Below are 57,671 nucleotides of genomic sequence, written 5' to 3'. Positions count from 1 at the left end.
GTGGTTCAAAAACGCTCTCCACTGTCGTTTCCTTTACTTCAGATTTTCTGATGCGTCTCCACCTAAATAATTCGATTTTCCTGGCATGCCGCGCGTGACATGGATCCCAACCGCGACAGTTGCGCCCCGGAGCTCGGCCAACCAACTTCAAGTATCGACTATAAGTGAGGAACAGTGCCCAATTCAGCCACCGTCATCGAGATAGATCCGTCGTTTGTTGAGAAGATTATTTTCGAACTCGCTTCTTATGGTGCCGTGGGTGAGAGCGGTGTTTCCCGCACCGTCTATTCTTCCGAGTGGGTGGGGGCGACTGACTACTACGCCAGGAGTTGTCAGGAAGCCGGACTTGAGGTGCACCGTGACACCGTCGGAAACGTCTGGGGGCGACTTCGCGGGTCGACCACTGAAAAGGCGGTCGTCTCCGGCTCACATATCGATTCCCAAACGCCTGGCGGCCGTTACGACGGGGCGCTGGGTGCGGTGGCAGCCCTGGTCGCCGTGAAGGCCCTGAAGCAGCAGTTCGGCACGCCAAGGCGCACCATAGAAGCGGTGGCTTTTTGCGAGGAGGAATCGAGCCGCTTTCCGAATGCCAACTATTGGGGCTCGCGCGCGGTCACCGGCCGGATCGCGGCGGGCGACCCGGAGCGCGTGATCGGCTTTTCCGGCGAGACAATCGCGGAAGCAATGCGCTCGGTTGGGCTTGATCCCGAGCGCATCCCTGAAGCGCGGCGCGACGACATCGACAGTTTCCTGGAACTTCATATCGAGCAAGGCCCGATCCTTGAGCAAGCAGGGCTGCCGGTCGCGGTCGTCGATGCGATCACCGGAATCCGCCACTACAGCGCCGAGCTCGCCGGGGTGCAGAACCATGCCGGCGCCTTCCCGATGGACATACGCAATGATCCAATGGCTGGCTTCGCCGAGGTCGCTTCCGGGCTCATCAACACGGCCCATCGCTTGGGCCGGCCGGCCGTCACGACCATCGGCCGCGTCCTGGTCGAGCCGAATTTCCCCGGCATTATTCCGGCCAAGGTGGCGTTCGCGATCGATGCCCGCCATCCGGATGCGGCGGCACGCAGACGGCTGTACGAAATGCATGAAGGTCTGATGCGCGAGGTTGCGGGACGCAGAGGTCTCAGCGTCGATTGGCGGATCATGATCGACCATGAACCTTCGCCCTCGGATCCAGGGATTGTCGCAACCTTGCAGCGTGTTGCCACCGAGCAGGACGTGCCGTTCCTCACGATGGCGAGCGGCGCGGGTCATGATTCCCAGCAGATGGCCGCCATCGCCAAGGTCGCCATGATCTTCGTCCGCTCCAAGGACGGACGCAGCCATACGCCGGAGGAGTTTTCCTCGCTGGAGGATATTGTCGCCGGAATTCGCGTGCTCGCCGCCGGCCTTCACGCGCTTGCCTATTGAAGAGGAGCTAGCCCATGACCTACCCGCGCGACCTGGCCGGCTATGGCCGCAATCCGCCGGACCCGAGATGGCCCGGCGGCAAGAAGCTCGCAGTGCAATTCGTCATCAACTACGAGGAGGGTGGTGAGCATTCGGTCCTGCACGGCGACCGCCAAAGCGAGGCCTTTCTTACCGAGGAGCCGACGGTCGCCTTCGCCAATATCCGCAACATCAATGTCGAGTCACAGTACGAATATGGCAGCCGTGTCGGCTGGTGGCGGCTGTACCGGCTCTTCACCGAGCGCAAGCTGCCCGTGACCATCTTCGGGATTGCAAGCTCGCTGCAGAAAAATCCTGAAGCCGTCGCTGCGATGAAAGAGGCGAATTTCGAAATCGCTTCGCACGGCTTGCGCTGGATCCAATACGCGGAGATGCCGGAAGAACAGGAAGCCGCGCAAATCGCCGAAGCCATTCGCATCCATACCGAAGTCACGGGCTCGCGGCCCACCGGCTGGTATACCGGCCGCATGAGCATCAATACGCGCAGGTTGATCGTCGAATCCGGAGGATTCGCCTACGACGCCGATTCGTTCTCCGATGACCTGCCATATTGGCTCGACGTGAGCGGTCAGGACCATCTCGTCGTCCCGTATACGCTCGACAACAATGACGGACGTTATGTGAACACCTACGGCTACCAGTCGCCGAGCTTTTCCGCCTATCTGATCCAGGCTTTCGATTTCTTGCGGCGGGAGGCGCAGGTCGCGCCAAGGATGATGAGCATCGGCGTCCACACACGTATTGTCGGACGGCCCGGTCGGGCGGCAGACTTGGAGCGATTCCTCGACCATGTCGCTGCCGCCGACGACGTCTGGGTCACGAGGCGCATCGACATCGCCGAACATTGGCGGACCACGCACCCGTCACGGCGCGGGTGACAGGCATGGACCGCGCGATCCTGGTAACGGGAGCCTCCGGATTTGTCGGCTCCAGAACGGTAGAGGCTCTGGTTCGAGTCGGTTGTGAGGTTGTCTGCGTCGATCTGGTGCCGGAGCCGAACACGGGTGTCCTGGCTTGCGATCTTTGTGATGCGGGGCGTTTGTGGAGCGTCGGGGCCTCGCGAGACTTTGCCGCCATCGTCCACTGCGGCGCGATCTCCGGCCCCTCGCTCTATCGCGACGAGCCGGATCGCGTAGCATGGACGAACATCGCGAGCACCATCAACCTCTTGGAATTTGCCCGGAAACGATCGGTTCCGCGTTTCGTCTTTGCATCTTCGGCAAGTGTCTACGGTCCAACGCGCGTCGATCTTCCAGTCAGTGAGGAATGCGCCCTACATCCTTCCTCGATCTACGCCGCGAGCAAGGTCGCGGGTGAAGCCCTGGTCGAGGCTTATTGCCGGCAATACGGCATTTCTGGCGTGAGCCTGCGCATCGCCGCGGTCTACGGTCCTGGCCGTCGAACGGCATGCGTCATCCGCGACATGATCCTCGCCGGGCTGAGGGAGGAGCCGTTCTCCCTGCCTTGCGGCCGCGACCAGCGCTACCATTATGTTCATGTCGACGACGTCGCCGCCGCGTTGAGCGCAGCCGTTCATGCACCGTCGTTGGGCGCGGTTGCCTACACGGTTGCAGCCGATCAGGGAATTGTGTCGAGGGCGCTTGCGGATCTGGTCCGGGAGATCGTGCCCGGGCCGCCAATTGCCGTCGCAGGCACCGAGGACCCGCTTTCGGATCGGCAAGGTCCTTATGAGCTGGATGCGGCGGCGCGCGATCTTGGTTGGCGGCCGGCCATCGATCTGGCGAGCGGCATTCGCTCTTATGCCGAGTGGCTCACATCAGAAAACTTGAAGATTCCGCTTCAAATCAATTCGGTTGCGTGAAATGTCCGGTCTCACGATCCTGACCTGGCAGAAACGGCAAATTTGCTCAATCGCCTGCGGGTTCGTACCCGGCCTTTGGCGTGAGCAGGCTCGCAACCACAACAATCCGCCAAAGGCGGACCATCCAGAGAGGGATGTCTATCATGATCAAATATCTTGCCGGTCTGGCCGGCTTCGCCACCGTTCTCGGCCTTGCAGCGATCGCTCCAGCCGCGACAACCGACTTGGACGCCATTCAGTCCAGCATCACCGAGCACCAGAAGCTGCCAACCTTCGCGCCGTCAGGTGAAGCGTTCGATGCGAAGGCCTGCATGAAGGGCAAGAAGGCCATGGTCGTGCCCTTCTCCAGCGCGGTCGAGTTCACCGGTGCGGTAGCGAACCGCATGACGGAGATCGCGAAGGAGGTCGGCTTTCAATACGACCACTACCAGACGCAGGGCCAGCCCTCACAATGGATCCAGGGCATCAACCAGGCGATCACGCAGCGCTATGATCTCGTCGATGTCTTAATGTCGGATCCGCGGGTTCTCGTTCCGCAGGCAACGCAGGCGGATCAGGCTGGGCTCAAGATAGTGGCGGCGCATGCGTCCGGCTTCGATACTCCCGCTCCAGCACCATTCCAGAACGTGCAGATCGACTATACCCAGGCTGGGCGTCTGATGGCGCAATGGGCGGTTCTCAAGACCAAGGGGAAGGCGAATGTGCTTGCCATCGTCGCCGAGGATTCCTTCTCGGCCAATTCGCTCAAGAACGGTATCAAGGAGGTCATGGACAAGTGCGAGGAATGCAAGGTCCAGTATCTCAACGTGCCGGTCACCGATTGGGCGACCCGCATGCAGTCGACGGTACAGGCGGCGCTGCTGCGTGATCCCTCGATAAACTACATCCTGCCGATCTATGACGGCATGGCGCAGTTCGTTGTTCCTGCCGTCGAACTCACCCAGTCTGCGGACCGGGTCAAAATCGCGACCTTCAACGGCAGCCCCTATGTGCTGCAACTCGTTCAGCAGGGCAGCGTCGAGATGGACATCGGCGAAAGCATCGACTGGGTGGCGCATGCGATCGTCGACGCCGAGATGAGAATGGTTTGCGGCTTGGCCGCGGTAAAGGATCCGAAGGTGCCGCTCTACATATTCGACGCCTCGAACGCCAGCACGGCGGGCACGCCTCCGCAGATCTCCACCGGTTACGGCGACGCCTATGTCGCCGGCTACCGCAAGCTCTGGGGCCTGCAATAATGTCGCGGATGGCGACCGACAAGAGTGTCGCCAATCTGGTCATCGAGGGGCTGACCAAGTTCTTCGGCGGCGCCAAGGTCGTGGATGATGTCACGCTAACCGTAAATTACGGAGAGATCCACGGCCTGCTCGGCCACAACGGGTCGGGTAAATCCACGCTGATCAAAATGCTTTCCGGCGTGTACGCGCCGGACGGCGGCCGCGTGATGCTTGGCGGACGCGAACTGCCGCTGCCGCTGCCTCCCGGCGAGTTCAACCGGTACGGCATATCAGTCGTCCACCAGGCACTCGGTCTGGTGCCGTCGCTCTCGGTCACGGAAAACCTTCTTGCGCGGCGTCTGGTGCGTACAGCCAATCCGATGATCCGGTGGCGGCAGGCGCATCGCGAGGCTCGAAAGACTTTTGCCGACTATGGTCTCACCATCGATCCCGAAATGCCGGTCGCCAACCTCGCGCCCGTCGAGCGTGCCCTCGTTGCGATCGTCCGCGCGTTCCAGGAAATCGCAGAAACATCCGGCCGCGACGGTGGATTGCTGATCCTCGACGAACCCACGCCATTCCTGTCGCGCGACGATGTCGATCATCTATTTTCATTGGTGAGAACGTTGGCGCAGCGAGGCACGAGCGTCATCTTCGTTTCGCACGACGTCGACGAGGTCAAGGAACTGACCGACCGCGCTACGGTGCTGCGCAATGGCAGCGTCGCGGCGAGCCTCACCACCGCGCTAGCCTCGAAAGCCGAATTCATCGCCGCAATCGTCGGTCGCGATCTCGCGATGGAGCGCCCGTCCCCGGTGTATCGAGGCGGCGCCGAGGCGCTTGTCGTGAAGGGCCTGGCAAGCGAAAGCCTGCCGCCTTTGGATCTCGCGGTTGGGGCAGGCGAAGTGCTTGGCCTGACCGGCCTCATAGGCTCTGGCTACGACAGGATCCCATACCACCTCTTTGGTGCCATGCCTGCGACGGCAGGCAATCTGCGGCTTGGCGATCTTGCCTTGCCGATGGCGGCGATGACGCCCGCTCGTGCCATCGGCCACGACATGGTGCTGGTTCCGGCCGACCGGCAGAGGGCTGCCATCATCGAAGGCCTGACCGTGGCTGAAAATCTGGCGGTGCCGGCATTCGGCCGGTCCCTGCCGGCTTATTTCGTGACGGCGCGCAAGATTGTCCGGCATGCTGCCGATCTTGTGCGGAATTTCGATGTTCGCCCGCCTGATCCGGGCCGGCTCATGCGCGATCTCTCGGGCGGCAACCAACAGAAGGTCGTGCTCGCCAAATGGCTTCAGACCGAGCCGCGCGTGATCCTGCTCGACGAGCCGACACAAGGGGTCGACATCGGCGCGCGCCATCAGGTCTATGGCTTCATTCGTGCTGCGGCTGAGCGGGGCGCCGCCGTCATCTGCGCCAGTTCCGATCATGAACAGCTGGAGATGATCTGCGACCGCGTGCTCATCTTCAGTCACGGCCGCGTCGCGGCGAGCCTGTCGGGTCGCGAAGTGACCAAGGCTGCCATCACCGAGCGGTGTCTCGACAGTCTGAGCGGTGTCCTCGCAGGCGAACCTGTCCTTCTCAAAGAGAATTCCCCATGACGGAAGCAACCCACGCCGCCACCAGCAAATCGAATATGAGCGGGGTCCAGCGCAATTGGCGCCGCGGGTTTCTGATGGAGCTGGAGCGGTTCGCTCTACTCATCGCTTGGCTTGTCATCATAGCTATCTTCGGCATCATTTCCCCGGATGCGTTCCTGACCTGGCCGAACTTCTCGACGATATTCGGCTCGCAGGCCGTTCTGGTGATCCTGACCCTTGGCCTGATCATTCCCTTGACGGCGGGCGACATCGATCTTTCCGTCGCGCAGGTCCTGACGCTCTCGTCGATGGTGATTGCCGTGCTCAATGTCGGCCACGGCTGGCCCATCGGCTGGGCGATGGCGGTCGCGTTGGCCGCCGGTTTGCTCACCGGCCTGCTCAATGCGTTCTTCACGCTGTACTTCCGCATCCATTCGCTGATCGTGACCCTTGGAACCGGCACGTTCCTGCATGGGATCACCTTGTGGATCAGCAATTCGCGCACCATTGGCGGAATCGACTGGAGCCTTGTCAACGCCGTCATCCTGACCCGCTTTCTAGGCATTCCCCTGGCGTTTTATTACGCGCTCGCCCTCGCGCTGCTCCTGCTTTACGTCTTCGAGTTCACATCCCTGGGCCGCAAGGCGCTGTTCGTCGGTCGCGGCCGGGACGTGGCTCGCCTGTCCGGCATCCCCGTCACGCGTATGCGCCTGATCTGCTTTCTCGCTTCCGGTGTCTTCGCCGCCATAGCTGGTGTGCTTTATGCCGGAACCTCCGGCTCGGCTGATCCCAATTCCGGTACACAGCTGATGTTGCCGGCTTTCGCCGCGGCCTATCTGGGCGCGACCTCGATTTCCCCCGGACGCTTCAACCCGATGGGATCGGTGATCGCCGTCTATCTTCTCGTCACCGGCATCACCGGACTTTCAATTCTCGGGATCGATACGTTCGTTCAGGATCTCTTTTATGGGGGCGCCCTGGTTATCGCTGTGGCCCTGTCGCAACTCGTTCGCGGACGTGAAGAATCTCTCACCTAGCGCATTATTGCGGAGTTTCGTGAATGCAACGACTAAGCGGTCGCAGCGCCCTGGTCATCGGTGCCGGCCTCGGAATTGGGCGAGCCGTCGCTCTCGCATTCGGCAGGGAGGGGGCGCGCGTCGCGATAGCCGATTGCGGTGAGGCTCAACACAGGGAAGAAGCTGTCGCCGCGGTCGTGGCGACCGGCGCCGAATCGTTTTCGCTTCAATGCGACGTGACTGTCGAAGCCGATGTGGTGGCGGCGGTGAGACAGACCATCGACCGCCATGGCCGCATCGACATATTGGTCAACAATGCCGGCATCGGCCAGCCGCCGGGCGATTTCCTCACGCTGGACTGGACGGATTGGCAGAGGCTGATCGACGTCAATCTGCGGGGCGTCGCCTTGGGCATGCGACAGGCACTGCCGCCGATGCTGAAACAGCGCTACGGCCGCATCATCAACACGGCCTCACAACTTGCGCACAAGCCGGCGGCTGGCGCTGCTGTTTATAGCGCCACCAAAGCCGCGGTGGTGGGACTGAGCGTCGCAGTCGCGCAGGAGGTTGCCGCCCACGGGATAACCGTCAACTGCGTCTGCCCAGGCCCAACTGATACCGCGACATGGCGGGCCAGCGATGCCGGTTGGAGGAAGTGGAAAACGGAGCAGCTTCCCATTCGACGCGTTGCCGAACCCGATGAGATTGCGCCCGCTTACGTCTACCTTGCCTCGGACGAGGCGAGCTTCATGGTCGGCCAGAGCATTTCGCCGAACGGTGGCGATGTAAGCTGGTAGCACTGCGTTTCTCTTCCGTAGAGCAACGCCGACCTATCCTGATTTGATACCAACGCCGATCATAGTTTCACGACGGGCAAATCCACCGGCCGGCGTTCGAGCGCGACCATCAGCACGCCCGAGACAAGGATGATGGCCGCGCCGAGGACGACGGAGACTGAAGGGACTTCCGAAAACGCAACGAAGCCGATCAGGAAGGCGAAGACCAGCGCCGTATATTCCAACGTTGCCACCAGGTGCGCGGGCGCGCGTTTTGCCGCGGAATAGAGCGCATATTGACCCAGACCACCAAGGACGCCCGAGAGGATCATGAGATATGTATCCCTTGCATCCGCCGGGTAAGCCAGCCAGCCGAGGGTCGGCGCGGTTGCGGCCACGAATACGAGATTGGTGTAGAACACCTGCACCAACGGGCTGTCCTTCGCAGCCATGCGCCTCAGCATGACAAGCGAAACGCTCCAAAGCATCGCGGCCGCGAGCGCCAGTAGAACGGGGATGGTGACGTTCAGCATAGGCACATCGCTGGCGATCATCACGCCCGCCAGGCCGAGGCCGACCGGCAGCCACTGCGCCGGGACGAGCGGCTCGCGCAGGAACGGTCCCGACATGAGCGCCACGAAGACCGGCGCGACAAAGTAGAGGGTGATGAGTTGCCCAAAGGCGAGCGTCTCGGCAGCGAGGTAGAAGCAGAGCCATGCGGCGAGGATGATCATGCTTCGCAAGGTGAGTTCAGCCTTGCTGTGGCTTCGCAGGACGCCGGAAGTGGCGCTTCGGCGACTGAAGATCATGATCGCCGCGACGACCGTCAGGCTGCGCACCATGAGGATGGTCCATCCCGGAACGCGGCTGACCACGTCCTTTGCTAGAGCGTCCTGCACGGTCATCAGAAAAAATGCGGTGAGAGAAATGCCGGCGGCCGCCAGAAGCGGAGTGGAGGATCTGGCGATGAGGCGCTCGGACACTTTCAGGGCATTCTCTTGAACGGCAGGGAACGACCGTGCCTATCCGATCGCCGCGCACCAGCACAGGCGCTAAACACAGCGAATTCGGTGCCGGGCTGGCGCCACGCGCCGGATCAGGATTTTACGGCGAAGACCTGGATCTCGATGCGCAACCGCGGATCGGCCAGCCGAGCTTCCACGCAGGCGCGGGCAGGTGCGTGGCCCGGCGCTATCCAGGCATCCCACACTGCATTCATGGCGTCGAAATCCGTGACGTGGGCAAGCCAGACATAGGCATGAGTGATGGCGGATTTGTCCGTTCCCGCCTCGCTCAGCAAGGCATCGATCCTGTCGAGGATATTGCTGGTTTGGCCGGCCAGATCGAGATCGGGATTCGACGAAACCTGCCCGGCCAGGACCACCATTCTCCCCGAGAGGGGAAACTCGACGATCTGACTCATTCGCTGATTGGTGTGGCGTCTTTCGATGGTCATCTTCACTCCAGGAGCAGGTTTCAGGGGCATTCAAATTGGAGCCCTAAGTTCGGTGCTGCGCGAAGCCTGGATGGCGCAGCACGGGTCGGGCAACGAAGCAACCACATTCTTTATAAAGAACAATATTCTTTTAAGGGAAAAGATGCCCAAACGCTCTTCTGCTGTCAACCGCTGGCCTGTGCGGTTTCGTCGATCTGGCGCGTGGGGCGGTCGAATGCCGCAACGTAGGTTGCTTCATCGATCTCGATCACTGTCGGCCGGCGTGAGGCGAGGGCGGCCGTCACAGCTGCCGCCAGCGCCGCAGGGTCATCGGCTGTCATATGCGCCCAACCGTAACCCTCGGCGAGCAAACGAAAGTCGGGCGTGTGGATATCCACGCCGAGCGGCGTGATCGCCGCGCCTTCCATGTAGGATTTGATCTCTCCGTAACCCCGATTGTTCCAGAGGACCATGACGATATCGGCTTGAGCCTCAACGGCCGTCCCCATTTCCGCGAGGGAAAACTGGAGGCCGCCGTCGCCTACCAGCGCAAACACCGGTCCGTCCGTCTGTCGACCGAGCCGCGCGCCGACTGCGGCCGGAAGAGCATAGCCCAGCGTGCCATAGCCGGTCGCGGAGGAAAAGAATTGTGATGGAGCGGATGCACCGAAGGCGAGGCAGCCCGCATAGGCCGGCTGGGTGGAGTCTCCCACAATCACCGCATTGGTCGCGCTATCGCGCAACAGGTCCAGCAAATTGAGGCAAGCGCGCTGCTTTCGCAGCAGGCTGTTGGTGACGGCCGCCCGTGCCCTTGCCGTTCGAAGCGCGCCGTCTCCGGCTTTCCGCCCCTCGATGCGTTCCGCCAGGCGCTCGGCAAAATCGCGGGCGTCGGCAACCACCGCAAGGTCGGGTAAGCGTCCGCGCACTGTCTGTTCGGGATCGATGTCGCAACGCACTAGACGACCGGTCAGCTCACGGTGATTGGCCAGGCGGTCCTCGAAATCGGTCGGCCCGAGTTCAGTGCCGATCGCGAGGATCAGATCGGCCGCGGCCATCACCGATGCGCCGACGTCCCCTCCCGGCCAGATCGGCAGCGCCAGCGGATGATCCTGAGCTAGGATGCCCCGCGCGTTGGTCGTCATCAGCACGGGCGCATCGAGACGTTCCGCCAACGCCAAGATGGCATCGGCGGCTGCTGTCGCGCCGCCGCCTACAATGATCAATGGCCGCGAGGCCTGCGCGCACTCCTTCGCTGCCGCCGCCAGAGCGGACTCGGCGGCCGCCGGGCGATCCGGTACAGGCAGTGTGCGCGCCGGGTCCAGGCGCGAGGCGTCGACCGACAGCAGGTCGACCGGGATCTCGATATGAACCGGCCGCGGGCGAGCTGATGCAAATGTCGCGAAGGCACGGGCCAGTACCGTGGGGAATTCGTCGATGGTCAGTATGGTGTGGCTGAACGCAGAAACCTGCGTCATGAGCTGCTGCTGATCAGGCAATTCATGTAGATGGCCTGCACCGGACCCCATCGATCCAGCCGGGTTGACCGTCGAGATCACCAGCATCGGGATGGAATCGCCATAGGCCTGCCCCATCGCCGTGGCGATGTTGGTCAGCCCGGGGCCGGTGATGATGAAGCAGACGCCGGGACGGCCGCTTACTCGCGCATAGCCATCGGCCATGAAGCCCGCGCCTTGCTCGTGTCGGGCGGTCACGTGTCGTATGCCGCTTCCGGCGAGACCTCGATACAGCTCTACCGTATGCACGCCTGGAATTCCGAACACGGTGTCGACGCCGTTGGCTGCAAGCATTTGCACGATCCAGGTCGCGAGACTTGTCATGGTGCTGCTTTCGTCAAAAGCGTGGCGCAGGCGCCGGCAAGCGCTCGGCACCCGAGCACGAGATCCTCGTCCCGGGTGTTCTCGTCCCAGTGATGGCTGACCCCACCGATGGAAGGCACGAACAGCATGCCGGCCGGCATCACCTGCGCGAGGATCTGGGCGTCGTGGCCGGCGCCGCTTGGCAACTGGATGGCGCGGCCCGGCGCAACCTCTTCAGCCTCGCTTTCCAGAGCCTGCTTGAACCCGGTGCTCATGGCATGCGGAGCCGAGCGGCTGACCAATTCCAGATCGGCCGAGCACGGGCCCGCGGCATTGGTTTCCTCCACGAGGTCGCGCAGGGCCGCGTCCATGCGCCTAAGCACCTCCGGATCGGCGTCGCGCAATTGCAGCATCATCTCGGCGAGATCGGGAATGATGCTGACCTGGCCGGGCTCGAGCCGGATGCTGCCGACCGTCCACACCGTGCGCTCGCCGGCCAGCGCACGAAAGTGTTCCTCTATGCGGTGGATCAGCGCCACCAGGGCCGCGCCGGCATCCTTGCGGACCGCCATTCTCGTCGTACCCGCATGATTGCGCTCACCGCGGAAAGTGAGCCGATACTGCCATATCCCAACGATGGTGGTGACGACGCCAAGGGCGAGACCGTGGGCGTCGAGATAGTCGCCTTGCTCGATATGCGCTTCCAGATAGCCGAGATATCTCCCCGGTTCGATCCTGAGCCGCTCTCGTCCGGCAAGGCCGGCGTCCATCAGTGCCTGGCGCAGCGGCTTTCCGGTCGTAGCGCAACGGGCCGCATCGATCTCCTCCTCCGAAACCTCCCCGATTGCCGAACGGCTGCCGAGGAAGCTTGCGAAATGCGCTTCTTCGTCGGCCCAGTCCACCGGTTCCACCGCGATATCGGACCGGCCGCTTTCGGCAACCGCGCGTGCGATTTCGAGTGCATAGACCACGCCCATCGCACCATCGAGCCAGCCGGCGTGGTTCTGGGAATCCGAATGCGAACCGACCAGCAGCCTGCGGCGCTGCCCTGACGCCGTGCCGAGAATGTTTCCGATACCATCCATCTGGGGATCGAGGCCGGCGGCTGTCATTCGGCCCATGATCCAGCGACGGGCTGCCATGTCCTGTGGCGAGAATGTCGGGCGATGGACGCCGGTGCGATAAGCGCCGAAGGTTGCGAGTTTCCGCAGCTCCGCGAGGAGACGTTGGGGATTTATCTCCAGCTTCATCGGATACCTGTTCTTGGACCTGCTTCGGATGCCGTTTCGGCTGCTGTCGCTCACGCGGCCTCGGCCTTGCCCGATAGCACGGCGGACAGGAAGGCGCGGGTGCGGGGCTCCGCCGGATTGTCCAGAACTTGCCGCGGCGTGCCGGTTTCGACGACCTTGCCTTCGACCATGAAGACCAGCTTGTCGGCGACCTCGCGGGCGAAGTTCAACTCGTGGGTGACGACCACCATCGTCATCCCGCTGCTCGCCAGGTTGCGCATAACCGCCAGCACTTCGCCGACCAGTTCCGCATCGAGCGCCGAAGTCGGCTCGTCGAAGAGCATCAGCTTCGGCTTCATCGCAAGCGCGCGGGCAATCGCCACGCGCTGCTGCTGTCCCCCGGAAAGCTGCGCGGGATAGCTCCCGGCCTTTGCCGCCAGGCCGACCCGCGACAGGAGAGCTTCGGCCTCGGCGATGGCCTGGGCCCTGGGATGGCCCAGGACCTGCACCGGCCCTTCGATCACGTTTTCCAGCGCGGTCATGTGGGGGAACAGATTGAAACGCTGGAACACCATGCCCGTGGCGCGGCGCTGGCGGGCAATCTCTCGCTCGCTCAGCCTGTGGACGACCCCGGCCTCCACGCGGTAGCCGACCAACTCGTTGTCGAGATAGAGGCAGCCTGCGTCGATGCGCTCGAGCTGGTTGATGCAGCGCAGGAATGTCGTCTTTCCCGAGCCCGACGGGCCGACGATGCAGACGACCTCGCCGGGCATAACGTCCATGTTCACGTCGCTGAGGGCATGGAAGGATTGAAATCGCTTGCCGACGCCCCGCGCGCGCACGATTGGAAGTTGCTCGCCGACGCCCATTAGTGTTTGCCTCCGTTGACGAAGCCCCGCGACACACGCCCTTCGATCCACATCTGCAGGATCGAGAAGAAGGAGACGATCACCAGATACCAGATCGTGGCGACGAATAGCATCTCCATGATCTTGGTGTTGACGTAGTAGATGTCCTGCGCCGTGCCGGTCAGTTCCAGGAAACCCACCACGCTGGCCAGCGCGCTCATTTTCAGGAGGCCGATGAATTCGTTGCCGAGCGGCGGTATGACCACGCGCAGCGCCTGCGGAAGCACGATGCGGCGAAACGTCAGCGCGTAGCCCATGCCGATCGACTTTGCCGCTTCGTGCTGGCCGGCATCTATCGACAACAGACCCGAACGGATCACTTCCGACGTATAGGCGCCTTCATGCAGGCTGAAGGCGATCAGCGCCGCGACGAACGGTGTCATCACCGTCACCGTCGGAGCCTGCCAGAGGCCGGGGATTCCGATCACCGGGAAGATCAACGCGAGATTGTACCAGATGAGAAGCTGCAGGAGGATCGGCGCTCCCCGGAACAGCCATGTATAGAAGGCCGCGGCCATCGAGATGACCGGATTGTGCGACGTGCGCCCGATAGCCGTAGCCGTGCCGATCAGGACACCGAGCGCCATGGAAATCACCGACAGCACGATGGTCATTGCCACGCCATGCAGCACGCGCGGATGGAAGATGTAGTCGCCGACGGTGGCCCAATCGATGTTGCCGACCGCGAAGGCCCATACAATGTAGCCCAGAGCGACGACAAGAAGCGTCGCTCCGAACCAGCGTCCATAGTGATGGGGTCGCGCGTGCGGAAGCGCGGATATGTCAACACTTTCCAAGGCAAACCCCTTTCCTAGCACCACGGGGATGGAGGCGCCTTACGGCGCCGCCCCTGCGTTCAGCGAGGGCTTTTCGATAGCGCTGGCGCCCAGCTTCCATTTCGCGATCAGCTCGGCATATTTGCCGCCGGTGAACACCTTCTCGGCAGCCGCCAACACCGCATCGCGCAATTCCGGATCTTCCTTGCGAAAACCGATGCCCAGCTTCACATTGGTAAAGGGTCCGCTGAGCGTGCGGAAGGGGCCTTCCTTGCTGGCCAGGACCGTTGGGATTGCCTCGGTTCCCTGCACCGATCCAACGGCCCGTCCCTGATTGAGATACAGGAATTCCGACGCCATATCCGTGTCGGTGATCACCTGGATTGCCGGCAGGCCGGCAGGGATACAGTTCTCGGTGCTCCATTTTTCGACCGAGCCCGGATACGAGGTTCCGCGGTTTGCCGTCACCACCTTGCCGCACAGGTCAAGTGGCTTCTGGATATCGGTATTCTTGTCCAGTGTGAAGAACACGGCGCCGGCATTGAGATAGTCGACAAAATCGAAGTTTTCGCGCCTCGCAGGCGTGTCGTACATGCCGCTGATGATCAGGTCGATGCGCTTCGATTGCAGGTTGGGCGTCAATCCCTCGAAGCGGGAATGGACATATTCGAGCTTCACGCCAAGCTCCTTGGCGATGGCGTTTATCAGATCGACGTCAAAACCGACCAGCTCGCCCGATGCCGGATCGACGTATTCCATCGGGGGATGATCCCGCTCGATGCCGACTTTGATGATGCCGGCCTGGGCGATGCGCTCCGGCAGTTGCTGCGCCCAGCCTGCCGCCGTCGAGAGCAGCATGACGGCGGAGAGTCCGATTAGATGTTTCAGCATAGGTTCCCCTTTTTTCTGAACGACGCGGGAGGCTTGTCTCTCTGTTGCGCCGGCACCCGCACCGGCTGACAGTTTCGTGCGTCACAAGACCGGACGCGCGATCTGCGGCACCGGCTTTTCCCAAAACGGCAGGCGCTCGCGACGTGGCGACCACTCGCCCCGGTCGATGAGGCCGCGGCTATGGGCCGCTATCTCTTCCATGGTGGCAAACCAGACGCCGCCCTTCGCAACCATGTATTCCAATAGGTCCACCATGGCCTGCGCCCGCGCCGGGCGGCCCGATACGAAAGGATGCCAGACCGACGACCACAGGCCACCATTTTCCCAGGCGGCATCGAACTCGGCGCGAAAAACCTTCATCGCCTGTTCCGGAGACTGGATCGGCAACAAATGGTTGAAATCGCGGCTGTTCATATATTGCGGCCAGTCGTCCAGCGCGTGGTCCGACGGCAATTCGATCATGGCGCCGCGGTCGCTTTCGATCAGGTAGGGCACGTCGTCTCCCGAAAGCGAAGCGTCGTAGGAAAAGCCTTCGTCCACGAGCAAATTGAGCGTATCCGGCGAGAACGCGCCCGAGGGGCAGCGATAGCCGGCCGGACGCTTGCCGGTCACGGCTTCGATCGCCTTGATGCCTGCCCGCAGGACCTTGGCTTCGTCGGACGGCGTCAGGTTGTTGACGCGTTCATGCAGCCAGCCGTGATGGCCGATCTCGTGTCCGGCTTCGACCAGCGCTTCCACGGCGCGCGGATAGGTCTCGATGCACCATCCCGGCACATATACGGTCTGGCGGATGCCGAAATGCTGCCATATCCGGACCAATCGCGGCACAGCGATGTTGGCGCCGTAGCGCAAGGTGGACGAGAGGGTGATGCGACGGCGCGAATCCTCCGGATAATAGAGGTGCAGCAGGCTTTCGGCGTCGAAATCGAAGGCGAAACAGACGGCGCAGCGCGCTCCGTTCGGCCATGCCGGAGGGTTGTCGATCAGCTTGAGCATGCCTGCCTTTACGGGTTTGAAAAGCGTTGTTTAGGCGCTCTTGATATTGCCCGCTGTAAATTTAGTGTCAACTCTATTATTTGAGTTGAGGGTAGATAATCGCCTCGAACGTGGTTTAAGGATGGAATGATTTGATTCACGGAGGGCGGCAGATGGCAAAGGGTCTTTGGGAAAAGCACAAGATCAAACGCACAGAGCAGGTGCTCGATGCGGCGGACGCGCTTTTCCGCGATCAGGGCTATGAAGAGACCAAGATCGAGGAAATAGCCGAACTGGCGTCCGTCGCCTCGGCCACCGTCTACAATTATTTCAAGAACAAGCCTAACCTGCTGATGGAGATCGCGCTCCGCCACATCCGGGCGGCGGTGCCAGAGCGACGCGAATTCATCGCCAACATGCCGGACGATCCGATGGAAGGCATCATAGAGTTCGAGAAACTGCTGGCGGATCAGGCCGTGCGTCATCTGACTCCGGAATGCTGGCGGGTGGTGATGTCAGCGCAATTTGTGGACACGGACGGCGTCGCGCACCGCACGGCGCGTCGGCTCGACCTCATCATACGACGCCAGTATTCAGCGATCCTCGCGGACTATCAGAGGAAGGGGCGGATTCGCGCTGATGTGGATATTTCGGTGCTGTGCGACATTCTGATCGGGATCGGCAATGCGGCGCTGGCCAAGCTTGTCACGTCGCCGGCGATGCAGGTGGAAACCATGCGTGAAATCGGGCTGCCGCATTTGCGGCTCGTCCTGTCGGGCGTCACAACGTCCCTGACACAGGCAAAAAATTAGCAGCTGGCTCCATTTTTAGATTTAACTCCAAATTTCTGTTGCGAGACGCCGGCTCTTAGCATAGCTTCAAGCTGTCAGGTTCGAGCCCCGCTCCGCCTGCACCCTTGAAAAGACGGTTTTGCCTAGCGCCGGCTGCCCCGCTCCCGGCGTCGGGGATTGCTATGCCGCGCGGCATCAGCGCGGCGCTGAACACGGTGCACAATGTCTCTCGAAGCTCTCTCCATTCCCCAGAAATCGGCGCTCGCTTTTCTTGCATCTTCCCATGCGGCGCTGTCGCGCGATCACCAGACGATCTGGTCTTTCCACGAACCTTCGTGGCGGGAGTATCGGTCGTCGCAATGGTATGTCGACCGGCTGCGCGCGGAAGGCTTCGACGTGGAGCAGGGCTCGGCCGGAATGCCCACCGCCTTCTGCGCGCGGTGGACGAACCCGGCGGGCGAGGGGCGCGGGCCTGTTGTGGCGGGCTATGCGGAGTATGATGCGGTGCCGGGTCAGTCCCAGGTGGCGGCGCCCTGCCGCGCGCCGCGCCCGGGCACGACAAAGCACGCCGCGGGACACACCGACCCGCACTCGGCCCTCGGCCTGGGTTCATTCGCCGGTTTCCTTGCCGCCAAGCATGCGATGGAAGCGCATGGCGTGGCCGGCACCCTCGTATTCTTTGGCGAGCCGGCGGAGAAGATGTGCGGCTCCAAGCCGGTCCATGCGGCGCACGGCTATTATGACGGGCTCGATGCCGCTATCTCGTTCCACCCGCATTCCTTCAACGCCCTGACCAACGGCGTCTTCTGGGACACGACCAGCGCACCCTATTGGAGCAAGATCTACACCTTCGAATGCGAGGCGCCGGAGACCTGGCAGAATGAGGGCCATGGCGGCAGCGTCGCGCATGCGCACGCCACCGCGCGGGCTCCCGGCGCCATCGACGCCGTCTGCCTGATGTACACCAATTCCAAGCTGATGAAGGAATCCATGCTGCCGCACACGGGCACCTGGACGCTGAATGAATTCATCCCTGTCGCGGGTCAGGCCGCCGCCGACAATCTCGCTCCGGCCTATTCGCAGATCCAGTATTCAATGCGTGCGCCGACCCTCGAAATGTGCGCTGCCGCCTTCACGGTGCTCGATCGCAACGCAGTGCATGTGGCGGCCATGACCCATTGCTCGGTAAGCTCGGCCTGGATCACGAAGACACGCGCCGGACTGCCCAACCATGCGCTGGCCGAGGCGACGTACCGCAACTTCGAACGCGTCGGCGCGCCGCAGTGGAGCGAGAAGGCCAAGGAGTTCGCAAGGCAAGGCCAGCGGCATCTCGGCCATGAAGCGATGCCGGAACCGTTCATCGATAACATGACGCGTCTCACGCCGCCCGCCGAAGCCGAGGCGGCTTTCCGCGGCCAGCTTCCGGCCTGGCAGCTCAACTATGCGGCCGACGACTATGTCGACTACACCTGGCATGCGCCGACGGTGCGCCTCTACGTGGCCCGGCCGACGCTGAAGGCGCCGGCTTCGGGCGCCCGCTATCCCGAGTGGCTGCGCCACGCGATGAACGGCGATCCGGATTGCATCGATCCGATGTGGAGCAAGGCGGCGCAGGTGATTTCGACGACGATCCTCGACCTGATGACGGATCCATCCATCCTGCGGCGCGCGCAAGCCGAGTTCCGCGAGCGCACCGGCGGCGGAATTGGCGGCTCCAAATGGGTTGCGCCGCTGCTGCCGCCCGACTTCCAGGCGCCGACCGGCTATAACTGGCCCGAATGGGTGGATACGCCCCGCGGGCGCGAATGGTCGATCCTCTGATTTCCTTCAACGACAGGAGCAACAAAATGCCCGTTCCCAGCCATGACGACGTCGTGCAGTTCGTCGCGAACAACCGCTTCCCGTTTCCAGGTCAAAAGACCTGGCCCGCCGACTACGTCACGCTGACCAATGCACCGGCACGCCAACGGTCGGTGCCGGCCGAAGGCGGTGAGTATTTTCCTGACATCGTCGTCATCGACGCCAAGGGAAAGACGCGCGAGATCGGCGATGTCGAGGAGGTGCTGGATCCCGCCAAGGTCAAGTTGTGGAAGGCCGCATCGGCGGCCGGCGACGAATTGCCGGATTATGGCACACGGATTTTCTTCCTCTATGTGCCCGCCGGAAAGGAAGCGGAAGCTCAGAAGCTTCTGGACGACAACGGCGTCGCCTATGCGGGCGTGCGCGGCTATTCGGCCGATGCTTCCGGCAAGGTCGTCATCGCTCCCTTCGTGACGCGCGGAAATCCTTACGACCATCAATGATCGCCCTCCGGCGAAGGATAGATCGATGACCAGCGCGACGCTCGGCGGCCATCTGCGCGGCATGCCCGCGGCTATGCAAGATGGCACCGCGGCCGAGCTGGTATCGCTGCGCCTCGATCCGGCAGCGGGGCAGATGAGCCTGCCGCTGCTCACGCTCGACGAGGCGGTGTTCGACAGCAATGCCAAGGCTTTTTACGGCTTTGCCGTAAAGCATGGCCTCGGTGTCTTTCCGCACCTGAAGACATCGATGGCGCCGTCACTTGCGCGGCGCCTGCTGGCTGCGGGGGCCGACGGCATGACGGTCGCCGATGCGAGGCAGGCAGCGGTACTGCTCTCGCACGGCATCACGCGTGTGATGTTGGCCAATCAGATTGGTGGCCGTGGCGCTGCACTGCGCCTCGCAACCCTCCTGGCCCGCTATCCCAAGGCCGAGCTGACGGTCTTCGTCGATTCGACGGAAGGTCTGGCGGCGCTGGCCGATGCCTGGCGCGACCGCGCCGATCTTCCCCGGCTCGGCATCGCCGTCGAGGTCGGCAGGGGCCGGGGCGGCGTGCGTTCGCGACAGGCCGCGCAGGCCCTGATCGACGCCGTGCTCAATGCCGGGACGTCCGGAACGAAAGGTCTCTATCTCGAAGGCGTGGCTGCTTATGAAGGGGCTGCTGCACTGCCGGGTTTCGACGCGCCGGCCGTCGAGGCTTCGATTGCGGAGCTCCTCGATCGATTGGCCGATGCCGCAATCCACGCCCGGGCCCGAATGGATCCAGCCCGCTCCCTGATCATAACGGCGGGCGGCTCGGCCTATTTTGATCTGGTGGTGCATCGTCTCGCACCTGTGGTCGCCGATATCTCGCCGGCGCGGCTCGTCCTCAGAAGCGGTGCCCTGTTCTTTCACGATCACGGTATCTATGCCCGCGCCATGGCGGCCATGACGCGCCGATACGCTGACGGCCCCTCCGGCTCCTTCCGTCCCGCCCTGAAGCTCTGGGCGGAAGTGCTTTCGCGGCCCGAGCCCGGCCTGGCGATCCTCGGTTTCGGGATGAGGGACGCTCCTGTCGACCAAGGTCTCCCGGTGCCGTTGGAGCTTTACCGCGATGGCAGGCTCGTCGCGGCGGCGCTCGCCGGCTGCACGATCGAAAGGCTCAACGACCAGCACGCTTTCATGTCACTGCCGCCGGCGACGGAACTCGCTGTCGGCGACATCGTCTCGCTCGGAATTTCTCACCCCTGCACCTGCATCGACCGCTGGCGTCTCGTCTGGGGCGTGGGTCCAGACGGGCGGGTGAGCGCGGTACATCCCACTTACTTCGGGTAGCCGGCCATGACGTCGATCTCGGGACTTTCCTCCGCCGACTGGCGCGCGCGGCTGAGCGCTGAAGCGGCAGCGGCGCCGGCAAGCGGCATCGCCCAAGTGATGCGCCATGGCTTCGGCCGCAGCGGCATCATTCCGCTCTGGGTCGGCGAAGGCGACCAACCGACGCCGGCCTTCCTGTGCGAAGCCGCAGCCGCCGCGCTCGCCCGTGGCGAAACCTTCTATATGCCGCAGGCGGGGCTGACCGAGCTTCGCGGCGCGCTCGGCGCCTATCACGACAGGCTCTATGGCGGGCTCTTCGGCGCGCCATTTCGCGCCGAGCGGTTCTTCGCGACCGGATCCGGCATGCAGGCCATTCAGATAGCAATCCGTCTCACGGCGGGAGCAGGCGACGAGGTGATCGTGCCGACCCCGGCCTGGCCGAACTTCGCCGCCGCCGTCGGTGTGGCGGGCGCGGTGGCGCGCCAGGTGCCGCTGCATTTCGCCTCGACCGGTTGGCACATGGATCTCGACGACATCGAACGGTCGATCGGGCCGCGCACACGGGCACTGTTCCTCAACTCGCCTTCCAATCCGACCGGCTGGACGGCGAGCGAGGCCGAACTGGGCGCGATCCTCGATCTCTGCCGGCGCCACGGCCTGTGGATTATAGCGGACGAGGTCTATTCGCGCTTCACCTATGACATGGCGCTGCGGTCGACGCCGTCGCTGCACAGCGTTGTCGCTGCCGACGACCGGGTGTTGTTCGTCAACACGTTTTCCAAGAACTGGGCGATGACCGGATGGCGGATCGGCTGGATCGAAGCGCCCGAAGCGCTCGGGCCTGCCGTCGAAAACCTGATCCAATACGCCACCTCCGGTGTCGCCGTCTTCATGCAGCGCGCCGCGGCACTGGCGCTGAACCAGGGCGAGGTCGCGCTCGCCGCGCTCATGGAAAGGGCGCGTGCCGGCCGCGACATCGTCACCGGTGCGTTGGCGCGACTCCCGGGCATAGACTTCGCGCCGCCCGGAGCTTTCTACCTGTTCTTCCGCGTCGACGGCGTGAGCGATTCCACCGCTTTCGCCAGCGCGCTAATCCGCGAGGCCGACGTCGGTCTGGCCCCCGGCTCCGCTTTCGGTTTGGGCGGCGAGGGTTTTTTCCGTCTTTGCTTCGCGCGCGATCCCAACGACTTGCGGGCGGCCTGCGGCGGCTTCGCCGATTGGATGGCGGCCAGGTCACCGGCATGATCCGCGCTGGGGCGCAGACCCGCGGCATCGTGACGGTCTGTCTTGCCATGGCTCTGTTCGCCGCCAACGATGCGACGATCAAGATCCTGGCGGAGCGGCTGGGCCCCGCCCAGGTCATGCTGCTGCGCGGCTGCATCGGCGGCGCAATATTGCTCGCCCTCGGCTTGGTACTGGGTATCGGCCGGCAGCTTTGGATGGCGCTTCGCCCAGCCGTCCTGCTGCGCGCCTTATGCGATGCGATGGCAAGCGTGATGTTTGTAATGGCTTTGGTCGGCATGCCGGTCGCAACGATCACCGCCCTGATTCAGCTCGTGCCCATTCTGACAAGTGTCGCCGGGGTTCTGATGTTCGGGGACGTGATGACGCGCCGCCAGAGCCTGGCATTGGCCATCGGGCTGCTTGGGGTCGTCATGATCACCCGCCCCTCGGCGGAGGGCGTCGGCATACACCTTCTCTTCGGCATTGCCGCTATCGTGCTCCTGACCACCCGCGACGTGATAACGCGCGGCAGCGCACAGCGCGTTCCCTCGCTCGTTGTCGCCACCTGCGCCACCCTTGCCATTCCCGTCATCTCCATCCCCCAGCTATCCGGCGAAACCTGGCGTGCGGTCGATCTGGAGAGCGCGGTGCTGATCGGCATGCTGGGGGGGCTGGTCGCCGCGGGAAACCTGCTGATGATCGTGGCGGTGCGCTCGGCGCCGCTGCCGGCGATCGCACCCTATCGCTACAGCGCCATCCCTTTTGCCCTGATCGCCGGAGCAGTTCTGCTCGGCGAATTTCCCGACGCGCTGATGCTTGCGGGGACATGCGCGATAGCTCTCAGCGGCGTCCTCGCCTTGCCCCGCGCGGTCGCCGCGCCCGCTGCCGAAAAGACCGAAGCCGGCCAAGAATCATCTTGACAGGAAAGGTCCAACGCAACACAGTGTCCCGTAATAAGAATACAGTTCTATATACAGAACAGTGGGAGCTCCGATGACTGCCGACCGACTGCCCTCCGAGGGAGCAACCATCACGCATGTCAAACAGGCGCGCACCGTGGTCGGCTGGGACCAGGAGGCCGGGTGCCACGTCTATATGCGCGACGTCGACGTTGCCTTCTCGCGGGACGGCATCCTGCATGTCGGACCGAACTACGACGGACCCGCTGCCGAGACGATCGACGGCAGCCGCTATCTCGTCATGCCGGGCCTGGTGGACATCCATTCGCATCCGGGCGAGGAGCCGCTGAACAAGGGGCTGTGGGACGAGGTCGGCAGCCCGCGACTCTACAACTCCTCGCTCTACGAATATCTCACCGTGCTCGACCGCGATGCCGACAGCGTACGCGCCTGTTACGGTGTTGCGCTTTCCGAGCTGCTGTTCTCCGGCGTTACCACGCTTTGCGACCTGGCGGTTCCCAGCGAAGGATGGCTCGACATTCACGCGGAATCCGGCCTCCGCGTTTGCGTGGCGCCGATGTTCCGCTCCGGACGTTGGCTGACCCGCGATGGTCATCGTGTCGAATACGAATGGGATGAAGCGGCAGGTCGCCTGGCCTTCGAGCGCGCGCTGAAGGAGGTCGACCTGGCTGAACGGCATCCGAGCGGCCGTCTGACGGGCATGGTCACTCCAGCGCAGATCGACACCTGCAGCGAAGGCCTGTTGCGCGACGCCTATGCCGAGGCCGAGCGGCGCTCGGTGCCGTTCCAGACGCATGCCGCTCAGTCGATCGTCGAATTCCAGGAGATCACGCGGCGCCACGGCCTCACGCCGATCGGCTGGATGTCGGAGCTCGGCGTCCTTGGCCCTCGCACCATCATCGGCCACGGCATCTTCCTCGACCATCATCCCTGGACGCATTGGGAGCGGACCGGCGATCTGGAGCGGCTCGCGGAAGCCGGCGCGACAGTGGCCCACTGTCCAACAGTGTTCGCGCGCCGCGGCATCTCGCTTAATCATCTTGGGCGCTATCGCGAGGCCGGCGTCAACATCGGCATCGGCACCGACGTCTATCCGCACAACATGCTCGATGAGATGCGGCTTGCCATCTATGCGGCGCGGCTGACGGCCGGCAATCCGCGGGAAGCGCGCCTTGCCGACGTCTTTGAGGCCTCCACGGTCGGCGGCGCCAAAGCGCTCGGCCGCGATGACATTGGCCGCCTGTCGCCCGGATGCAAGGCCGACATCGTGCTTGTCGATTGCACGGCTCCCTCCATGCAGCCGTGCCGGGATCCGTTGCGGTCGCTGGTCTTTTCCGCGTCCGACCGCGCCGTGCGCCACGTCTATGTCGATGGCCGGCCGGTGGTGCGCGACGGCAAGGTGCTCACCATCGACCATGCCGCCGCCGCCGCCCGCCTCGCCGAGGCGCAGCTGCGCGCCATGGCGACGATCCCGCGAAACGACTGGGCCGGCCGCTCGGCCGACGAACTGTCCCCGCCGGCGCTGCGCTGGATCTGACCTTCGCGCCGTCGAGGCGGCATTCCTGGAGAACGATATGCAAGCTACACAGATGGTCCATCGCCTCGGCAACGCCGAGCTGCTCGAACAATACCGCAAGGCGGGCTTTGCCGGACGTGTCGGCTGGGGCGAGCGGCCGGCACTCCTTGTCATCGATATGGCGGGCGCGTGGACGCGGACCGATGAAGAGCTCGGCTCCGACCTCGGCAGCGTGACCCAGTCCATCAAGGGCCTGCTCGCCTTGGCGCGCGGTCGGCGCGACGTCCCGGTCATCTTCACCACGATGGCTTACGACGCCAGCCAGTCCGACCTGCCGGCGGTGACCCGCCTGAAGACCCCGCACAGCCGGAACATGATACGCGGCTCCGATCGCGTCCGGCTGATTGCGGAGCTTGAGCGGCGCGATGACGAAGCGCTCATCGAAAAGCCACGCGCCAGCGCCTTCTTCAACACCAATCTGCTGAGCATCTTGGTCTCGAAGAAGATCGATACCGTCGTCATCACCGGCTGCAGCACGAGCGGCTGCATTCGCTCGACCTGCGAAAGCGCGCTGGATTACGGTTTTCATGCGATTGTGCCGGAAGAAGCCGTCGGTGACCGCTGCGCCTCGGCGCATGTCGCGAATCTGTTCGACATCAACGCCCGGTACGCCGACGTTCTGCCTCTGGCCGAAGTCCTGGCCCACCTCAAGCGGGACATGCGGGACGAGGCGGCCTGATGGGCGGGCTCGAAGGCAAGACCGTCATCGTCACCGGCGCGGCGCGCGGCATCGGCCGCTGCATCGCTGAACGAGCGGCCGCGCAAGGAGGCCACGTCGTCGTCGCCGACATCCTGCTGGACGAAGCGGCTGCCGTCGCCGAGGCGATCCGCTCGGGCGGAGGACAGGCCAGCCATAGCCATGTCGACATCACGGATCCCGAAAGCGCCATGCAGCTGGCCGAGGACGTGCGCGCGGCGCATGGCCGGATTGACGCGTTAGTCAACAATGCCGGCCTCGATGCGCCGCACGGGCAGGCGGCGACGATCGATGAGGCCCACTGGCGCCATGTGATCGAGGTCGATCTCAACGGCGCCTGGTGGTGTTCGCGGGCGGTTATCCCGGCGATGATGGAAAACCGAGCCGGGCGGATCATATTCGTAAGCTCTCTTGCCGCGCGCGTCGGCTCGCCGACGCTTTCTCCCGCCTATGCGACGGCCAAGGCGGGCCTGATCGGACTGACGGTATCGCTCTCCTCCCAGTTGGAGCCGCACGGGATACTGGTCAACGCCATCACTCCCGGGCCGACAGGCGATACCGGCCGGCCCTATTCCGACGAAGGCAGGAAGGCCTATCTGGCCGCCCATCCGCTGGGCTTTGGGGGCGCTCGGCCAATCGCCGAAGGCGTTCTGCATCTCCTCGGCAAGGGCGGCGACTGGATGAGCGGCAGCGTTCTCAACATCAGTGGCGGACATTTCCGGGGGCTTTGAATGTACGTCGATCCGTTCTCGAAAAGGACAGGCGAGGTGAGCGCATTGCAAGCAGAAGCGGCCATTACCTTCAAGGACATCTCGAAGGTCTTCACCTCGAGGGCAGGCGCTACGCCGGTCATCGATAAGCTGAATCTCGAAATCGGCGAAGGGGAGTTCTTCTCGCTGCTCGGGCCGAGCGGATGCGGCAAGACGACGGCACTGCGGATGATCGCCGGTTTCGAGCATCAGAGCGGCGGCGAACTTCTGCTCGGCAGAAATCCGGTAACCGGCATCCCCCCGCACAAGCGGGACGTGAACATCGTGTTTCAATCCTACGCGCTGTTCCCGCATATGGATGTCTACGACAACATCGAATACGGACTGAGGCGCAAGGGTGTCGCGCGCTTCGAACGTCGCCGGCGCGTCGAGGAGGTCCTCGATCTCGTTCAGCTCTGCGATCTCTCCAAGCGGCGACCTGCCGCCTTGTCGGGAGGCCAGCAGCAGAGGGTGGCGCTGGCGCGCGCCCTGGTGAACCGCCCGCGTGTTCTTCTTCTCGACGAGCCGCTTGCGGCGCTGGATGCAAAGCTGCGGGCGACGATGCAGACCGAGTTGCGACGAATCCAGCAGGAGGTCGGGATCACCTTCGTGTTCGTCACGCACGACCAGCACGAGGCCTTCGCAATGTCGGACCGCATCGCGATCCTGAATGCGGGGCACCTGGAGCAGGTGGGCACCCCGGCCGATCTTTACCACCGCCCGGCAAGCCGCTTCGTTGCCGATTTCGTCGGCCAGTCGAACTTCTTTACCGGGAGCGTATCGAGGCGAGGCGATCGCCGCCTCATCGAGATCGCCGAAGATGAATTCATCTGGCTTCCAGCCCATGGCGGACAGGGCGCCAACACCGTCCTCGTTCGTCCCGAGAGCGTCGAGCTGATGCCGCGCGGAGTCGAGCCGCGCGCCGATCTTTGCCGGGTCGGCGCGACGGTGGTGGAGCGCCAGTTTCTCGGTTCGCACCACTGCATCATGGTCCGGACCAGACGTGGCGAGACCGTCACCTGCACAAGCCGGATTGCGGATGCTGCCATCGGGCCCGGAGCCGAAGTCTGGGTCACATGGCACCCCGATCACAGCACAATAATCCCGGATCAACCGGGAGTTCCAACAAACCTCAAGATGGAGAACCGACCATGAACGACAGCAATGGGACTATCCGGATACTTGCTTCCCAGGAATGGACGCGAAGAAACTTCCTGCGCCTGGCGGCGATGGCCGGTGGCGCAGCGGCGCTGAGCGTCAACGGCATCTCGGCCGCCTTTGCCGAAACCGATCTGCCGGCGCATGCCAAGGCGGCTGCAGGCGCCGCCAAGCTCGGCGACAGCCTGTTCATCTACTCCTGGGCAGGTTACGCCAACCCGGCGGTGCTTGAAGGTTTCAGCGCCGGCGCCGGCCCAAGGGTCCAGGTCGCCACCTTCGATTCAGTCGAGGCGGCCATCGCCAAGCTGGAAATCTCCGGTTCCGCCGATTACGACATCGTCGTGCTTGGCGACGCCTACGTCAAGCAGACGGTCGAACGCAAGCTTATCCAGCCGCTCGACCACGCGCAGATCCCAAACCTCGAAAATCTCCGCAGCGATTTCCGCGACCCTCCGTTCGATCCGGGCAACCGCTACACCGTGATGAAGAATTTCGGCACGATCGGCATCCTCTACAATCACACCGTCATCAAGGATGAGATCAAGAGCTGGGACGATTTCTTCCGCGCGGCGGCATTGCCTGATGTCAGCGGCCGCGTATCGGTCCTCAACGACCAGCCGAGCGTTTTCGGGCTGGTCTTCTGGCGGGAGGCCAAGGACTACAACACCGGTGACGTGGCGCGCCTGGAACATGCCAGGGACGTGTTGCTCAAGGAACTGGTGCCGCATCTGAAGGCCTTCGACGCGAACCCGGTCCAGGGAATGCTGAACGGCGACTATGTCCTGGGGCAGGGCTATCTCGGCAGCTGCCGTCATATCTTCGAGCAGGACCCGGACAGCTACACTTGGGTTTACCCGACTCCGCAATGCGTGATCTGGAGCGATCACTACGCGGTGCCGACCGGGTCCAAGAACGTTGCGGCGGCCCACGCCTTCATCAATTACATGCTCGACCCGGACGTTGCTGCCGAGGAAGTGGCCTTCATCGGCTACGACACCGGTGTGAAGGGCGTGGTCGAAAAGCTCTCCGCCAACCTCGTTCGCAAGGACATGATTGTGTTCCCCGACGGCGTCGCGCAACGGCTCGTCTTCCAGCAGGTCGAAGGCTCCAACCCTTCGAAGCGGATCGAGATGTTCAACGAGATCAAGGCGGCGGCCTCGCGCGGCTGACCGCACCAGCGGACGGCCCGGCAACGAGCCGTCCGCCCCAATCCGCTGCGTTTGCCTGATCGGCGATGCAGCGGCCGTCGGGCCGTCTCAAGGAATGGTATCCGTGCACGCAGCAGTCGAACGGCATCAAAGCATAAACAGTCCCGCGGTCTCGGGCCGCCTGAGGCGGATGGTGCGCGACTGGTGGCTGGTGGTCCTGCCGTTCGCGTTCTATGCGGCGTTCTTCATCGTCCCGGTTCTGCTCATCGCGCTGCAAAGCTTCGCCACCTACAATGGCGGAGGCCACGGCGCGGACGCAGTCGCCGGCGCTCTGACCTTCGACAACTATCTCAACGTCTTCACGCCGACCTTCCGCCTGGTGTTCGCCGCCAGCGTGCAGAATGCGCTGCTCGGAACGGCGCTCTGCATCGCTGTCGGCTATCCCGTCGCCTATTTCATCAGCACGCGCTGTCCCGACCGGCTGAAGCCGTGGCTGCTTGTGCTGGTCGTGGTGCCATTCTGGACGAGCTACCTGTTGCGGATGCTCGGCTGGCGCATTCTGCTTGGCGGCAACGGCATGGTCTCGCAAGCGCTTCAAGCGGTCGGGCTGCTGCGGACGGGCGAAAGCCTGCTGTTCACGCAAACCGCCGTGCAACTCGGCCTGTTCTACAATTTCCTGCCGATGATGATCCTGCCGATCTACGTCTCGATAGACAGGCTTTCGAAGGATCAGCGTGAGGCCAGCCGCGACCTCTATGCCCGGCCTTGGCAGACCTTTCTGGGCATAACGCTGCCTCTGACGGCGCCCGGCATCACGGCCGGAGCGATGATCGTCTTCATCACCATGACCAGTGACTACGTCACCCCCGAACTGATGGGCGGCGCCAAGGGCATGATGATAGGCACCTTGATCTATTCGCAATTCCTGCAAGGCGAGAACTGGCCGCTGGCCTCGGCAATGGCCCTCTCCCTGGTGGGAGTGGTCGTCGCCAGCGTGCTCCTCATGGCGGGAGCGGCATCGGCGATCCAGCGCCTGCCGGCCTTGGCGAGAAAGTTGACCCGATGAGCCGCACCGTACCCGGACCAAGATCCATCATACTCGGCCTGTGGTCGCTTCTCGTGGCCGTCTTCCTGTTTGCCCCGATCGTGGCGGTGCTGGCCTATTCGTTCAATGTCGGCGACTATCTGATCATCTGGAAGGGGGCGGGTCTGCGCTGGTACGGGCGCGTGCTTTCCGACCAGAACATCCTTTCGACCCTGCGCACCAGCGTCACCGTGGCGCTCGGCACAGCGATCGCAAGCATTGTTCTGGGTTGCGTGTGCGGGACCGTTCTTGCGCGCCGGTCGGCAGCTGTCGCCGTCCCGCTCAGCCTGCTGCTGCTGGTCGTCCTCTCCTTTCCGGAGATCGTCAAGGCCGTCGCCTATCTCATCTGGTTCGTGAAGATCGACCTCGATGCCGGGCTGGTGCGCATGATCATCGCGCATACGCTGTTCGGCGGTGCGCTTGTGGCGTTCATCGTGCGTGCGCGCCTCAGCGCGCTCGACCCGAGGCTCGAGGAAGCGGCCGCCGATCTCGGCGCGAGCCCCGGCCTGGCGTTCATGACGGTCACGCTTCCGCTCTTGACGCCGGCCTTGGTGGTCGGAGGACTGCTCGCCTTCACCATCTCCTTCGACGACGTCATCGTCTCGCTGTTCGTCAGCACCGCGAAGACCACGCCCTTGCCTGTCTACATCCTGGCTTCGGTGCGGCAAGGGCTGAAGGGAGATATCGCCGCGATTTCGGCCCTGATGTTCGGCCTCACAATACTGGTCTTCGCGGCGGCAGGGCTCTTTCTCGCATGGTCGGGCGCGTCAAAGCGCAACGCCGTGCTGATGCTTGCCGGGCAAGGTGAAGCCGCCGCCTGAAGTCGAAAAGCCACAAACTGGAAGGACGCAAAAACGTGACCGCACAGACTGTTGCCCTGGTAACCGGGGCCGGCTCCGGAATTGGAGCCGCCACTGCCATCCTGCTGGCCGGCAAAGGCTATCGCGTCCATGCGCTGGACCGCGATGAGGCGGCACTTGCCGCGCTGCCCGAACTGGCCGGGCTGCAACGCGTGACGGTGGACATTGCCGACGAGTCGGCGCTTGGCGAGGCGGTCGCCCGCATCGCCGCCGCCGAAGGCCGGGTGGACGCCGCCGTCGCCAATGCCGGCATAAGCTTCACGGCGGCGCTGGAGCAGACCGGCGCCCAGGATTGGGATGCCGTCATGCGGGTCAATCTGCGCGGCGTCTATCTTCTGGCGCGGGTCACCGCGCCCTGGCTGGTGAAGTCCGGTCGCGGCGCCTTTGTCGCCACAGCTTCCGAACTCGGCACGGTCGGGCAGGTGGGTTTGAGTGCCTATGCATCGGCAAAGGCGGGCGTCATCAACCTGATGCGGGTGCTGGCGCTGGAATATGCTCAGCGTGGCGTGCGCTTCAACGCGGTGGCTCCAGGCGGTGTGCATACGCCCATGATGGAGCGCGAGCAGAAGCGCCTTGGCTTCACAGTCGAGGACGCAGCCAGGAACATCCCGCTGGGGCGGCTCGCCCGGCCGGATGAGATTGCACCCGTCATAGCCTTCCTGCTGTCGCCTGAAGCCTCGTTCGTGACCGGAGCCGTATGGGTTGCCGACGGCGGCTACACCGCCCGCTGACCACGCCAGCAATTCGTGTGCATCCCCAGCCCCGATGCGCCGAGCAGACAGGAACGGAAAAGTGGATCTGATAATCAAGAACGGAACCGTCGTCACCGCGTGCGACACGTTCGCGGCCGACATCGGCGTGCTGAACGGCCGCATAAGCGCAATAGCCGATGCTATCAATGCGGACAGCAAGACGAAGATGATCGACGCATCCGGACATCTGGTGATGCCCGGCGGCGTCGATGTCCACACACATCTCGATACGCCCGGCCTGCTGGCCGACACGGAGGATGATTTCCTCAGCGGGACGATCGCGGCCGCGCATGGCGGAACCACGACCATCATCAATTTCTGTCCGCAGATCAAAGGCCGCGGCCTCTTGGACTCGCTGGCAGAGCATCGCAGCCGCGCTGATCCCAAGGCGGTCATCGATTTCGCGCTGCACGCCATCGTCTCCGATCCCTCGGAACGGACCCTGGCGGAATTGTCGGCGCTGCCCGGCGAAGGCGTCACCAGCTTCAAGCTGTTCATGGCCTACAAGGGCGACACCATGGTTGACGATGGTACCTTGATCCGGGTGCTGCACGAGGCGCGGGCGAACGGTGCGCTGGTGATGGTCCATGCCGAGAACGGTGAGGCCGTCGAATATCTACGCGACAGCTTTGCCGGCCAGGGTAAATTGTCGCCGCGCTACCATGCGCTCAGCCGCCCGCCCCGAGTCGAGGCCGAGGCTACGGCGCGTGCCGTCGCCCTTGCCGAACTGGTCGGCGCGTCAATCTACATCGTCCATGTCAGCTGCAGCGAAGCCTTGGAGGAGGTGGTCCGAGGGCGGCAGCGCGGTGTGGCCGTGCATGCCGAGACCTGCGCGCATTACCTGCACATTACCGATGCCGTATTCGAAGCTCCGGGATTCGAGGGCGGCAAATATGTCTTTACCCCTCCGCCGCGGGCCAGGCATCAGCCGAAGATCATCTGGGACGCCATCGCCCGCGGCGATCTCGAGGTCGTCTCGTCGGATCACGCGCCTTACAATTTTCACGGCGGCAAGGATATCGGGCGCGACGATTTCAGGCAGATTCCCAACGGCGCTCCCGGCATCGAGGAACGCATGATGCTGGTCTGGCAGGGCGTCGCCAACGGAGATCTTTCGCCGAACCGTTTCGTTGATCTGGTGGCGACGACGCCCGCCAGGATCTTCGGGCTCTACCCGGCCAAGGGGACAATCGCCGTCGGCGGCGACGCCGACCTGGTCATCTGGAATCCGGACGTCAGGCGGCGGCTGACGCAAGCCGACCTGCACTCGGCCGTCGACTACACGATGTTCGAAGGAATGGAGGTTCTGGGCGCGCCGGAGACGGTGATATCGAGAGGCGACATCATCATTCGGGGCGGCGTATTCACCGGCGCGGCAGGGCGCGGCAGGTACATCCATCGCGGCACGGCGTCGTCGTGGAGCCGCCCGGCAAAGCTGGAGGCGCAACGGTCATGACGGCACAAATCGCCATCGATCCCAAACTCGTCGAGGACTACATCCTGACGCTGGCCTCGTACGGTTCCTATGGCGACACCGGAGTATGGCGAACGGTCTATTCGCCGGAATGGGTTGCGGCCACCGACCAATACGCCTCGTGGTGCAGGGATGCGGGACTCACCGTCAGCCGCGACGCGGTCGGCAATGTCTGGGGCAGGCTGCAGGGAACTGACGCGGCATCCTCCAGCATCGCTTCGGGTTCGCATATCGATTCGCAGAAACCCGGAGGCCGCTACGACGGCGCGCTCGGCGCCCTTGCCGGGCTGATCGCCGTCAAGGCGCTTAAGGAGCAGTTTGGGCAACCACGCCGGTCGATCGAGGCGGTGGCATTCTGCGAGGAGGAGTCCAGCCGCTTTCCCTCGGCGAATTTCTGGGGCTCGCGCGCCATAACCGGGCGCATCGAGGCCGACGATCCCGACAATACGATCGGGTTCGACGGAGAGACGGCGGCGGAGGCGATGCGGGCCGTCGGCCTGGACCCGAGGCGGATTCCGGAGGCCAAGCGCAACGATATCGATACGTTCATCGAGCTTCACATCGAACAGGGTCCCATACTCGAGGAGGCAGGAATCCCCGTCGCTGTCGTCAACGCGGTAACGGGGATCAGGCACTACAGCGTGGAATTGCACGGCACGCAGAACCACGCCGGCGCCTTCCCGATGGATATTCGCCTCGACCCGATGGCCGGCTTCATGGAAATCGGGTCGCGCGCCGTCGATACGGCGCATCGATGGGGCCGTCCGGCGGTAACGACCGTCGGGCGTGTGATCGTGGAGCCGAACGCGACAGCGGTCATTCCCTCCAGAGTGCAGTTCACCATTGATGCGCGCCATCCCGATCCGGAGCGCTGCGAACGGCTCTATGCCACTCATGAGGGAATGATGCGCGAAGTAGCCGCTCGCCGGAATCTCGATCTCGACTGGACGATGCAGATCGATCACCAGCCATGCCGCAGCGACCCGGCGGTCGTTTCGATACTGCAGAAATGCGCAGCCGAACAGGGGATACCGATCCTGACCATGGCCAGCGGCGCCGGCCACGACACGCAGCAGATGGCCACCATCGCAAAGGTCGCCATGATCTTCGTGCGCAGCAAGGAAGGCCGCAGCCATACGCCCGAGGAGTTCTCCTCGATCGCTGACATCGTCGCCGGCATAAGGCTGCTGGCTGCCGGGATCCATAAGCTGGCCTACTGAGGCTTCCTGCCGCGGGTCCTCATAAGGCGGGAAAACTCTCCGGCGGCCGTGCCAGCGTGGCGCGATGGATTTCAGTGGCGGCACGGATCATCTCGGCCGCCACCTTCTTCTCCTCGGGCAGGAAACTGTCGATCATGAACGAGCAGTTGAAGATGAAGGAAACCTGTCCGTCACGGTCGAAGATCGGCAGGGCGATCGCCATGATGCCTTCCGTGAATTCACCTTGGCTGAGCGCATAGCCGCGCTCACGCGTAGCGGCGACCGACGCCCGGATCGACTTCGCGTCAAGCGGCGTCTTCGAGGTGTAGCGGGCAGGCGTCCAATGCTCCATCCAAAGATCGAGCCGTTGCGGCGTCTGCCAGCCCAGATAGGCTCGCATCTGGGCGCAGGCGTCACGCGGAAACCGGTGCCCGATCGGGAAGGATATCTCCATCGACTTCGGACCGTTGAACTTGTCGATGACGATGAAAGTGTCGTCGTCCATGGGCTGTGTCAGCAGGCATGGGATGTCGATGCGCTGCACGAGCGCGCTGAGGCTGCGCCGCACTGCATCCAGAACCGGAGAATTGAGGAGGCTGGAGGCGGTGGATAGAAGCCCGGAGTGAAGACGGTAGGTTTTGGATCTGGGATCGAACTTCAGCCACTCGAAATGCACCAGCGTCTTCAAGATCGAGTGACAGTGGGTCTTTGAAATATCCAGCGCTGCTGTAAGGTCGACAAGCGCCGCCTCATGCGGCGGCGTGTCGTTGAGAAACTGTAGGATCGCCAGTGCGTTCTCCAGCGCGGGAACCAATCCGGGCGGCTGTTTTACGACGCGTTCGCTTGCCTGCGGTGCAAGCAGCCAGTGAGTGCCGTCGTGGTGAAGTTCCGCCCTGGAAGAGCGTTTTGGAATGTCGTCGCGGGAAGGGAGGCTCAAGATGATCACTCGATTAGTAGCCGAAGAGAGTTCTTCTTATAGAATGAAGTTCTCTCAATGGCCATACTGGGCGCACTGCGTTCAGGAACGAGAGAAGATGCCCGCCAGGAAGCCGCTCGACGGCCGACGGCGACATCTTCCAGATCATCCAGGTTGCCGTCGATACCGGCATTGCGCAGGCGGCGATCTACGAGACGGTTCACTTCGTCAGGACGACCTTTCGCTCCTCGCCTTCCCTGTCAGATCTACATGACACGCAACCGCACGCAGGCGTCGTCGATACTGCAGCAGGTATTCGAGCGGGAATTCCGAACGGCCCTTGAGGACAACCTAAGTGGTAATGTGAGGCTGTTTTAGCAGAAGCGAGGCGTCGCCTGGGTCGGCTAGCGACAGAGCGGGTTCGGCACAATCACTGGATCATGAAGCGCGAGCTGAACGGCAGGCTCGCCGCTCCCACGGCCTTCGGGCTGATGGTGACCCGCGCCGGCAACGCTTCGATGGTGAAGAATTCGCGGTTGATGTCGGCGCACAACGCCTTGGCGATTTTCCGCGGCGCATAGCTGGACAGGACGACCGTCCTGAACTCAACAAACTGGGTCAGCGCCGAAATCGACGCTTTCAGGCGCTTGGAGCATTCACCCAGCCATTCGCTGTAGGCCTCTCCGAGATCAGGCCACTCCGGGTTGCTGCTCCAGATGATTTGGGACGGGCGCCCGCGCTTGGCCAGTTCGCTCTCCAGGCGCACAAGGCCATGATCGAAGCTTGCGCTGGAGCTTCCCTTGTAGATCTGGTGATTGAGGATGAGCCTGCTCTGCAGCCTTGCTCCGAGATAGAAGAACAAATAGTCGTTCAGCGGCTTTGCGACGCCGAACATGCTTTCGCCGCCGGCTGCCGCGGTGATGTCGTTCTGCACGAAAACCGGCAGCTTGCTCTGCTCTTCGATCTCGCCCTGCAAAGCCGTGAGGGACGTGCTCGATCCGTTGCGGGTTGCAGCCAAGGCGTCGACTTCGTCGGGAACAGCCAGCCCGATACCGGCGATCCGGCTGCGCACCTCGACCGGCAAGCTCGTCATGGCTTGCCTGATCGCCCCCAGCAGATCACTGCTTTGCGGAAACGGATTGGCTTCATCCGCCGGCAACTGCTTGTGGAAGCGCACGGTGCCGATGAAGTCGATGAGCGCGATGTCGATCCTGCGCCGGCTGAAGCCGACGCCGACCGCATAGGCGCCCTCCGGGTTGAGCGAAAGCGGGATGGTGGGCGGCCCGACGCGGCCGCGCTGCGCCTCACCCTGCGAGACCAGGCCTTCCTGCTCGAGTGAGCGGACGATGACCGAGGCCGTCTGCGCCGACAGGCCGGTTTTCTCGCCGATTTCCATCCGCGAAATGCCCTCGTTCTGAAGCAGCAGCGACAGCACCAGACGCTCATTGTAGCTGCGCACGCTCAACGCATTCAGCCCGCTCGCACGATCGGCGATGCGCAAGGGATTGGGGGGTGCGAATCTCATGTCAGGCAAGGGTCGCTCCGTCGGTAAGAGCGCGTTGCCTGGCGGCGCCGGGATTGCTCATATCGAGCGGCTCCAGCCGATGGCATCGACCGCGCGGGCGAGTGCGGTGCCGAGCAATCTGTGCGCCTCGGCATCGATATGAAACCCGTCCGCTTCGCTGCAGGATACCACCGAGCCGGCATCGAAAAAGTGGAGTTCAAGCGAATCCGCGAGGACCTCGAATTCCAGCGCGAGCAGGCGCGATTTCTCCGGCGCGCCGGCAAAGATGGACTTCCATTCCTTGACGTCGTCCTGCATCGGCGGCGGCGCCACGATCATGATCTCGGGCGTCGAGCCGCCCGGCCCGGGCGCCAGCTCCTTGATGTCGTAGACGAGGCAGCCAATGCCCATCGCCACTTCCGACGGCGGCTTGTTGAAGCGGATCTTCAGATCGTTGGTGCCGAGCATGATGATGACGAGATCAAGCGTCGCATGGCTCTGCAGGCAAGGACGAAGATAGGTTCGGCCGTTCTTGTGGGCGCCCTCGATCGGGTCGTCGTGGACGGTGGTTCGGCCGCTCAATCCCTCCTCGATGACATACCAATCGGCTCCCAGTTCAGCGCGCAGGATCCCCGGCCAACGCTCACCCGGACCATAGCGCTCAAGCGGTCCCCTGCCGGGGATTTGACCGTGCGTGTTGGAGTCGCCGTAGCACAAGACTGATCGCATGTTTTTCTCGCCGGGACTGATCGCGCGCCAATGCAAGCTAGCGTCATTCATGATGGATAGTGGAGCGGTGAAAGGCAAGCAAGGGAATAGTCATTCAACATGACTAACTATTGACAGGCCGAATCCCCTGTGCTTCTAAAGTGCTCGGAGGAGTTCTCAACCGTCATCATCGTCCAGCCCAGGTTGGACCTCGACACGCATGTGTTTCGGGGGCGGGAGATTTGTGTGCATCGGTCGGTTTGCGACGACGAGCGTGCATTGGGAGAGCGTCTCGCGGCCGTACGTATTCGTACGGCCGGGGCAACCACAAGGAGGAGAATTCAATGTTAGGATTGCTGAAAACCGTCGGTCTGGGGATGCTCGTTGCATCAGCGCTTGCCGTGACATCCCTGGCGCATGCGGAAGATGTCAAGCTGATGGACGGCGTCGCGCCGCGCCCTGACGACACGCGCATGACCGCGGCCGGTGCGTTCAAGAAGGACCCGCCCTGGGTCATCGGAATGAGCGACTTCGGCGTCAACGCCAACACCTGGACCGTGCAGGTGGCGCATGAGGCGGAGAACGCCGCTGCAAAGGACAAGCGCATCTCGAAGTTCATCCTGCTCGATGCGGGCTTCGACCAGAAGAAACAGGTGGCCGATATCGAGGATTTGATCGCGCAGCATGTCGACGCGATTATCGTTCAGCCGGTGACCAGCACATCGGCCAACGCCAGCATCGCCAAGGCGGTCGCCGCCGGCATCCCCGTCATCCTTCACACCGGCCGCATCGATTCCGATGCCTACACCACCGAAATCCAGGGCGGCGCCGAACATTTCGGCAAGGTGATGGGCGACTGGCTGGTGAAGACCGTCGGCGACAACGGTAAGATCTGGGTCCTGCGTGGCCTGGCCGGCCATCCGGAAGACACTAACCGCTACAACGGCCTTTTGGAATCGCTCAAGGGCACGCATGTGCAGATCACCGCCGAGGAGCATGGCGACTGGCAGTACGACAAGGCCAAGAAGCTGTGCGAGACACTCTATCTGAACAATCCGCAGGTCGACGGCATCTGGTCGTCCGGCGCCGACATGACACGCGCCTGCGTCGACGTCTTCAAGCAGTTCGGCACGCCCATTCCACCGATTTCGGGCGAGGGCAACAATGGCTATTTCGGCCAGTGGATCACGGACGGATTCAAGTCGATCTCTCCCGAATACAGCCCCGCCCAGGGCGCCGCCGGCGTGCGCGCCGCTGTTGCGCTGCTTGAGGGTCAGCAGCTCTACAAGCGCTATGTCTACAACCCCGACGGCTGGGACAAGGACAAGGCTGCCAAATACTATCGCGACGATTTGACGGCCAATGTCTGGTGGCCGAGCGAACTGCCGGAGGACAAGCTCAAGGAATATTACGGCAAGAAGTGACGGCGCCGTGGCTGGCGGGGAGTGGACAGGCATTCCCCGCAGGCCGTTCCATCTGTCGAATCCGGTTCGTTCGAGGGTTTCGTGACCAATCTTATCGAGATGTCCCACATTTCGAAGGCGTTCGGAGGGAGCAAGGCGCTCCACTCCGTTTCCCTCGATCTGAAGGCGGGCAGCGTCCACGCCCTGATGGGGGAGAACGGCGCCGGGAAATCGACGCTCATGAAGATCCTGGCGGGCGTGCATCAGCCCGATTCCGGCGAAATCTTCATGAACGGGGAAAAGCTCGATCTGAAGTCGCCGCGCGACGCGCTGGATGCCGGCATTTCGACCGTTTTCCAGGAGCACTCGCTGCTGCCCAATCTGTCGATCGCAGAGAACATGTTTCTCGGCCGGGAGCCGACGACCCGGTTCGGCTCGATCGATTATCCCGAGATGAGCAGCCAGACCGCCAAGGCGCTTGGCGAACTCGGCCTCACCCTCGACCCATCACAACTCGTCTCCAATCTGACGATCGCCGAGCGGCAATTCGTCGAGATCGCGCATTGCATCCAGGCGGACGCCAGCGTGCTCATTCTGGACGAGCCGACGGCGGCGCTGAACGCGGCCGACGTCGATGTGCTCAACCGCAACATCCGCCGGCTGCGCGATAAGGGAAAGGCTGTTGTCTACATCTCGCATCGCATGGAGGAGATCTTCGAGCTGTGCGACACGGTCACGGTGCTGAAGGACGGCGCGCTGGTCGGCACCAGGGTGGTATCCGAGATCACCACCGACGAACTCATCGCCATGATGGTCGGACGCGAACTCCAGGACCTTTTTCCCGATCGCACGGGCGACAAGGGCGACGAGATCCTGCGGGCCGAAAACCTCAGGATCACCGAGACATCGCAGCCGCTGTCGCTGACTTTGCACAAGGGTGAGATCGTCGCTTTGGCAGGGCTGGAGGGGCAGGGCCAGCAGCGCTTCCTGAGATCGCTGATCGGCCGCTACCATCCCTTTGCGGGGACGATTTCCATCAACGGCAAAGCGCTCAAGATGCCGCTCTCGACATCATCAGGCGTTCGCCATTTGCAGCAGCTGAAGGTCGGTTTCGTTCCCGAAGACCGCAAGGAAGAGGGGCTCTTTCTCGCCCTGCCGATCGCCCACAACATTGCCATCGGATTGCATTCGAGGCGATCCGAACTTGCGTCGGCGCGATCCTATCGAAGCGTTATCGCCCGCTTGATGGAGGTCATGAACATCAAGGCGGTAGGTCCATCCGCTCCGGTCGCCTCCCTATCGGGCGGCAACCAGCAAAAGGTTCTGCTCGGCCGCTACCTCGCCGCGGATCTCGATCTTCTGCTGGTGGAGGAGCCGACCCGCGGCGTCGACATCGGCGCCAAGTCGGAGATCTACCACCTGCTGCGCGACTTCACCCGCAAGGGCGGCGCGGTGCTGGTGTTGTCGCGCGAGACGATCGAGTTGATTGGGCTCTGCGACCGCATCTACGTCGTCCACCACGACACCATCGTTGCCGAAATGCCGGCGGCGCAGGCGACGGAACACAAGATCCTCGACGCGGCCCTGATGGGCGGCTCCACGCGCCAGCATTAGGGGCTTCCATGTATCATTCGCTGTTCAACATCCTGAGTGGCCGGAACACACGACAGGGCCTGTGGGGCCTGCCGCTGCTGGTCGCCTTGCTCATTTCGCTCTGGCTGACCGTCGAGACGACACAGTTCGCCACGGCCGAAAACCTTTTCAACCTGGTTGCCCAGGCGATGCCGCTGATCATCGCGGCGCTCGGACAGCTCATCGTCGTGCTGATCGGCGGGCTCGACCTGTCGGTCGGCTCGGTCATCAGCTTCACGACGGCGGTGCTGGCGCTGGACCAGCCGGCGATCGTGCTGATCCCGGCGGTCTTTCTGCTGGCCGCGTTCATCGGGTTGATCAACGGCCTGGCGATCACCCGCTTCAACGTCCATCCGATCATCGCGACGCTGTCGACGCAGTATATCGTGCTTGGCATCACGCGCATCTTACGTCCCGTCTCCGGCGGCACCGTGCCGGAAATCGTCATCGCTGCCGTTTCCGGCAGTTTCCTCGGCATTCCCTATCCGGTTTTCTGGGGGATCGTCGTGATCCTGGTGGGCTGGAAACTGCTCTACGGATCGCGGTACGGGCTGCATCTGTTCGCGATCGGTGGCGGCATCGCTTCCGGTGCCGAGAGTGCGGCCCGCAACTTCGGCGTCTCCGACCGTCGCAACATCATCCTCGCCTATGTGGTCTGCTCCTGTTTCGCGGCCGTTGCCGGTGTCTTCCTGGCCGGGCGCATCGTGTCGGGCGATCCGAATGTCGGGCTTCTTTTCGAGCTCGACACCGTCACCGCCGTAGCCCTCGGAGGCACCCAGCTTTCCGGCGGCATCGGCAGCCTGCACGGCACGGTGATCGGCGCGCTGGTGATGGCGCTGCTGGCCAACGGCATGAACCTTGCCAACGTCTCGCCCTTTGTCCAGACCGCGATCAAGGGCGGCATCCTGCTGGCGGTGGTCGGGCTGCAATCCCGCAAGAAAATGGGGCTCTGAGCGATGGCTGCCGTTCTTGCAAGTCCGATCGCCCGGCGCCTGCTGCGCATCCCGCCGTCCTATTTTGTTTTCATCGTGCTTTTGGCCACACTGTGGATCGCGCGGCCGAACATGCTCAACCTCAACATCATGGGCATCTTCATCCGGCAGATCGTTCCGCTTGGCATCCTGGTGCTGGGGCAACTCGTCGTCATGCGGGTGAAGTCGATCGACCTCTCCGGCGGCGGCATCATCCTCTTGATCAACTATTTCATCTCGTCGGGCAGCTTCCCCGGCGCGTCGCTGCCATTCTTCGTCGTGTTGGCGCTCGCCACCGGCCTCGTCATCGGCCTGTTCAACGGCTTCATGATCGGCAACCGGCGGGTGTCAGCGGTGATCGTCACGCTGGCGGTCAGCATCATCCTGGTCGGGCTGGTGCAGTTCCTGTCGAGCGGCAATCCACCCGGCGACGTGCCGAAGCTGTTCAACGACCTCTACAACACGAAATTCCTGTCGGTTCCGACGCCGGTTCTGTTCTGGATCCTGCTGACCGCCGCAGTGTCGCTGCTGCTGTCGCAGACGGTGTTTGGCCGCTATGTGGCCTCGGTCGGGGAGAATGCCGAAGCCGCCCATTTTTCCGGCGTGCCGGTTCAGCGCACCGTCATCTTGGCGCATGCGCTCGCCGGCCTGATCGCGGCGATCGCGGCCCTGGTGCAGACCGGTTCGATTGCCGTTGGGAGCGTCCGCGTGGGCCTCGATCTGCCGATCCTGGCCGTCGCGGCAACGATCCTTGGCGGCGTCGTCTTCGGCCGCGGCGACGGCGGCGTCTGGGGGCCATTCTTCGGTGCGCTGTGTTTTGCGCTGCTGTTCGTGGTGATGACGGTGCTCGGCATCGACGAGCCCGGCAAGCTCATCGCCCAGGGCGTCATCATCCTCGGCGCGGCGATCTTCTACGGAGTGCGCGTGCGAACCCCATGACTTGAGACAGCGAAAGGCAAGACCGCCCGGCGCTGGCCGAGACCGACAAACCGCGCGTTCAGACAATTGTAAACAGATGGAGAGACATGGATGTCACCGCCAAAAAACATCATGTGCTATGGCGACTCGCTGACCTGGGGCTGGGTTCCGGTCAAGGAGGGGTCACCGACCTACCGCTACCCCTATGACCAGCGCTGGACGGGCGTAATGGCGGCGGCGCTCGGCGAAGGCTATCACATTATCGAAGAAGGCTTGAGCGCGCGCACGACCTGCCTCGACGACCCCAATGACCCGCGCCTGAACGGGGCCAGCTACCTGCCCTCGGCCATCGCCAGCCATCTGCCGCTGGACCTGGTCATCGTGATGCTCGGCACCAACGACACCAAGTCTTATTTCCGCCGGACGCCTTACGAGATCGCCAATGGAATGGCGAAACTGGTCGGGCAGATCCTGACAAGTGCCGGCGGTGTCGGCACGCCCTATCCGGCTCCGAAGGCGCTGGTCATTGCGCCGCCGCCGCTCACCCCGATGCCCGACCCATGGTTCGAGGGCATGTTCGGCGGCGGTCACGAAAAGTCGAGGGATCTGGCCAGGCAGTACAAGGCGATGGCCGATTTCATGAAGATCGACTTCCTCAACGCCGGCGATTTCGTCACCACGGACGGTGTCGACGGCATTCACTTCACCGCCGAAAACAACGCCGATCTCGGGCGCGCGGTCGCCGACAAGGTCAGATCGATTCTTGGGCCAAGCCGCGTCAGCACCGCCGCCTGAAGCTGCAACCCCGCCGGCTTGCGGCACACAGGCCGACGGAGTGTGTCGCACCTTCCTCCCGCGATGCACAAAATACGGGGCCGGACGATGAGTTCGACCCCGTATTTTTTGTTGCTTGGATGGTTGTCTTAGCCTGGCCCTGATCAGCTGGCCGCCGCAATCGAACGGCTAAGTACGATCGGGGAACGGGGGCGGGAGAGCGCTACCGCCTTTCCCCCCAACCAGCCTCAACGCATTTTGCACTTCGTTGCCGCGCGTAGCACCCAGTAGGTTTCAGGGAACGCGAGACATCCACGAGGTCCAGTCGGAATGTCAGACGCCGCATGTCTCGACCCCTATGTATACAGTTGGTCCCAGTCCTCGCCGAGAACCCACCGGATAGCGCTCAGCTTGCCGTTGACCATACCCCACTCGAAGTCCGTCCACGGGCCTAAATTTTCCTTGCCGATTTCCTGCTCCGTCCTCTTCGCCGACTTCAGCGCTCCCGCCCATACGGTGTCGAGAATCTGGTCCTGTCGGTAGGGCTGGGTCGAGTACTCCGATTTCGGCGTCACCCTGACCTTTCCCTCCTGGATTTCCCAACGCAGATTCCAATGGCGGTTGTACCAGACCTGCCTGTCGAGGAGGTGAACGGCTTCCAGAATTTCGGATAGCCGCCGCGGCTCTTGGGTCCAGTTGAATTCTGCGTCCTGGTCGTCGAGCAGGTCAGGGTCAACGTGCTTGAGTACGTCCACCAGCGAGACCCAAAACGTCGAAGCCTCGGAGTCGAACATCGCCGCGAGGTCCGGGTGAGGTTTGCGGCGGTCGCCACTGTCGTCGCTGAAATCCTTGACGTTGTGAGTGGCGAACGCACAGGGATCGTCGTCATCTGCGGCAGCCTTCGTCATGGCTGCGTAGCATTCCACGATGACAGCATCCCCTACGCTGTTGCGAGACCTGTGATACGGCGCCAGCCCCGCCAGCGCGCGTTCCGTGACGCGCTGCTTGATGGCTTTCGTGGTCCTCATCCGGTATCCACCAGCGAGCAGGACCTCGATCTGCTGGATGGAGTCGTAGACCGCCTCGTTGTTGATCACGATGCGATGATCCACTTCGTGAAGCCGGGAAAGGGTGTCGAGCTTTGTCCCGTCATCGCCGAAACGGTTCACCGCTTCGCACACCTGCCGGAAATGGGACTGCAGGCTGCGCCGGGCATCGGCTGCCACCCTGTCCTTGTTGCGAGCGAACTCGTCGCGGACGACATCCGGAACGACCAGCATGATCTCGCCTTCGCGCACGAGTTCGCGCAGCGCGCCGAGGATGGGCTGCTGTCGCCAGTCCTTGGCGACATCGAGCCATACCGAAGTATCCAAGAGTAGCCTGAGCATCGAATCCTAACCTCCGCCGGCGCAGCCTAGACGCCCGCATCCGGAGACGGAAGGATTCGTTTCCGGCATCGATTTGCCACCCCGTTTGCGGTTCCTACGAGTCCGTGCATTATGCTTCCTGAGCGCGGCTGGGGGAGAGCGCCATGGAAGGGCGGGAGATAACTAACCTGCTGCTCGCTGTCGTCGCGGGTGTGCTCCTATTCGCCAAAGACGCGATGCTGGGAGGCCTGCAGGGTTTCTTCCTCGTGGCCGTTGCCATCGCCCCCATATGGGGCCTGCTGGCTCTCGCCGGATGGGGTATCCGCGAGACCCTCAAGGCGCTCCGCGAGGCGAAGGACTGGAGCGAAGTCGCCGGCGTCCTCTTCGTTCTCGCCCTATGCTTCATCGGCATGCCGATGTTCGTCTATGCAGGCTGGCTGTGGCTGCACGGGATCGAGCATCCCATGAACGAAGCCGTGGACTCGTGGATCGGCAAGGTGTGGATGGGGGTCACCGTGCTGCTATTCGGTGGCTTCGCCCTGGTCGGACTCGGCCGCGGCTTTGGCTGGCTATCCGCAAACCGGGGCGATGTCCCGGGCATTGTCAGCGATCGCCTGCGGGTGCTCATGTGGGGCTACCTCGAATTCCTCGGCGGTCCGGTGACTTTCCCGGTGCGCGAATTGCGCATCCGTCGCGAGGCGGCACTGGCATCGCCGTCAAGGTCGCATCCTTGGCCTACGTTACTGTCGTCGGGCTCATCGTATCGGTGATGACCGCGCTTCTCACCGTCGGAGCCGTCGCTGGCTTGCTTTCCGCGGTCGGCCTGATCTGACGCGCTGCTAGTCTTCTCCGCCGATGCTGCCTAGCTGCTCGCCGACGATCGGGATGTGTAAAACCGCCCAGACAACCGGGATCGCCCAAACCGCAGTCAGCAAAAATCCCAGCAGGATTGACGCCGCCAGAACCCAGCGCCGGGTTCGGCGCTCGGATGCAGACGTCGATGTGCTTGGATGCGCTCGGAGATGGCGGCACCGATGTAGAGCGTGCTGAGCAGGATAGCGGTGGCGATGACGAAAAAGAGCGGACCGCTGACGACTCCTCCAGCAAACTCGACGACGGGATGATATCTGCCCCGACCATCGAGATGGCCGGCTTCGTTGCTGCGGTTGAGTACCGTCACCGTGCGTGGCGCGGGGATGGAGCAGAGACATCGCCAGCATTGGCAAGCCCTGATTCGACCGCACTGCAGACGATCGGCCTGAAGACGCTGTACCTTATGTATTGCAAGGGCTTGCACATGGTGATCAACCCTCGCTTGAGCCATGTCCTCAGGGTAGCAATGACAACCTGTTTCTCACCCACTAGACGAGCGCATGCGTGTCGCTGCCAGCCGTGGCATATGCCCCTGCGCACTAGGCGGCAGAGAGGCTGTCGGACCTGAAGAAGCAGCCAATGGCGGAAGCCGCCGAGCAGTTGCTCGCCGGGACCGGATGCTTACCTGCGATTGCGCACCGAGCAACCTGCGATGTCGGTTGAACGGCAGGACGAGGCAGCAGATTTCAGATCGGCGGACGTTTCCGAGCTGGACACGAAATCCGATCAGCCTGACACGATCGAGGACGCCCAGGCCTTCAACGTCGCCGCCGAGTGATCCGCAGTATGCCGGAGCCGCCACGCGGCTCCGGCAGGCCTTTCAAGAATTCTCCGGCCCCGCCCTCAGCGCGGCCGGGGACCGCGCCCGTTCGCAGTTTTGCAAGCGGTGGTACCCAGAACGTCCCCGACACGAATGTCTCCCCGGCGTGCCATCGCCCAGCCATGTGGCGCGATGAGGTGCCTGTGCGGATGCGTCCCATTCCCGGCAATGCCTCACCGTGCGCAGAAGTCGGCGTAGTCGCATCATTCGGCGATGCGGTGAGGATCGGGTGTGATGAAATGTTCCTGGCCATCGATCTCAAGCGGGCTCGCATCCAGTCGACTGGAACGCGAAATCGTCACGAGAGTTGGCAGCTTGGAAGCCGCTGCGATCAGCAGTCCGTCGGTCGTCTTCGGAGCCGCCCGAAACTCGACGGCCGTTAGCCCAAAGATGAAGGGAAATCGGGCCGTTCCTTTTTCACCTGTTGGACGAGGGACCACACTCCCGGGCGTTTGAGGCCAGCTCTTTGGCAGGAACGGAGCAGCGCCATGGCGCGGACGATATTGGCTGTAATCCAACGTAGCCTCGTGGTGTTCCCTTCTGTTCGCTCTAAGCCACACCCACGCCGTCCTCGAATGGATTGGGTCTGACCGAAGACCGCCTTCGCTGCACTCAGTCTCGATCGTCTTCCCGCAACGACGGCGCCGCGTTTTCTTCCCCTGGCCGCTACGCGTCCATTCCTCGCGAATCAAGAAAGCCTCGCGTCGCCATCCTCCACTTCGTTTCAGCCCCTTCGGGGTGCGGACCGATCGTCTCCGGTCTCACGACCACCGTCGAGGCCGCGATGGGCGTGGCCCGAGAAAAACAGAAGGAACCACCACAATGGCTACGATCGGCACATTCTCGCGCACCGCGAACGGCTTCTCCGGCTCGGTCAAGACCTTCAACCTCAACGTCAAGACGGTGATCTTCTCCCCGGCCGACGGCGACAACGAAAAGGGTCCCGACTTCCGCATCTTCGCCGGCGCCACCGAGTTCGGGGCGGCATGGAAGAAGACCTCGCGGGAGGGACGCGACTACCACTCCGTCAAGCTCGACGATCCCAGCTTCCCCGCTCCGATCTATGCGAGCCTGGTCGAGACCGACACCGAGGGCGACTTCTCGCTCATCTGGTCCCGCCGCACCGCAGAGTGATCCGACTTAACACGAAGCCCCGCCGCAAGGGGGGCTTCGCCATTTCAAGTTCCCACTGCCTGGCACCTCTGTCAGGTCAGCACGCTACGCTTTGACGGGTGCCTTGCGCGCCTTCTTCATCGGCGACTTGATTGCCGTTGGGGCTCTTGTCGCTGCTGCTGCGCGAGCAGGTCGTTTTGGTTTTTCCACGGCGGCGGGTGTGGGTGGTGCCGCCTTGCGCCCGAGCCCTATTGATTTCGCCAGGGCCGAGCGGGTGGCCGCGTAGTTCGGCGCCACCATCGGATAGTCGGGGGGCAGGTTCCATTTCTGCCGGTATTCGTCAGGGCTCAGATTGTAATGCGTTCCGATATGCCGCTTCAAGGATTTGAACTTTTTCCCGTCTTCAAGGCATATGATGAAATCAGATGACACTGACTTCTTGATCGACACCGCCGGCTCCAGTTTGGCTGCGGTCGGAGCCACAGGTGTACCGATCCCCTGCAAAGCGACATAGACATCCCCGATCAGCTTCGACAACTCGCCGAGCGGCAGCGGATTGTTCGAAACGTAGGCGGAAACGATGTCGGCGGTGATTGATACGAGGTCAGCCTGGTCGCTTGGGTCTGGAGAAACGGTCATCGAATATTCCTCTTGTCCAAAGGGCGCTTTGAAAACGGATGGTCTGTCTATTCGCCAATCAGGCAAATAATTCGCTACTTCGCCAACAAACCCCATTCCGTGCAAATATCAAGCAGGCAAGTGTCGCTGCGATCGTTCGGTCCGGCTGCAGACAAGTTGCCGATCGCGTCGGAGAAGCGAAACTTTCCGCTTGCCTTCCGCGCGGGGCGGCGCCCAGACCTAGACATACCAGCGCCAGAACGCATTGCTCCTGCGCTGCACGATTGAGCGATGAACGTGCGCGCAAGAATTATCGCCGCGACACTCGGTGGCGCGGTCCTCCGCCTAGCGCCGGCGTGAATTGGACGTTCGAGCGCAGTTCATCTGCAACGCATCGGCGAGCGGTCAGGTGGGCTGTATCTTGTCGGCCAAGGTCACAGGCGTCGTTCGGGCGGCGGGCCGCAGCCCCTAAAGCGGCCAAAACATAGTCGAGCGTCTTGCTGCTCTTGAAGATGCTGTGCAGGATGCCACCGCAGTGGCCACAGACGGACTGTCGACGTCGATGGCCTGTTCAACACGCGGCCGATGATCGGACAGCGGTCCGCGCTTTGGTTGCGCTCTTCCGGATTCGCCCCGGCGCAGAATGATCTTCGCGCACTCGCTCGATATCGCTTTCGATGTCCAGCCCAGCTGGAACTGGTCGGGGGTTCATGCGCTCGGAACCCCGACAAGGGATCCGTCTTCAGCTCCTTCTGGATCAGTGTGGCGAGCCCGTCGAGTGCCTTGTGCATGCCGGTATGACCGAGCGCCAGATGCATCTTCACACCCGCCGCAACAACGATCATGATGCGTTCTCCCTTGCCGCGAGATGCCGCTTGACTGCATCCGCATTGCTGCCGACGGACGCAAAGACGCGCCGCCCGTCGTCCAATCGGGCTGCCACCATGCCGTCCAGCGGCCGCATGAGATTGCACAGGGGAGCCGGTGCCGGTGTTCGTTTTTTCGCCCCACGGATGAGCGCAACAGTTGCCAATTGCGGCGCCTTGCGAGCGGTCAGGCCGAAACTCGACACGCCAGCGGAAAGCCATGCTGGTGGCGACCCCATGGGGCGGCAAACCTCCGCCACACCGACACCAGGCTCTCCGTCTCCCGCACAATCGCCTGCTTCTGCGCGTCGCTGAAGCGGCGCCGGTTCGACCGCCCGTCACCCACGGTCTCAAGCGATTGGCGCCGCACGCAATCAGCGCTGCTAATTGGGCCCGGGCACTCGGATGAAGCAGCGATCGACAGTCAACGTCGTCGCCGGATTCTTCCAGACGATCGCGCCAGATGCGCAACGCATGCGGCGAAAGGCCGAGCGCTGCGGCATACTCTGCATGCCCCATGCCGCTCCAGTTCATCGCCTCGACATGCATGCTCCAGAACGCCCGAAGGGCGATCGGGCCGCTGTCCGTATGCACGCTGTAGCGGTAGCGGCGCGGGCTCTTGCGTCGCTTCGGCAGCCCTTTCTTGTCCCGCTTTTCCGGCTTTCCTGGCGCAATTTCCGCAGATGTTCAGTGCGTTTGCGCCGATCTTCCGGGCTTACCAGATGGCACACCTACAGATCAGAAGTCTTCGTCGAAAGCTTGCGCCGGCGGCAATATTCCTCCGCCTCGAAACGGCCCCGATACCAGGTCGCGACATGCATCGATCCAGTACGAGTTGTTGGCCTTGTCCCAGGAACGTTGAGGCACCGTCGGAGATCCTCCTCAACAACAAGCAATCTCACACGTTGTGAGATTGCACTATCCGAAAGATGTGCAGGACCCGGATGGTTACCGAGGGTGGTGGGCGATAGCGAGGGTAGTGGCGGAAGCGAGGGTGGTGGCGGACAGCAAGATAAAGCGAGCTGGCGCTCGCCCTCGCTTCGCTCGTAAGTTGTTGTCTGCACATTGTTTTTTCCGGCAGATTCCGAGACCAGGCGGAATGATGTGAGGTGCGGGGCTCGAGGCTGTCGGCTACGCTATTGATCTGAGACGAAAAACTGCGGCGCCCTAGCGATGTGCGATCCGCCGTTTTACGCCGCAGCAAGTCTTTGCAGGCCATAGCGCGCTCGGCGCTCCGGCCATCTTGAAGCGCGAAATCTGACACCTGATGCTGTCGTCATGGCAGATCGTGTCAGCGACAGGTTCCAGGTTCGCACCGGCCGGATGCGGCATGGCGGCGCGCCGGTCAATTCACGGACGCTGCCCTTTGTGCGCCAGGTCGAGATTGCCATCCGCAAGCAAGGCGGCAATCCCAATCGCATCGGCGCAAGCAGGAGCGACGGAAAGGGGAGTGGCCGCTTCAACGCCCGGGGCCGCGGCGGCAAGGTGGCGGCAGATTTGCCAAAGGCCAGCGGCGGCTGGCGGCAGGACGAGAGCGGGGTCCGTTTTCGCTCCCGCCGCGTCGTGGTGAAGGCGCGCGTCGTCAAGCTGCCAGGGCGAGGCAAGGGGACGAGCGGGCGCGGCCGAAAGTTCATGACGACGAGCAAGGCCGTCGATGCGCATCTGCGCTATCTCCAGCGCGACGGCGTGACCAGGGGCGGCGAGAAGGGCAGGGTATACTCGGCCGTCGACGACGAGGCCGATGGCAAGGCCTTCGTCGAGCGCGGCCGCGGCGACCGGCACCAGTTCCGCTTCATCGTCGCGCCGGAGGATGCCGCCGAGATGGAAGACCTGCGCTCCTTCACCCGCGATCTCATGCGACAGATGGAGACCGACCTCAGCACGCGCCTCGACTGGATCGCTGTCGACCATCACAACACCGGTCATCCGCATACCCACGTCCTGGTGCGCGGCATCACCGATGACGGCAAGATCCTGAACATCGCCGGCGACTACATCGCCCATGGCATTCGTCACCGGGCAAGCGAGCTGGTGGAACGGGAACTCGGGCTGCAAAGCGAGCTCGAGGTCGCCCGCAAGCTGGCCAACGAGGTCGGGGCCGAACGGCTGACGCGGCTCGACCGCATGCTGATCGCCGAACAGCAGGAGCACGATCTGGTCGATCTCCGTCCCAATGCCAGCGACAGCTACACCGTTTCCAGCAATCGCTATCTGCTGATCGATCGGGCAAAGAAGCTGGAGCACTTCGGCCTGGCGAGCGAGATGGAGCCCGGCCGGTGGGTCATCTCCGACAGGACCGAAAACGTGCTGCGGGCGCTTGGCGAGCGCAACGACATTATCAAGAGCATGCACCGGGCGCTGGAGGAGCACGGCCTCGCCGATGAACGGGGCGCGGCGCAATATGTCATGCACCGGCAGACCATCACCGAACCGGTCGTCGGCCGCGTGCTCGCCAAGGGGCTTGCCGGCGATGAGATGAGCGACCGGCTGGTGCTCGTCGTCGACGGTGTGGACGGGCGTACTCACTATGTCGAGACCGCGGATGCGGCAAAGCTCGACGACATCCAGCGCGGCCATATCGTGGCGCTTGATCCCATCCTGCCGAAGGAGCAGCCGCGTGCGGCCGACCGCAACATCGGCAGCGTAGCCGGCGAGGACGGTGTCTATCGGCCGAGCAGACACCTGGAGGCGATCCGCGAGACATTTTTGGAGCAGGGCAAGGACCCGGACGCCTTCGTCCGTTTCCATGTTCGCCGTCTCGAAGCGCTGCGGCGGGCGGGCCATGTCGAACGTGTCGACGAAGACCACTGGCGCGTTCCAAAAGACCTGTCCGAGCGCGGCATCGCCTATGATGCCCGCAGCCGCGCAAAAGACTTCTCCGTCCGCGTGCTTTCGACGCTCGATCTTGACGCGCAGATCGGCAGCGACGGCGCCACCTGGCTCGACCGGGAGCTGACGGCCAAAAACCCCGTTCCGCTGGTCCGGTCAGGCTTTGGTCTCGACGTGGACAACGCTCTCGACAGACGGGCCGCCCAGCTCGTCGGGATGGGCCTTGCCGAACGCGATGCGACTACCCGGACGATCACCTTCTCGCGCGACCTCGTAGCCACGCTGGAGCGCCAGGAGGTCGCGCGCGTCGGCAAGGAAATGGCCGCTGCGCGCGGCCTTACCTTCGTGCCCGTACAGCCCGGCAACCATATCGGCGGCACGCTGCTTGGCTCGGTCGGTCTTGCCAGCGGGCGCTTCGCCATGCTGGACGATGGTCTCGGGTTTCAGCTCGTTCCGTGGCAGCCAATGCTGGAGAAGCGCATCGGCCAGCACATCACCGGGCTCGTGCAAAACAGCGGCGGCATCGACTGGAGCTTCGGCAGAAAACGCGGCCTGGGGCTGTGAGAGCGCTCATCGGCGCGGCACTTTTGGCTCGAAACTATCACCGGCGACGATTGGCCAAGGCTATTAGCAGACAGTTCTCAGATGCGGGGTTTTAAACGGATACCATTCTCGGACAGGAACTCGATTCCGGCCCTCTCAAGCGTTTGCCTTATACTTATGAGGTTGTTGGCGATTGGAATGCGCGCCCCACGCTCAAAATCCGCAATCGTCTGCCGAGCCACATTTGCGGCTCTAGCTAGTTCGTCTTGGCTCCACCCAAGCATCGCCCGAGCGCCGCGACACTGCTCTATCGTTAGCGCATTTTCCACGGCTACATTCCGATTGACGTCAATCAATTTGTATGATCAGATTCCCTAAAACGGCCGAGCTGAGCGCTGACACGCTTAGCCCGACCTAACCATAACCAAGCTGATAGGAGCTCGGATCATGGGTGATTCCGACAATACCACGAGTCTCCCTTTCGTCACCCGTAGGCAAGTACTTGCGGGAGGAATGATCGCGTCCACCGCTTTGATGCTTGAAAAAAGTACTTTCACCGGCAACGCTGCCGCGACGAACGTGTCCCTCTCCGACCCAGCGCTCGCGCTTTGGCGGGAATGGCAGACGGCCCACCGGCTGACCGAGCGGCTTTGTCGCAGACAGCAGCGACTGGAGACGAGGCTTGTCGAGAGCGTCGGCTTTCCTTGTGTGACCGTCCGCGTGTCCGAGGGCGAGGACGTGACGGTCCACTCGATTGAGGCACTCAATGAATTGCTAGGCAGAAGGCCGGATATGGCTGCTCTCCGCCAGAAAGCCGAAGCTGGTCTCACGGCACATCAGGCACGCTGGGATGAGGCTGCCGAGGAGACCGGGTACATTGCCGCGCTCAGGGCCGAGCGCAAGGCTGGCGACCGAGCGGAGGATCTGCTGGAAGCGTTCTCAATGACGCCTGCCACGACTCTCGCCGGTGTGGCAGGCAAGCTCGATGCTGTGTTGCGTGAGGGCGAGCCTTGGGAGGAATGCTCCGAATTTCCCTGGTCTCAAATTCGCTCGGCCCTCAGCGATCTGGTGCGTATCGCCCAGCCAGCGATGCCGGAACAATTCTTTGCCGACGAGCGGCGTCCCCCAGCTTCGCAGGCGGGCGGGCTGGCTGCTATCTCGGCGCCTGAAAGACGAAGATGAAGGCGAGGACTCGAACCTCAAAATTTATTGGCACCGTAACCTGCTGATTTTGCTAACCAACTTAGCCACAGTCGGTGACTCGACTATCACAATCCTGGCACAATCACAGCCCACACTCCGCTAAACCGTCGTAAGGCGTACCGGAAAGAGCAGGCAGCGCCGAAATCCCGATCTAGACAAAGCAAGACGGCAGAGTGCGCGACATTCAGCGCGGGCTGAACAATCGCTCCACAGCTCATTTTTTACAAAGTAGACTGGAGCTTTCTCGCACCCGTCACGGAGCAGAAATGGTCAAGGGCCACGTGCAGCGCAAACTAGCTGCTATCCTTGTTGCGGACGCGGTCGGCTACAGTAGCCTGATGGCTTCGGACGAAGTGGGGACTCACGAGCGATTCAAATCGCTTCGCTCCGATCCGATCGACACTAAAATCGCCGAACACCAAGGTAGGATCGTCAAGGAAATTGGCGATGGGCTTCTCGTCGAGTTCGCCAGTGTGGTTGCCGCCGTCCAATGCGCCGTCGAGATTCAGGAAGCATTAGCCGAGCGGAACGCGGATGGGCCCGATCATAAACGGATTGAATTCCGAATAGGCATCCATCTCGGCGACGTCATTGTCGACGGCGAAGACATTTTTGGTGACGGGGTCAACATCGCCGCTCGATTGGAAGGTCTCGCGGCGCCCGGCGGAATAGCCATTTCGGCTGATGTCCGTCGGCAGGTCGAGAAGAAATTAAACGTTGATTTCGAAGACATCGGCGAAAAAGAACTCAAGAACATCTCCGAGCCAGTTCACGTCTACAGAATGAAGCTGGCGTTAAAAGCAATCCAGAAGCCTGTCAATGTATTGGACAGGCCAGCCGTCGCAGTCCTGCCGTTCCTGAATATGAGCGGCGATCCAGAGCAGGACTATTTCGTCGATGGCCTAACAGAGGACATTATTACAGCCCTGTCTCACTGGCGAACCTTTCCTGTCATTGCCCGCAATTCAACATTTACCTACAAATCCTCCGCTGTGGACGTTCGCAAGATAGCCCGCGAATTAGATGCTCGATTTGTTCTGGAGGGCGGTGTTCGGAAAGCTGCAAGTCGTATTCGTGTCACTGCCCAATTGATTGATGCCGCCAGGGGCCATCACGTTTGGGCGGAAAAATATGACAGGCACCTGACCGACATTTTTGAATTGCAAGACGAGCTAACCCAAAAGATCGCTGCAGTGGTGGAGCCGGCGATAACGAGGGCCGAAACGCGCCGGATGGCAGTTCCCGGAACTAAAAACGTTGGTGCTTGGGACTATTACTTGCGCGGTTTGGGGCTAGCGCACCAATTCACCGGACAGGCGCACAAGCTGGCCCGCGATATGTTTAGGCGCGCCTTGGAAATCGATCCCGCCTACTCGCAAGCATATACCGGCATCGCACAAACGTATCTTCAAGAGATTTTTTTGAAGCAGGTCGATGACCACGCGGCGGCCGTTTCGAAAGTCGTCGACGCGGCAAAAAAGGCTGTCTCGCTCGATGACAGCGATTCGGCTGCGCACCTCAGTTTAGGATTGGGGTACATGTGGTCCGGAATGCACGACGCCGCCATCGAAGAAGTCCAACGGGCGATCGATTGCAATCCGAGCAACGCGCTCGCCTATGTGGTTTTAGGGAACGTCCTGGACGTCGCCGGACGTCCCGAAGAGGGCATCCCGTTCCTTGAAACCGGATTGAGGCTCAACCCGCTAGAGCCCAGAATGCATTACGCGATGACATGGTTGGGCGGCGCATACCTAAACGCCCGGCGGTACGCCGACGCACTTGCTTGGTTGCAGCGAGCTGCCAGTCGTCGGTCTGACTATGCACTGACCTTTCTATTCTTAGCGGTTTGCTTGACCAATCTCGGCAAGCGCTCTGCGGCGGAAAAGGCCTTGGCAGAATGCGAGAAAGTTGAGCCAGGATTCACCGCCGCATTTGTGAGATGGCGGGCCTACAGGAACGACGCCGACAACGATCACATGCTCAAGGGAATTCGCGATGCTGGCGGCGATACTTTCATTTAATAGAATAACAGGTCACGTTTATTCATAGGTTCCTAAAGAAATTTGTTCCTAAGGCGCAACTTTGTCAGCTTCGTAAGCTGAGCCAACGTCTGTGTCCCATACCAACGGGCCTTTGGATCTCACCATTCTAGAGGTCCGGAATGGGGTCGCGACGTTCCCCTAACCTCCTATCAGGGAATGGTCCGCAAGGGGTCGGATTTTCATATTCGTGCCACGAAGGCACGAAGCAGGCGCCTGCACAAGGCTCGCTGCTTTGAAAGCATCCCGATGAACGACGAGCTGATCCGCCTTCCCGGTGCCATGGAGCCCGTCACGCGGCCTGACATTCAGCACCATACGTGCGAGCACCCCGACTGTGGCAAGGATGCCGGATGGGGGTTCGCCAAGCCGAGGCGGCCATCCCATTGGTTCTGCTTTGAGCACCGGGCTGATGCCGAAGCATATCTCTAAGCAGCGTGTTGATCTGATGATCAGAGCGCCAATACGACAGGGAGACTATGCCGACCGCGAGATCGATTGCCAGGAGGCAATGGAGCCCGGCTTCCAGGCGATCGCCGATTGCTGATTGAGGCGGGATGGACGCGCGGGGCGATCATGCGGTCGTTGAAGCGGCTCATCGCCGCAGACCACATGACCCAGAAGGAAAACGCCAAGTTGAGGCGCAGATAGCCTGCAGGCATTCAAAAAGCCATCGAGGAACTTTGAACCGTCGCGGCCGTTTACCGGCTATCGCGTCCGGAAAGTTCCGCCATGAATGTCAGCGACGAAAGGACTGTATCCCTTTGGGCGGCAACCGAAGTAGCGCCTGATGCAGTTCCGCTCGAGCGGAGTGAACAGGTCGATGTCGTGGTCGTCGGATCTGGCATTGCCGGACTGTCGGTCGCGTTCGAACTGGCCATCGCCGGGCAAAAGGTGGCAGTGCTCGATCGCGGCCGGATCGGAAGCGGCATGACGGCCCGCACCACCGCGCATCTGTCATCGATCTGCGACGACTACTTTTCGGAACTGATCAAATTGCGTGGCGAGGAACTGGCGCGGATCTACTACCAAAGCCAGTCGGCCGCTATCGACCGTATCCGATCGATTCAGGAGGCGGAGGGCATGCCGTGTGATTTCCGCCGCCTCGAAGGCTTTCTGTTTCCGGCGTCGGGCAGGAAGGAATCCGTCATCGAGCGCGAACTGGACGCCGCTCTGAAGATCGGAGTCGACGTCGAGAAAACCGTGGGCGTGCCGCTTGCTGGGTTTTCGGACGCGCCCGTCCTTCGTTACCTCAATCAGGCGACATTCCACCCGCTCAAATATCTCCGCGGGCTGGCTGCCGGCATCCGCGCGCGCGGCGGCGCGCTTTATGCGGATACCATCGTCGACAAAGTCGAGGAGACTGACGGCGGCGTGCGCGTAACCACGGTCTCGGGCTTTGCCGTGTCTGCCAGATCGGCCGTTGTCGCCACCAACTCGCCGATCAACGATCGGGTGGCGCTCCACACCAAACAGGCGCCGTATCGGACCTACGCGATGGCGTTCGAGATCGCGCGCGACATTTTGCCGGATGCACTCTATTGGGACACGCTGGACCCCTATCACTACGTCCGTCTGCAGCCTGGCGAAGGCAAGACCGACTTTCTGATCGTCGGTGGTGAGGATCACAAGACAGGGCAGGCCGACGACGCCGACGACCGCTTCGCTGCCCTGGCGGCCTGGACCAAAGGGTTGGTGGCCGATATCGGCGCGGAAGCCAATCGATGGTCCGGGCAGGTAATGGAGACCGTCGATTACGCCGGGTTCATCGGCCGTAATCCCGGCAACGGGCACGTCTTCGTTGCTACCGGCGATTCCGGTCAGGGCATCACCCATGGGGTTGTGGCCGGCCAATTGATTTCCGACCTGATCCTGAAGGGGGAAAGCCCCTGGCGGGAACTTTACGAACCCTCTCGCAAGACGGCACGCGCGATCGGCGATTACTTGGCGGAGAATGCGACAGCGATCAGGAGTTTTGCCGAGTATGTCGCGCCTGGTGAAATTGATGCCGCCGATAAGCTGCGGCCCGGACAGGGGGCTATCGTCCGCCAGGGGCTTACCAAAGTCGCTGCCTTTCGCGATGAGGACGGCACGCTCTACAAGCGATCGGCCGCATGCACCCATATCGGTTGCCATGTCCATTGGAATTCGTTGGAACGCTGCTGGGACTGCCCCTGCCACGGCTCGCATTTTGCCGTCGATGGCACGGCTTTGAACGGACCGGCCGTAGCGCCCCTGGCTGAGGTGGAATAGCTATGGCGACTCCCGTTGAGGCGAGATGCCGCAATGCCAGCTCAGGCGAAGATGCTGCTTGGTAGCCGCTCGACACTGGCACCCCATGGACCCCATCGCCAGGTAATTCGTAGGTCGATCCCCGAATCTTTCTCGGCTTTGGAATCCGCTGTGCGGCCAATCACTCTGCATTCAATCCACCTTTCCTCCATCGCAAACGTCAGGTGCTTTTGAGCGCTTCGTTCATCCCGTTCGGGTAGAAGGCGCCCTTGCTGACGCCGGCCTTGTCGGTCGAGATAGACGATCCGAAGCACTTCCTGGGGCGTCCTCGTGAAGGCGATCGCATCCGGGGTCGATGGAACGATATTGGCTCTGCCCTTGCCAGCCAGACGAAGTGACCGTCCGACCGGGCCTTACACGCGCAGCTTTCAGTTCCGACGGCACCCAAGTCGCAATTATTTCCGGCGAAGAAAGGGTCCGTATCGTTCGCGTTTTCCAGACACCCAACGACCTCATTGACTTCGCCCGGCGCACCTCCCAGAGCTTGACCAAGACCGCTCTGGTCTTGATCAATGCGCCACGCCGTCGGATGGGTGCAGAAGTCTCCAGGTCAAGCCGATGCTGCCATCGAACTCGGATGCAAAATGTTCGGCGGCGACACCTTCCAGGCCGTCATCGACAAGAGCCTCGATGGTTCGTCGCACCAGCGCGAGCTGCATCTCGCGGGCGTGTGCCAGGTCTGTCTCTCTCATGATTTCCGTGACGTGGTAGGCGACAACGGGCTGGCCGAGGCAAGACATGAGCGCGCTCGCTTCTGACGTCACTGCGGTAACTGCGTCTTCGATCTTCATTCTGGCGCTCCTCATCAAACATGATGCGGCGCCTCCCCATGACACGACGGTGTTCCGTCGCTTCTTTTTCAATTTCGAATGTCGTGAGTGAAAGTCTGGTGCGCGAACAGGAGAATTACCCTCTCTTGTCCCAATCTCCTTGAGCAGCCACGCTACCCAAATCAGTATGCTGCAAAATTGAATTAAAGGCGACCGAATAGTTAATCGATGGTTAATGGCTGCGCTCGCATCTCGGGCATTCGGCGCATGAAACATCGGGCAGGTCTGCCTCGCGCCTCATGCACGAACCCGCTTCGCGGGAGGGGCGCCTCGTTCTGAGATGGCGCGACTGCCATTTTGACTTGAGCGGGTAGAGG

Annotated in this window: 52 protein-coding genes and 2 pseudogenes (1 of these 54 running past the window's edge); 35 read left to right on the top strand and 19 right to left on the bottom strand. The window is 62.5% G+C overall.

Annotation, left to right across the window (positions count from 1 at the left end; all coding sequences use genetic code 11):
• Window positions 1–9: the 5' portion of a LysR family transcriptional regulator gene (locus tag NKI41_RS25665; protein ID WP_352685605.1), read on the bottom strand. The gene continues 924 nt to the left of window position 1, outside the view; 9 of the gene's 933 nt are visible here — the first part of the coding sequence; its start codon is at window positions 7–9; its stop codon lies beyond the left edge, outside the window.
• A gap of 165 nt (window positions 10–174) precedes the next feature.
• Between NKI41_RS25665 and NKI41_RS25660 the strand changes: the two genes are divergently transcribed.
• The 7 genes from NKI41_RS25660 (at window position 175) to NKI41_RS25630 (ending at window position 7,899) form a co-directional block, all read left to right on the top strand.
• Window positions 175–1,422, top strand: a complete 1,248-nt coding sequence (locus tag NKI41_RS25660) for a hydantoinase/carbamoylase family amidase (protein WP_352685604.1) — start codon at window positions 175–177, stop codon at window positions 1,420–1,422.
• Between the two features lie 14 nt (window positions 1,423–1,436).
• Window positions 1,437–2,339, top strand: coding sequence for an allantoinase PuuE (gene puuE, locus NKI41_RS25655; protein ID WP_352685603.1), 903 nt, complete (start codon window positions 1,437–1,439; stop codon window positions 2,337–2,339).
• A gap of 5 nt (window positions 2,340–2,344) precedes the next feature.
• Window positions 2,345–3,283 (top strand): NAD-dependent epimerase/dehydratase family protein, encoded by a 939-nt coding sequence (locus NKI41_RS25650; protein ID WP_352685602.1) that lies wholly within the window; start codon window positions 2,345–2,347, stop codon window positions 3,281–3,283.
• Between the two features lie 143 nt (window positions 3,284–3,426).
• Window positions 3,427–4,521, top strand: coding sequence for a sugar ABC transporter substrate-binding protein (locus NKI41_RS25645; protein ID WP_352685601.1), 1,095 nt, complete (start codon window positions 3,427–3,429; stop codon window positions 4,519–4,521).
• The gene (locus tag NKI41_RS25640) at window positions 4,521–6,107 is read left to right on the top strand and encodes a sugar ABC transporter ATP-binding protein (protein ID WP_352685600.1); all 1,587 of its coding nucleotides are present in this window, start codon (window positions 4,521–4,523) and stop codon (window positions 6,105–6,107) included. Before NKI41_RS25645 ends, NKI41_RS25640 begins: the two co-directional genes overlap by 1 nt.
• Window positions 6,104–7,123 carry an ABC transporter permease gene (locus tag NKI41_RS25635; protein WP_352685599.1) on the top strand — a complete coding sequence of 340 codons (1,020 nt, stop codon included), beginning with the start codon at window positions 6,104–6,106 and terminating at the stop codon, window positions 7,121–7,123. Before NKI41_RS25640 ends, NKI41_RS25635 begins: the two co-directional genes overlap by 4 nt.
• Window positions 7,124–7,146: 23 nt before the next feature.
• Entirely contained in the window at window positions 7,147–7,899 is a 753-nt protein-coding gene (locus NKI41_RS25630; RefSeq protein ID WP_352685598.1) for an SDR family NAD(P)-dependent oxidoreductase, read from the top strand.
• Between the two features lie 59 nt (window positions 7,900–7,958).
• Here NKI41_RS25630 and NKI41_RS25625 read toward each other — a convergent pair whose 3' ends face one another.
• From NKI41_RS25625 to NKI41_RS25590, 8 genes are all read right to left on the bottom strand, one after another.
• Window positions 7,959–8,861 carry a DMT family transporter gene (locus tag NKI41_RS25625; protein WP_352685597.1) on the bottom strand — a complete coding sequence of 301 codons (903 nt, stop codon included), beginning with the start codon at window positions 8,859–8,861 and terminating at the stop codon, window positions 7,959–7,961.
• A 113-nt stretch (window positions 8,862–8,974) separates the two neighbouring features.
• Window positions 8,975–9,334, bottom strand: a complete 360-nt coding sequence (locus tag NKI41_RS25620; protein ID WP_352528271.1) for a RidA family protein — start codon at window positions 9,332–9,334, stop codon at window positions 8,975–8,977.
• A 164-nt stretch (window positions 9,335–9,498) separates the two neighbouring features.
• The gene (locus tag NKI41_RS25615; RefSeq protein ID WP_352685596.1) at window positions 9,499–11,151 is read right to left on the bottom strand and encodes a 5-guanidino-2-oxopentanoate decarboxylase; all 1,653 of its coding nucleotides are present in this window, start codon (window positions 11,149–11,151) and stop codon (window positions 9,499–9,501) included.
• Window positions 11,148–12,380 (bottom strand): hydantoinase/carbamoylase family amidase, encoded by a 1,233-nt coding sequence (locus NKI41_RS25610; RefSeq protein WP_352685595.1) that lies wholly within the window; start codon window positions 12,378–12,380, stop codon window positions 11,148–11,150. The genes NKI41_RS25615 and NKI41_RS25610 overlap by 4 nt, the downstream gene beginning before the upstream one ends.
• A gap of 50 nt (window positions 12,381–12,430) precedes the next feature.
• A complete protein-coding gene (locus NKI41_RS25605; protein WP_352685594.1) occupies window positions 12,431–13,228 on the bottom strand; it encodes an amino acid ABC transporter ATP-binding protein in 798 nt (265 codons plus the stop codon).
• A complete protein-coding gene (locus tag NKI41_RS25600) occupies window positions 13,228–14,064 on the bottom strand; it encodes an amino acid ABC transporter permease (protein WP_352528264.1) in 837 nt (278 codons plus the stop codon). The genes NKI41_RS25605 and NKI41_RS25600 overlap by 1 nt, the downstream gene beginning before the upstream one ends.
• A 39-nt stretch (window positions 14,065–14,103) precedes the next feature.
• A complete protein-coding gene (locus NKI41_RS25595) occupies window positions 14,104–14,934 on the bottom strand; it encodes an ABC transporter substrate-binding protein (protein ID WP_352685593.1) in 831 nt (276 codons plus the stop codon).
• 81 nt (window positions 14,935–15,015) lie between these two features.
• Window positions 15,016–15,930 (bottom strand): polysaccharide deacetylase family protein, encoded by a 915-nt coding sequence (locus tag NKI41_RS25590; RefSeq protein WP_352685592.1) that lies wholly within the window; start codon window positions 15,928–15,930, stop codon window positions 15,016–15,018.
• Between the two features lie 200 nt (window positions 15,931–16,130).
• Here NKI41_RS25590 and NKI41_RS25585 point away from each other — a divergent pair, with 200 nt between their 5' ends.
• From NKI41_RS25585 to NKI41_RS25510, 16 genes are all read left to right on the top strand, one after another.
• A complete protein-coding gene (locus tag NKI41_RS25585) occupies window positions 16,131–16,721 on the top strand; it encodes a TetR/AcrR family transcriptional regulator (protein ID WP_352685591.1) in 591 nt (196 codons plus the stop codon).
• Window positions 16,722–16,922: 201 nt separating this feature from the next.
• Window positions 16,923–18,521: a zinc-binding metallopeptidase family protein gene (locus NKI41_RS25580; protein ID WP_352685590.1), complete on the top strand. Its 1,599-nt coding sequence runs from the start codon at window positions 16,923–16,925 to the stop codon at window positions 18,519–18,521.
• Between the two features lie 26 nt (window positions 18,522–18,547).
• Entirely contained in the window at window positions 18,548–19,003 is a 456-nt protein-coding gene (locus NKI41_RS25575; protein WP_352685589.1) for a hypothetical protein, read from the top strand.
• 25 nt (window positions 19,004–19,028) lie between these two features.
• The gene (locus NKI41_RS25570; protein WP_352685588.1) at window positions 19,029–20,315 is read left to right on the top strand and encodes an alanine racemase; all 1,287 of its coding nucleotides are present in this window, start codon (window positions 19,029–19,031) and stop codon (window positions 20,313–20,315) included.
• Window positions 20,316–20,321: 6 nt separating this feature from the next.
• A complete protein-coding gene (locus tag NKI41_RS25565; protein ID WP_352685587.1) occupies window positions 20,322–21,539 on the top strand; it encodes a pyridoxal phosphate-dependent aminotransferase in 1,218 nt (405 codons plus the stop codon).
• On the top strand, window positions 21,536–22,438 hold the full coding sequence (locus tag NKI41_RS25560) for a DMT family transporter (RefSeq protein WP_352685586.1): 903 nt from the start codon (window positions 21,536–21,538) through the stop codon (window positions 22,436–22,438). Before NKI41_RS25565 ends, NKI41_RS25560 begins: the two co-directional genes overlap by 4 nt.
• A gap of 73 nt (window positions 22,439–22,511) precedes the next feature.
• Window positions 22,512–23,975: an amidohydrolase family protein gene (locus NKI41_RS25555; RefSeq protein ID WP_352685585.1), complete on the top strand. Its 1,464-nt coding sequence runs from the start codon at window positions 22,512–22,514 to the stop codon at window positions 23,973–23,975.
• Window positions 23,976–24,012: 37 nt separating this feature from the next.
• Window positions 24,013–24,693, top strand: coding sequence for an isochorismatase family protein (locus NKI41_RS25550; RefSeq protein ID WP_352685584.1), 681 nt, complete (start codon window positions 24,013–24,015; stop codon window positions 24,691–24,693).
• On the top strand, window positions 24,693–25,442 hold the full coding sequence (locus tag NKI41_RS25545) for an SDR family NAD(P)-dependent oxidoreductase (RefSeq protein WP_352685583.1): 750 nt from the start codon (window positions 24,693–24,695) through the stop codon (window positions 25,440–25,442). Before NKI41_RS25550 ends, NKI41_RS25545 begins: the two co-directional genes overlap by 1 nt.
• 36 nt (window positions 25,443–25,478) lie before the next feature.
• Entirely contained in the window at window positions 25,479–26,615 is a 1,137-nt protein-coding gene (locus NKI41_RS25540; protein ID WP_352685582.1) for an ABC transporter ATP-binding protein, read from the top strand.
• Complete coding sequence (locus NKI41_RS25535) at window positions 26,612–27,787, top strand: polyamine ABC transporter substrate-binding protein (RefSeq protein WP_352685581.1); 1,176 nt, start codon at window positions 26,612–26,614, stop codon at window positions 27,785–27,787. The genes NKI41_RS25540 and NKI41_RS25535 overlap by 4 nt, the downstream gene beginning before the upstream one ends.
• Before the next feature lie 103 nt (window positions 27,788–27,890).
• Window positions 27,891–28,832 (top strand): ABC transporter permease, encoded by a 942-nt coding sequence (locus NKI41_RS25530; protein ID WP_352685580.1) that lies wholly within the window; start codon window positions 27,891–27,893, stop codon window positions 28,830–28,832.
• Window positions 28,829–29,671 (top strand): ABC transporter permease, encoded by an 843-nt coding sequence (locus tag NKI41_RS25525; protein WP_352685579.1) that lies wholly within the window; start codon window positions 28,829–28,831, stop codon window positions 29,669–29,671. The genes NKI41_RS25530 and NKI41_RS25525 overlap by 4 nt, the downstream gene beginning before the upstream one ends.
• 35 nt (window positions 29,672–29,706) lie before the next feature.
• Window positions 29,707–30,441, top strand: coding sequence for an SDR family NAD(P)-dependent oxidoreductase (locus tag NKI41_RS25520; RefSeq protein ID WP_352685578.1), 735 nt, complete (start codon window positions 29,707–29,709; stop codon window positions 30,439–30,441).
• A 61-nt stretch (window positions 30,442–30,502) separates the two neighbouring features.
• Window positions 30,503–31,918 carry a dihydropyrimidinase gene (hydA, locus tag NKI41_RS25515; RefSeq protein ID WP_352685577.1) on the top strand — a complete coding sequence of 472 codons (1,416 nt, stop codon included), beginning with the start codon at window positions 30,503–30,505 and terminating at the stop codon, window positions 31,916–31,918.
• Window positions 31,915–33,156, top strand: a complete 1,242-nt coding sequence (locus NKI41_RS25510; protein WP_352685576.1) for a hydantoinase/carbamoylase family amidase — start codon at window positions 31,915–31,917, stop codon at window positions 33,154–33,156. The genes hydA and NKI41_RS25510 overlap by 4 nt, the downstream gene beginning before the upstream one ends.
• A gap of 19 nt (window positions 33,157–33,175) precedes the next feature.
• Here NKI41_RS25510 and NKI41_RS25505 read toward each other — a convergent pair whose 3' ends face one another.
• The 3 genes from NKI41_RS25505 to NKI41_RS25495 form a co-directional block, all read right to left on the bottom strand.
• Window positions 33,176–34,072 carry an IclR family transcriptional regulator gene (locus tag NKI41_RS25505; protein WP_352685575.1) on the bottom strand — a complete coding sequence of 299 codons (897 nt, stop codon included), beginning with the start codon at window positions 34,070–34,072 and terminating at the stop codon, window positions 33,176–33,178.
• Window positions 34,073–34,481: 409 nt separating this feature from the next.
• The gene (locus tag NKI41_RS25500; protein ID WP_352685574.1) at window positions 34,482–35,576 is read right to left on the bottom strand and encodes an ROK family transcriptional regulator; all 1,095 of its coding nucleotides are present in this window, start codon (window positions 35,574–35,576) and stop codon (window positions 34,482–34,484) included.
• Between the two features lie 57 nt (window positions 35,577–35,633).
• Entirely contained in the window at window positions 35,634–36,284 is a 651-nt protein-coding gene (locus tag NKI41_RS25495; RefSeq protein WP_352685573.1) for an SGNH/GDSL hydrolase family protein, read from the bottom strand.
• 356 nt (window positions 36,285–36,640) lie between these two features.
• Between NKI41_RS25495 and NKI41_RS25490 the strand changes: the two genes are divergently transcribed.
• The 5 genes from NKI41_RS25490 (at window position 36,641) to NKI41_RS25470 (ending at window position 41,982) form a co-directional block, all read left to right on the top strand.
• On the top strand, window positions 36,641–37,687 hold the full coding sequence (locus NKI41_RS25490) for a substrate-binding domain-containing protein (protein WP_502901241.1): 1,047 nt from the start codon (window positions 36,641–36,643) through the stop codon (window positions 37,685–37,687).
• 81 nt (window positions 37,688–37,768) lie between these two features.
• Entirely contained in the window at window positions 37,769–39,280 is a 1,512-nt protein-coding gene (locus NKI41_RS25485; RefSeq protein ID WP_352644217.1) for a sugar ABC transporter ATP-binding protein, read from the top strand.
• Window positions 39,281–39,288: 8 nt separating this feature from the next.
• Window positions 39,289–40,251, top strand: coding sequence for an ABC transporter permease (locus NKI41_RS25480; RefSeq protein WP_352644219.1), 963 nt, complete (start codon window positions 39,289–39,291; stop codon window positions 40,249–40,251).
• Between the two features lie 3 nt (window positions 40,252–40,254).
• On the top strand, window positions 40,255–41,208 hold the full coding sequence (locus tag NKI41_RS25475; RefSeq protein ID WP_352685571.1) for an ABC transporter permease: 954 nt from the start codon (window positions 40,255–40,257) through the stop codon (window positions 41,206–41,208).
• Window positions 41,209–41,298: 90 nt separating this feature from the next.
• Entirely contained in the window at window positions 41,299–41,982 is a 684-nt protein-coding gene (locus NKI41_RS25470) for an SGNH/GDSL hydrolase family protein (protein WP_352685570.1), read from the top strand.
• Between the two features lie 335 nt (window positions 41,983–42,317).
• On the opposite strand, the gene NKI41_RS25465 is transcribed toward NKI41_RS25470, so the two are convergent.
• Window positions 42,318–43,349, bottom strand: a complete 1,032-nt coding sequence (locus NKI41_RS25465) for a PIN domain-containing protein (RefSeq protein WP_352685569.1) — start codon at window positions 43,347–43,349, stop codon at window positions 42,318–42,320.
• Between the two features lie 143 nt (window positions 43,350–43,492).
• Between NKI41_RS25465 and NKI41_RS25460 the strand changes: the two genes are divergently transcribed.
• Window positions 43,493–44,098 (top strand): hypothetical protein, encoded by a 606-nt coding sequence (locus NKI41_RS25460; RefSeq protein WP_352685568.1) that lies wholly within the window; start codon window positions 43,493–43,495, stop codon window positions 44,096–44,098.
• A gap of 158 nt (window positions 44,099–44,256) precedes the next feature.
• On the opposite strand, the gene NKI41_RS25455 is transcribed toward NKI41_RS25460, so the two are convergent.
• Window positions 44,257–44,508 (bottom strand): hypothetical protein, encoded by a 252-nt coding sequence (locus tag NKI41_RS25455; protein ID WP_352685567.1) that lies wholly within the window; start codon window positions 44,506–44,508, stop codon window positions 44,257–44,259.
• 324 nt (window positions 44,509–44,832) lie between these two features.
• Between NKI41_RS25455 and NKI41_RS25450 the strand changes: the two genes are divergently transcribed.
• Entirely contained in the window at window positions 44,833–44,979 is a 147-nt protein-coding gene (locus NKI41_RS25450; RefSeq protein ID WP_352685566.1) for a hypothetical protein, read from the top strand.
• Window positions 44,980–45,224: 245 nt separating this feature from the next.
• Here NKI41_RS25450 and NKI41_RS25445 read toward each other — a convergent pair whose 3' ends face one another.
• A complete protein-coding gene (locus NKI41_RS25445) occupies window positions 45,225–45,539 on the bottom strand; it encodes a hypothetical protein (RefSeq protein ID WP_352458807.1) in 315 nt (104 codons plus the stop codon).
• Window positions 45,540–45,843: 304 nt separating this feature from the next.
• Between NKI41_RS25445 and NKI41_RS25440 the strand changes: the two genes are divergently transcribed.
• The gene (locus NKI41_RS25440; RefSeq protein ID WP_352685565.1) at window positions 45,844–46,155 is read left to right on the top strand and encodes a DUF736 domain-containing protein; all 312 of its coding nucleotides are present in this window, start codon (window positions 45,844–45,846) and stop codon (window positions 46,153–46,155) included.
• Between the two features lie 159 nt (window positions 46,156–46,314).
• On the opposite strand, the pseudogene NKI41_RS25435 reads toward NKI41_RS25440, so the two are convergent.
• Window positions 46,315–46,773 (bottom strand): annotated as a pseudogene (locus NKI41_RS25435) (Ros/MucR family transcriptional regulator); the annotation flags it as partial.
• A gap of 2,123 nt (window positions 46,774–48,896) precedes the next feature.
• On the opposite strand from NKI41_RS25435, the gene NKI41_RS25430 reads away from it, so the two are divergent.
• On the top strand, window positions 48,897–51,011 hold the full coding sequence (locus NKI41_RS25430; protein WP_352685564.1) for a DUF3363 domain-containing protein: 2,115 nt from the start codon (window positions 48,897–48,899) through the stop codon (window positions 51,009–51,011).
• 77 nt (window positions 51,012–51,088) lie between these two features.
• Here the strand turns inward: NKI41_RS25430 and NKI41_RS25425 are convergent, their stop codons facing one another.
• The gene (locus tag NKI41_RS25425) at window positions 51,089–51,274 is read right to left on the bottom strand and encodes a helix-turn-helix transcriptional regulator (RefSeq protein ID WP_352685607.1); all 186 of its coding nucleotides are present in this window, start codon (window positions 51,272–51,274) and stop codon (window positions 51,089–51,091) included.
• Between the two features lie 163 nt (window positions 51,275–51,437).
• On the opposite strand from NKI41_RS25425, the gene NKI41_RS25420 reads away from it, so the two are divergent.
• The 3 genes from NKI41_RS25420 (at window position 51,438) to NKI41_RS25410 (ending at window position 56,485) form a co-directional block, all read left to right on the top strand.
• Window positions 51,438–52,172: a hypothetical protein gene (locus NKI41_RS25420; RefSeq protein WP_352685563.1), complete on the top strand. Its 735-nt coding sequence runs from the start codon at window positions 51,438–51,440 to the stop codon at window positions 52,170–52,172.
• A 194-nt stretch (window positions 52,173–52,366) separates the two neighbouring features.
• Window positions 52,367–54,214, top strand: a complete 1,848-nt coding sequence (locus tag NKI41_RS25415) for an adenylate/guanylate cyclase domain-containing protein (protein ID WP_352685562.1) — start codon at window positions 52,367–52,369, stop codon at window positions 54,212–54,214.
• 750 nt (window positions 54,215–54,964) lie between these two features.
• The gene (locus NKI41_RS25410; RefSeq protein ID WP_352685561.1) at window positions 54,965–56,485 is read left to right on the top strand and encodes an FAD-dependent oxidoreductase; all 1,521 of its coding nucleotides are present in this window, start codon (window positions 54,965–54,967) and stop codon (window positions 56,483–56,485) included.
• A 199-nt stretch (window positions 56,486–56,684) separates the two neighbouring features.
• On the opposite strand, the pseudogene NKI41_RS25405 reads toward NKI41_RS25410, so the two are convergent.
• Together NKI41_RS25405 and NKI41_RS25400 are read right to left on the bottom strand one after the other, a co-directional pair.
• Window positions 56,685–56,841: pseudogene (locus NKI41_RS25405) on the bottom strand (ferritin-like domain-containing protein); the annotation flags it as partial.
• Between the two features lie 192 nt (window positions 56,842–57,033).
• The gene (locus tag NKI41_RS25400) at window positions 57,034–57,315 is read right to left on the bottom strand and encodes a hypothetical protein (RefSeq protein ID WP_352685560.1); all 282 of its coding nucleotides are present in this window, start codon (window positions 57,313–57,315) and stop codon (window positions 57,034–57,036) included.
• Window positions 57,316–57,671 lie beyond the last annotated feature (356 nt).

This window comes from Mesorhizobium sp. M0601 (assembly GCF_040320845.1).
Lineage (GTDB): Bacteria > Pseudomonadota > Alphaproteobacteria > Rhizobiales > Rhizobiaceae > Mesorhizobium.
Note: the sequence above shows the minus strand (reverse complement) of the source record. Positions and strands in the feature narration are given on the sequence as shown.

What these genes read in the sequence shown, in the direction of transcription:
- NKI41_RS25460 (WP_352685568.1), top strand. Translation starts at nt 43,493, where the DNA reads ATGGAAGGGCGGGAGATAACTAACCTGCTGCTCGCTGTCGTCGCGGGT.
- NKI41_RS25645 (WP_352685601.1), top strand. Translation starts at nt 3,427, where the DNA reads ATGATCAAATATCTTGCCGGTCTGGCCGGCTTCGCCACCGTTCTCGGC.
- NKI41_RS25570 (WP_352685588.1), top strand. Translation starts at nt 19,029, where the DNA reads ATGACCAGCGCGACGCTCGGCGGCCATCTGCGCGGCATGCCCGCGGCT.
- NKI41_RS25590 (WP_352685592.1), bottom strand. Translation starts at nt 15,930, where the DNA reads ATGCTCAAGCTGATCGACAACCCTCCGGCATGGCCGAACGGAGCGCGC.
- NKI41_RS25475 (WP_352685571.1), top strand. Translation starts at nt 40,255, where the DNA reads ATGGCTGCCGTTCTTGCAAGTCCGATCGCCCGGCGCCTGCTGCGCATC.
- NKI41_RS25470 (WP_352685570.1), top strand. Translation starts at nt 41,299, where the DNA reads ATGTCACCGCCAAAAAACATCATGTGCTATGGCGACTCGCTGACCTGG.
- NKI41_RS25545 (WP_352685583.1), top strand. Translation starts at nt 24,693, where the DNA reads ATGGGCGGGCTCGAAGGCAAGACCGTCATCGTCACCGGCGCGGCGCGC.
- NKI41_RS25430 (WP_352685564.1), top strand. Translation starts at nt 48,897, where the DNA reads ATGGCAGATCGTGTCAGCGACAGGTTCCAGGTTCGCACCGGCCGGATG.
- NKI41_RS25650 (WP_352685602.1), top strand. Translation starts at nt 2,345, where the DNA reads ATGGACCGCGCGATCCTGGTAACGGGAGCCTCCGGATTTGTCGGCTCC.
- NKI41_RS25490 (WP_502901241.1), top strand. Translation starts at nt 36,641, where the DNA reads ATGCTCGTTGCATCAGCGCTTGCCGTGACATCCCTGGCGCATGCGGAA.
- NKI41_RS25425 (WP_352685607.1), bottom strand. Translation starts at nt 51,274, where the DNA reads ATGCTTGGGTGGAGCCAAGACGAACTAGCTAGAGCCGCAAATGTGGCT.
- NKI41_RS25555 (WP_352685585.1), top strand. Translation starts at nt 22,512, where the DNA reads ATGACTGCCGACCGACTGCCCTCCGAGGGAGCAACCATCACGCATGTC.
- NKI41_RS25440 (WP_352685565.1), top strand. Translation starts at nt 45,844, where the DNA reads ATGGCTACGATCGGCACATTCTCGCGCACCGCGAACGGCTTCTCCGGC.
- NKI41_RS25480 (WP_352644219.1), top strand. Translation starts at nt 39,289, where the DNA reads ATGTATCATTCGCTGTTCAACATCCTGAGTGGCCGGAACACACGACAG.
- NKI41_RS25420 (WP_352685563.1), top strand. Translation starts at nt 51,438, where the DNA reads ATGGGTGATTCCGACAATACCACGAGTCTCCCTTTCGTCACCCGTAGG.
- NKI41_RS25615 (WP_352685596.1), bottom strand. Translation starts at nt 11,151, where the DNA reads ATGACAAGTCTCGCGACCTGGATCGTGCAAATGCTTGCAGCCAACGGC.
- NKI41_RS25595 (WP_352685593.1), bottom strand. Translation starts at nt 14,934, where the DNA reads ATGCTGAAACATCTAATCGGACTCTCCGCCGTCATGCTGCTCTCGACG.
- NKI41_RS25500 (WP_352685574.1), bottom strand. Translation starts at nt 35,576, where the DNA reads ATGAGATTCGCACCCCCCAATCCCTTGCGCATCGCCGATCGTGCGAGC.
- NKI41_RS25605 (WP_352685594.1), bottom strand. Translation starts at nt 13,228, where the DNA reads ATGGGCGTCGGCGAGCAACTTCCAATCGTGCGCGCGCGGGGCGTCGGC.
- NKI41_RS25565 (WP_352685587.1), top strand. Translation starts at nt 20,322, where the DNA reads ATGACGTCGATCTCGGGACTTTCCTCCGCCGACTGGCGCGCGCGGCTG.
- NKI41_RS25560 (WP_352685586.1), top strand. Translation starts at nt 21,536, where the DNA reads ATGATCCGCGCTGGGGCGCAGACCCGCGGCATCGTGACGGTCTGTCTT.
- NKI41_RS25400 (WP_352685560.1), bottom strand. Translation starts at nt 57,315, where the DNA reads ATGAAGATCGAAGACGCAGTTACCGCAGTGACGTCAGAAGCGAGCGCG.
- NKI41_RS25550 (WP_352685584.1), top strand. Translation starts at nt 24,013, where the DNA reads ATGCAAGCTACACAGATGGTCCATCGCCTCGGCAACGCCGAGCTGCTC.
- NKI41_RS25465 (WP_352685569.1), bottom strand. Translation starts at nt 43,349, where the DNA reads ATGCTCAGGCTACTCTTGGATACTTCGGTATGGCTCGATGTCGCCAAG.
- NKI41_RS25630 (WP_352685598.1), top strand. Translation starts at nt 7,147, where the DNA reads ATGCAACGACTAAGCGGTCGCAGCGCCCTGGTCATCGGTGCCGGCCTC.
- NKI41_RS25495 (WP_352685573.1), bottom strand. Translation starts at nt 36,284, where the DNA reads ATGCGATCAGTCTTGTGCTACGGCGACTCCAACACGCACGGTCAAATC.
- puuE (WP_352685603.1), top strand. Translation starts at nt 1,437, where the DNA reads ATGACCTACCCGCGCGACCTGGCCGGCTATGGCCGCAATCCGCCGGAC.
- NKI41_RS25575 (WP_352685589.1), top strand. Translation starts at nt 18,548, where the DNA reads ATGCCCGTTCCCAGCCATGACGACGTCGTGCAGTTCGTCGCGAACAAC.
- NKI41_RS25525 (WP_352685579.1), top strand. Translation starts at nt 28,829, where the DNA reads ATGAGCCGCACCGTACCCGGACCAAGATCCATCATACTCGGCCTGTGG.
- NKI41_RS25535 (WP_352685581.1), top strand. Translation starts at nt 26,612, where the DNA reads ATGAACGACAGCAATGGGACTATCCGGATACTTGCTTCCCAGGAATGG.
- NKI41_RS25635 (WP_352685599.1), top strand. Translation starts at nt 6,104, where the DNA reads ATGACGGAAGCAACCCACGCCGCCACCAGCAAATCGAATATGAGCGGG.
- NKI41_RS25510 (WP_352685576.1), top strand. Translation starts at nt 31,915, where the DNA reads ATGACGGCACAAATCGCCATCGATCCCAAACTCGTCGAGGACTACATC.
- NKI41_RS25610 (WP_352685595.1), bottom strand. Translation starts at nt 12,380, where the DNA reads ATGAAGCTGGAGATAAATCCCCAACGTCTCCTCGCGGAGCTGCGGAAA.
- NKI41_RS25410 (WP_352685561.1), top strand. Translation starts at nt 54,965, where the DNA reads ATGAATGTCAGCGACGAAAGGACTGTATCCCTTTGGGCGGCAACCGAA.
- NKI41_RS25640 (WP_352685600.1), top strand. Translation starts at nt 4,521, where the DNA reads ATGTCGCGGATGGCGACCGACAAGAGTGTCGCCAATCTGGTCATCGAG.
- NKI41_RS25620 (WP_352528271.1), bottom strand. Translation starts at nt 9,334, where the DNA reads ATGACCATCGAAAGACGCCACACCAATCAGCGAATGAGTCAGATCGTC.
- NKI41_RS25580 (WP_352685590.1), top strand. Translation starts at nt 16,923, where the DNA reads ATGTCTCTCGAAGCTCTCTCCATTCCCCAGAAATCGGCGCTCGCTTTT.